Origin of the sequence: Microvirga sp. RSM25 (assembly GCF_044784385.1) — a bacterium.
GTDB lineage: Bacteria > Pseudomonadota > Alphaproteobacteria > Rhizobiales > Beijerinckiaceae > Microvirga > Microvirga tunisiensis.
Map to the genome: position 1 here is coordinate 627198 of NZ_CP173040.1, position 57671 is coordinate 684868.

The 57671-nt window shown below is 62.2% G+C and carries 51 protein-coding genes, 6 pseudogenes and 1 riboswitch (2 of these 58 cut by a window edge); of the genes and pseudogenes, 21 read left to right on the forward strand and 36 right to left on the reverse strand.

Features of this window, described 5'->3' with window-relative positions:
- The 8 genes from ACD578_RS29040 to ACD578_RS29075 all read right to left on the reverse strand — a co-directional run.
- On the reverse strand, window positions 1-40 hold the 5' portion of the coding sequence (locus tag ACD578_RS29040; protein ID WP_404294366.1) for an ABC transporter permease. 821 nt of this gene lie to the left of the window's left edge; the window shows 40 of its 861 coding nt (coding positions 1-40); it begins with the start codon at window positions 38-40; its stop codon lies beyond the left edge, outside the window.
- 20 nt (window positions 41-60) lie between these two features.
- Window positions 61-897, reverse strand: a complete 837-nt coding sequence (locus ACD578_RS29045) for an ABC transporter ATP-binding protein (RefSeq protein ID WP_404294369.1) — start codon at window positions 895-897, stop codon at window positions 61-63.
- A 32-nt stretch (window positions 898-929) separates the two neighbouring features.
- Window positions 930-1256, reverse strand: a complete 327-nt coding sequence (locus ACD578_RS29050; RefSeq protein WP_404294372.1) for a 4Fe-4S binding protein — start codon at window positions 1254-1256, stop codon at window positions 930-932.
- Window positions 1253-2875 (reverse strand): FAD-dependent oxidoreductase, encoded by a 1623-nt coding sequence (locus ACD578_RS29055; RefSeq protein ID WP_404294374.1) that lies wholly within the window; start codon window positions 2873-2875, stop codon window positions 1253-1255. The genes ACD578_RS29050 and ACD578_RS29055 overlap by 4 nt, the downstream gene beginning before the upstream one ends.
- 76 nt (window positions 2876-2951) lie before the next feature.
- Complete coding sequence (locus ACD578_RS29060; protein ID WP_404294377.1) at window positions 2952-3539, reverse strand: thioredoxin family protein; 588 nt, start codon at window positions 3537-3539, stop codon at window positions 2952-2954.
- Window positions 3540-3925: 386 nt separating this feature from the next.
- Window positions 3926-4007, reverse strand: a riboswitch (ZMP/ZTP riboswitch).
- A 324-nt stretch (window positions 4008-4331) separates the two neighbouring features.
- On the reverse strand, window positions 4332-5198 hold the full coding sequence (locus ACD578_RS29065) for an NAD(P)-dependent oxidoreductase (RefSeq protein WP_404294379.1): 867 nt from the start codon (window positions 5196-5198) through the stop codon (window positions 4332-4334).
- Window positions 5199-5265: 67 nt separating this feature from the next.
- Complete coding sequence (locus ACD578_RS29070) at window positions 5266-5850, reverse strand: TetR/AcrR family transcriptional regulator (RefSeq protein ID WP_404294382.1); 585 nt, start codon at window positions 5848-5850, stop codon at window positions 5266-5268.
- Window positions 5851-5983: 133 nt separating this feature from the next.
- Window positions 5984-6937, reverse strand: coding sequence for a 2-hydroxyacid dehydrogenase (locus ACD578_RS29075; RefSeq protein ID WP_404294384.1), 954 nt, complete (start codon window positions 6935-6937; stop codon window positions 5984-5986).
- 821 nt (window positions 6938-7758) lie between these two features.
- Here ACD578_RS29075 and ACD578_RS29080 point away from each other — a divergent pair.
- Together ACD578_RS29080 and ACD578_RS29085 are read left to right on the forward strand one after the other, a co-directional pair.
- Entirely contained in the window at window positions 7759-9033 is a 1275-nt protein-coding gene (locus tag ACD578_RS29080; protein WP_404294387.1) for an IS701 family transposase, read from the forward strand.
- 540 nt (window positions 9034-9573) lie between these two features.
- A complete protein-coding gene (locus tag ACD578_RS29085) occupies window positions 9574-11292 on the forward strand; it encodes a recombinase family protein (RefSeq protein WP_404294389.1) in 1719 nt (572 codons plus the stop codon).
- Here ACD578_RS29085 and ACD578_RS29090 read toward each other — a convergent pair.
- Window positions 11218-11877, reverse strand: a pseudogene (locus ACD578_RS29090) (IS5 family transposase); the annotation flags it as partial. The gene ACD578_RS29085 and the pseudogene ACD578_RS29090 sit on opposite strands and share 75 nt — an antisense overlap.
- A 501-nt stretch (window positions 11878-12378) precedes the next feature.
- Between ACD578_RS29090 and istA the strand changes: the two are divergent.
- From istA to ACD578_RS29105, 3 genes and pseudogenes are all read left to right on the forward strand, one after another.
- Window positions 12379-13876: pseudogene (gene istA, locus ACD578_RS29095) on the forward strand (IS21 family transposase).
- Entirely contained in the window at window positions 13857-14663 is an 807-nt protein-coding gene (gene istB, locus ACD578_RS29100; RefSeq protein WP_404294392.1) for an IS21-like element helper ATPase IstB, read from the forward strand. The pseudogene istA and the gene istB overlap by 20 nt, the downstream one beginning before the upstream one ends.
- The gene (locus tag ACD578_RS29105; protein WP_404294393.1) at window positions 14664-15038 is read left to right on the forward strand and encodes a hypothetical protein; all 375 of its coding nucleotides are present in this window, start codon (window positions 14664-14666) and stop codon (window positions 15036-15038) included.
- A gap of 45 nt (window positions 15039-15083) precedes the next feature.
- On the opposite strand, the pseudogene ACD578_RS29110 reads toward ACD578_RS29105, so the two are convergent.
- The 3 genes and pseudogenes from ACD578_RS29110 to ltrA (ACD578_RS29120) all read right to left on the reverse strand — a co-directional run.
- Window positions 15084-15374: pseudogene (locus ACD578_RS29110) on the reverse strand (IS110 family transposase); the annotation flags it as partial.
- Between the two features lie 343 nt (window positions 15375-15717).
- Window positions 15718-17196 carry a group II intron reverse transcriptase/maturase gene (gene ltrA, locus ACD578_RS29115; RefSeq protein ID WP_404294394.1) on the reverse strand — a complete coding sequence of 493 codons (1479 nt, stop codon included), beginning with the start codon at window positions 17194-17196 and terminating at the stop codon, window positions 15718-15720.
- Between the two features lie 433 nt (window positions 17197-17629).
- Window positions 17630-19108: a group II intron reverse transcriptase/maturase gene (gene ltrA, locus ACD578_RS29120; protein WP_404294394.1), complete on the reverse strand. Its 1479-nt coding sequence runs from the start codon at window positions 19106-19108 to the stop codon at window positions 17630-17632.
- A 372-nt stretch (window positions 19109-19480) separates the two neighbouring features.
- Here ltrA (ACD578_RS29120) and ACD578_RS29125 point away from each other — a divergent pair.
- A pseudogene (locus ACD578_RS29125) lies at window positions 19481-20197 on the forward strand (IS701 family transposase); the annotation flags it as partial.
- A 223-nt stretch (window positions 20198-20420) separates the two neighbouring features.
- Here ACD578_RS29125 and ACD578_RS29130 read toward each other — a convergent pair.
- The 13 genes from ACD578_RS29130 to ACD578_RS29190 all read right to left on the reverse strand — a co-directional run bounded on the left by ACD578_RS29130 (window position 20421) and on the right by ACD578_RS29190 (window position 32432).
- Complete coding sequence (locus ACD578_RS29130; RefSeq protein WP_404295523.1) at window positions 20421-20996, reverse strand: IS630 family transposase; 576 nt, start codon at window positions 20994-20996, stop codon at window positions 20421-20423.
- A complete protein-coding gene (locus tag ACD578_RS29135; protein ID WP_404294396.1) occupies window positions 20923-21381 on the reverse strand; it encodes a transposase in 459 nt (152 codons plus the stop codon). The genes ACD578_RS29130 and ACD578_RS29135 overlap by 74 nt, the downstream gene beginning before the upstream one ends.
- Before the next feature lie 507 nt (window positions 21382-21888).
- Window positions 21889-22800 (reverse strand): dihydrodipicolinate synthase family protein, encoded by a 912-nt coding sequence (locus ACD578_RS29140; protein ID WP_404294398.1) that lies wholly within the window; start codon window positions 22798-22800, stop codon window positions 21889-21891.
- On the reverse strand, window positions 22797-23429 hold the full coding sequence (locus tag ACD578_RS29145) for a LysE family translocator (RefSeq protein WP_404295526.1): 633 nt from the start codon (window positions 23427-23429) through the stop codon (window positions 22797-22799). The genes ACD578_RS29140 and ACD578_RS29145 overlap by 4 nt, the downstream gene beginning before the upstream one ends.
- A gap of 37 nt (window positions 23430-23466) precedes the next feature.
- Entirely contained in the window at window positions 23467-24117 is a 651-nt protein-coding gene (locus tag ACD578_RS29150) for a LysE family translocator (RefSeq protein ID WP_404294399.1), read from the reverse strand.
- Between the two features lie 333 nt (window positions 24118-24450).
- A complete protein-coding gene (locus tag ACD578_RS29155; protein WP_404294400.1) occupies window positions 24451-25650 on the reverse strand; it encodes an alpha-hydroxy acid oxidase in 1200 nt (399 codons plus the stop codon).
- A gap of 8 nt (window positions 25651-25658) precedes the next feature.
- On the reverse strand, window positions 25659-26327 hold the full coding sequence (gene larB, locus ACD578_RS29160; protein WP_404294403.1) for a nickel pincer cofactor biosynthesis protein LarB: 669 nt from the start codon (window positions 26325-26327) through the stop codon (window positions 25659-25661).
- A gap of 4 nt (window positions 26328-26331) precedes the next feature.
- On the reverse strand, window positions 26332-27114 hold the full coding sequence (locus tag ACD578_RS29165; RefSeq protein WP_404294406.1) for an adenine nucleotide alpha hydrolase: 783 nt from the start codon (window positions 27112-27114) through the stop codon (window positions 26332-26334).
- On the reverse strand, window positions 27107-28384 hold the full coding sequence (locus ACD578_RS29170) for a LarC family nickel insertion protein (RefSeq protein WP_404294409.1): 1278 nt from the start codon (window positions 28382-28384) through the stop codon (window positions 27107-27109). The genes ACD578_RS29165 and ACD578_RS29170 overlap by 8 nt, the downstream gene beginning before the upstream one ends.
- Window positions 28381-29682 (reverse strand): nickel-dependent lactate racemase, encoded by a 1302-nt coding sequence (gene larA / locus ACD578_RS29175; protein WP_404294411.1) that lies wholly within the window; start codon window positions 29680-29682, stop codon window positions 28381-28383. Before larA ends, ACD578_RS29170 begins: the two co-directional genes overlap by 4 nt.
- Window positions 29683-29695: 13 nt before the next feature.
- Window positions 29696-30538, reverse strand: a complete 843-nt coding sequence (locus ACD578_RS29180; protein WP_404294413.1) for a fumarylacetoacetate hydrolase family protein — start codon at window positions 30536-30538, stop codon at window positions 29696-29698.
- Between the two features lie 27 nt (window positions 30539-30565).
- Complete coding sequence (locus ACD578_RS29185) at window positions 30566-31288, reverse strand: SDR family oxidoreductase (RefSeq protein WP_404295529.1); 723 nt, start codon at window positions 31286-31288, stop codon at window positions 30566-30568.
- A 13-nt stretch (window positions 31289-31301) separates the two neighbouring features.
- Entirely contained in the window at window positions 31302-32432 is a 1131-nt protein-coding gene (locus ACD578_RS29190; protein ID WP_404294415.1) for a mandelate racemase/muconate lactonizing enzyme family protein, read from the reverse strand.
- A 69-nt stretch (window positions 32433-32501) separates the two neighbouring features.
- Here ACD578_RS29190 and ACD578_RS29195 point away from each other — a divergent pair, with 69 nt between their 5' ends.
- Window positions 32502-33470 carry a 2-hydroxyacid dehydrogenase gene (locus tag ACD578_RS29195; protein WP_404294417.1) on the forward strand — a complete coding sequence of 323 codons (969 nt, stop codon included), beginning with the start codon at window positions 32502-32504 and terminating at the stop codon, window positions 33468-33470.
- A gap of 23 nt (window positions 33471-33493) precedes the next feature.
- Window positions 33494-34693 (forward strand): mandelate racemase/muconate lactonizing enzyme family protein, encoded by a 1200-nt coding sequence (locus ACD578_RS29200; protein ID WP_404294419.1) that lies wholly within the window; start codon window positions 33494-33496, stop codon window positions 34691-34693.
- Between the two features lie 625 nt (window positions 34694-35318).
- Here the strand turns inward: ACD578_RS29200 and ACD578_RS29205 are convergent.
- The 5 genes from ACD578_RS29205 to ACD578_RS29225 form a co-directional block, all read right to left on the reverse strand.
- On the reverse strand, window positions 35319-36104 hold the full coding sequence (locus ACD578_RS29205) for a 2-keto-4-pentenoate hydratase (protein WP_404294421.1): 786 nt from the start codon (window positions 36102-36104) through the stop codon (window positions 35319-35321).
- Between the two features lie 9 nt (window positions 36105-36113).
- Window positions 36114-36881: a FadR/GntR family transcriptional regulator gene (locus ACD578_RS29210; protein ID WP_404294422.1), complete on the reverse strand. Its 768-nt coding sequence runs from the start codon at window positions 36879-36881 to the stop codon at window positions 36114-36116.
- 98 nt (window positions 36882-36979) lie between these two features.
- Window positions 36980-37990, reverse strand: coding sequence for a DctP family TRAP transporter solute-binding subunit (locus ACD578_RS29215; protein WP_404294424.1), 1011 nt, complete (start codon window positions 37988-37990; stop codon window positions 36980-36982).
- 30 nt (window positions 37991-38020) lie between these two features.
- A complete protein-coding gene (locus ACD578_RS29220; RefSeq protein ID WP_404294425.1) occupies window positions 38021-39301 on the reverse strand; it encodes a TRAP transporter large permease subunit in 1281 nt (426 codons plus the stop codon).
- On the reverse strand, window positions 39298-39840 hold the full coding sequence (locus ACD578_RS29225) for a TRAP transporter small permease (protein WP_404294428.1): 543 nt from the start codon (window positions 39838-39840) through the stop codon (window positions 39298-39300). The genes ACD578_RS29220 and ACD578_RS29225 overlap by 4 nt, the downstream gene beginning before the upstream one ends.
- Before the next feature lie 115 nt (window positions 39841-39955).
- Between ACD578_RS29225 and ACD578_RS29230 the strand changes: the two genes are divergently transcribed.
- The 7 genes and pseudogenes from ACD578_RS29230 to ACD578_RS29260 all read left to right on the forward strand — a co-directional run bounded on the left by ACD578_RS29230 (window position 39956) and on the right by ACD578_RS29260 (window position 44617).
- Window positions 39956-41260 (forward strand): glycerate kinase, encoded by a 1305-nt coding sequence (locus tag ACD578_RS29230; RefSeq protein ID WP_404294430.1) that lies wholly within the window; start codon window positions 39956-39958, stop codon window positions 41258-41260.
- Between the two features lie 72 nt (window positions 41261-41332).
- Window positions 41333-41914, forward strand: coding sequence for a winged helix-turn-helix domain-containing protein (locus ACD578_RS29235; RefSeq protein ID WP_404294432.1), 582 nt, complete (start codon window positions 41333-41335; stop codon window positions 41912-41914).
- Entirely contained in the window at window positions 41800-42366 is a 567-nt protein-coding gene (locus tag ACD578_RS29240; RefSeq protein WP_404294435.1) for a transposase, read from the forward strand. Before ACD578_RS29235 ends, ACD578_RS29240 begins: the two co-directional genes overlap by 115 nt.
- 137 nt (window positions 42367-42503) lie before the next feature.
- Window positions 42504-42818 carry a hypothetical protein gene (locus tag ACD578_RS29245; RefSeq protein WP_404294438.1) on the forward strand — a complete coding sequence of 105 codons (315 nt, stop codon included), beginning with the start codon at window positions 42504-42506 and terminating at the stop codon, window positions 42816-42818.
- A gap of 85 nt (window positions 42819-42903) precedes the next feature.
- On the forward strand, window positions 42904-43131 hold the full coding sequence (locus ACD578_RS29250; RefSeq protein ID WP_404295531.1) for a hypothetical protein: 228 nt from the start codon (window positions 42904-42906) through the stop codon (window positions 43129-43131).
- Window positions 43061-43519, forward strand: a pseudogene (locus tag ACD578_RS29255) (helix-turn-helix domain-containing protein); the annotation flags it as partial. The gene ACD578_RS29250 and the pseudogene ACD578_RS29255, both read left to right, overlap by 71 nt.
- A gap of 837 nt (window positions 43520-44356) precedes the next feature.
- The gene (locus ACD578_RS29260; RefSeq protein WP_404294440.1) at window positions 44357-44617 is read left to right on the forward strand and encodes a DNA -binding domain-containing protein; all 261 of its coding nucleotides are present in this window, start codon (window positions 44357-44359) and stop codon (window positions 44615-44617) included.
- A gap of 115 nt (window positions 44618-44732) precedes the next feature.
- On the opposite strand, the gene ACD578_RS29265 is transcribed toward ACD578_RS29260, so the two are convergent.
- The gene (locus ACD578_RS29265) at window positions 44733-44933 is read right to left on the reverse strand and encodes a hypothetical protein (protein ID WP_404294442.1); all 201 of its coding nucleotides are present in this window, start codon (window positions 44931-44933) and stop codon (window positions 44733-44735) included.
- A gap of 406 nt (window positions 44934-45339) precedes the next feature.
- Between ACD578_RS29265 and ACD578_RS29270 the strand changes: the two are divergent.
- Window positions 45340-46532, forward strand: a pseudogene (locus ACD578_RS29270) (IS3 family transposase).
- Between the two features lie 609 nt (window positions 46533-47141).
- Here ACD578_RS29270 and ACD578_RS29275 read toward each other — a convergent pair.
- The 4 genes from ACD578_RS29275 to ACD578_RS29290 all read right to left on the reverse strand — a co-directional run bounded on the left by ACD578_RS29275 (window position 47142) and on the right by ACD578_RS29290 (window position 52327).
- Window positions 47142-47276 carry a hypothetical protein gene (locus ACD578_RS29275; RefSeq protein ID WP_404294444.1) on the reverse strand — a complete coding sequence of 45 codons (135 nt, stop codon included), beginning with the start codon at window positions 47274-47276 and terminating at the stop codon, window positions 47142-47144.
- A 399-nt stretch (window positions 47277-47675) separates the two neighbouring features.
- The gene (locus ACD578_RS29280) at window positions 47676-48764 is read right to left on the reverse strand and encodes an SWIM zinc finger family protein (protein ID WP_404294445.1); all 1089 of its coding nucleotides are present in this window, start codon (window positions 48762-48764) and stop codon (window positions 47676-47678) included.
- A 5-nt stretch (window positions 48765-48769) separates the two neighbouring features.
- Window positions 48770-51475, reverse strand: coding sequence for a DEAD/DEAH box helicase (locus tag ACD578_RS29285; protein ID WP_404294448.1), 2706 nt, complete (start codon window positions 51473-51475; stop codon window positions 48770-48772).
- 240 nt (window positions 51476-51715) lie between these two features.
- Complete coding sequence (locus ACD578_RS29290) at window positions 51716-52327, reverse strand: hypothetical protein (protein WP_404294450.1); 612 nt, start codon at window positions 52325-52327, stop codon at window positions 51716-51718.
- 218 nt (window positions 52328-52545) lie between these two features.
- On the opposite strand from ACD578_RS29290, the gene ACD578_RS29295 reads away from it, so the two are divergent.
- The 5 genes from ACD578_RS29295 to ACD578_RS29315 all read left to right on the forward strand — a co-directional run bounded on the left by ACD578_RS29295 (window position 52546) and on the right by ACD578_RS29315 (window position 56622).
- Entirely contained in the window at window positions 52546-53406 is an 861-nt protein-coding gene (locus ACD578_RS29295) for a tyrosine-type recombinase/integrase (protein WP_404294452.1), read from the forward strand.
- 12 nt (window positions 53407-53418) lie between these two features.
- Window positions 53419-54618, forward strand: coding sequence for an IS91 family transposase (locus tag ACD578_RS29300; protein WP_404294455.1), 1200 nt, complete (start codon window positions 53419-53421; stop codon window positions 54616-54618).
- A 26-nt stretch (window positions 54619-54644) separates the two neighbouring features.
- A complete protein-coding gene (locus ACD578_RS29305; RefSeq protein ID WP_404294457.1) occupies window positions 54645-54872 on the forward strand; it encodes a hypothetical protein in 228 nt (75 codons plus the stop codon).
- Between the two features lie 141 nt (window positions 54873-55013).
- Entirely contained in the window at window positions 55014-56348 is a 1335-nt protein-coding gene (locus ACD578_RS29310; RefSeq protein WP_404294460.1) for a cell division protein ZapB, read from the forward strand.
- Window positions 56293-56622, forward strand: a complete 330-nt coding sequence (locus ACD578_RS29315; RefSeq protein WP_404295532.1) for a transposase — start codon at window positions 56293-56295, stop codon at window positions 56620-56622. The genes ACD578_RS29310 and ACD578_RS29315 overlap by 56 nt, the downstream gene beginning before the upstream one ends.
- 632 nt (window positions 56623-57254) lie before the next feature.
- Here the strand turns inward: ACD578_RS29315 and repC are convergent.
- Window positions 57255-57671: the 3' portion of a plasmid replication protein RepC gene (repC, locus tag ACD578_RS29320; protein ID WP_404294462.1), read on the reverse strand. 801 nt of this gene lie beyond the right edge of the window; only the last 417 of its 1218 coding nucleotides appear in the window; its start codon lies off the right edge, out of view — the gene reads right to left on this strand; its stop codon occupies window positions 57255-57257.

Genomic DNA, 57671 nt, shown 5'->3' on the forward strand with positions numbered 1-57671 from the left:
AGCTGCTTAGAGCGCTCGGTTTGTCGATGAGGTAGGCCATGAAGCAAGCACCCCGTTCCATCAGTTGTTGAAGTCGGGAGAAAGAGCCCAATCCTTTTGGGCCCGGTTAACCTCATCGCGCAGCGCCTCCCACACCCGCGCCCGATGTTCGTTGAAAGCGAGGCTGGAGCGGATATCGCCGTCTCGCGGCCGCGGCAGGTCGATGTCGATGATTTCCTTGACCCTCGCCGGACGAGCGGTCATGACGGCCACCCGGTCTGCCAGGAAGATCGCCTCGTCGATGGAATGCGTGACGAAGATCACGGTGGTCTTGATCTTGGCCCAAATCCGCAAGAGCTCAACTTGGAGGATCTCCCGCGTCTGGGCGTCCAGCGCGGCAAACGGCTCATCCATCAAAAGAACTTCCGGCTCGCTCGCGAGGGCGCGGGCGATCGCGACCCGTTGCTGCATCCCGCCCGACAACTGGCTGGGAAAGCGGTCGCCAAAGCTGGCAAGACCAAATAGCGAGAGCAGGTGCTTGGCTGTCGCCGTTCGTTCGGCCTTTTGGACGCCGCGCACTTCCAGCGGATACTCGACGTTCGACAGAGCGGTCCGCCAAGGAAGCAGCGCATATTGCTGGAACACATAGGCGGTCTTTGGATCCGGCCGTGTGATCGGCTCTCCATCCAAGTGGACAGCGCCGCCGGTGGCTTGGGTCAATCCGCCGATGATATCGAGCAGGACGGATTTGCCGCTGCCGCTCGGGCCGACGAGCGTCATGAACTCGCCCGCCCGGACTGTAAGGTCGAGGCCGTCGATCACCGTGATGCGATCAGTTTCTTTACCGTCGACGGAGACGAACTGCCCCGGCTTGAGCTGAAAGGTCTTTCTAATGTTGCTGACGGCAATGCGGTTCATGCGGTTCTCCGTCCAAGCCATGATGCTGCGGCTTATTGGGCGACACGAATTCGGTGCGTCGGGTCGAATTCCGAGCCGCCGGGCCGACCTCGATCCCAGCCGAGGGCGCGGGCATAGCTGCCGAACAGGCCTTTCGCCTCGACTTCGCTTTCAGTGATGCCAGTGGGCTCTTCCGCTATCTGAGCGACGTAAAGCGCATCGGTCGGGCAATAGATCTCGCACAGGAAGCAGGTCTGGCAGTCGCTCTGGTGCGCGATCACGGGGATCCCATCCTTGACGGCATCGAACACATTGGCAGGACATGCCTTCACGCAAAGATTGCAGGCGATGCACCGGCTTTCCGAGACGACTTCGATCATGATGCGAGCCCCACGTGGTTTTCCTGAGCGCTGATGCGGACATCGTCGGCTCCGGTGAGCAAAAGGCGATGGCGCAGGGTGTCTTGACGCTCCGGATAGTCGAGGCGGCGGTGCATGCCGCGGCTCTCGGTCCGGACAAGAGCGGCGGAAATCGACCAACGCGCTGCGGCGGATATCGCAGCGGCCTCGCGGGTGCGAAGCCTGTCATGACCCTTGACGTGGAGATGATCACGCACGTCGTTCCAGATCGCCTGCATCCGATCGCGGCTTCCCTTCAGGACATCGCCCTGGCGAAAGAAGTTCTTTTCCAAGGGTATGACCTCCCTCCGTACAGCCTCAATGACATCCCTTGGCGTAAGGTCGGCGCGCGATGTCGCAGCGGGGCGAAGGCCGGCCTGCCCGAGAGGTGCCGCATGACGGCGAAAAGATGCCTCACCTTGTCGCTTGGCGTGGCGGGCTGCCCCTTGGCCGGCCCACCATCCGCTCGCCAAGGCCCAGGAGGAATTGACCGCGCCGCCCCCAGATACTGCGCCTGTCATGTTCTCGCGGCTGGCGGCATCCCCTGCCGTGTAAAGTCCTGGAACGCCCGTCGCACAATCGTCTGATACAAGGTTGATGCCGCCTGTTCCGCGCACGGTGCCCTCCGCGCGGAGCGTGACGCGAAACAGCTGAGTGAAAGGATCGATGCCGGCCCGATCATAGGGCAGGAAGCAGTTGGGTTGGCCGCGCCGGAGCCAGTCCTGCAAGGCAGGTTCGGCTTGGTCGAGCCGGGCATAAACCGGGCCTTCGATCAGAGCGCGGGCAATCTCCTCCTCGCGATCACCGATGCCATTGCGCAAAGGTTCGCCCGAAGGTCCGAGGATCGGCGAGCCGTCCTCGCGATAGAACGAGGCCCAGCGATATGGCAGGCCCTTGTTGAGCGATGTGCCATATGGCGCGAGCGTATACTTCCCAGTGAATTCCATTCCGGAGAGGCGCGCGCCGGCTTCGGCCGCCATCAAATACCCGTCGCCTGTCAGGCCTGTCGCGCCGAGAATCCGTTCGTGAAAGGCGCAGCCCCCGGTCGCCAGCACGATGGCCTTCGCGCGGACTGTCCAGTCGCTATAGCGCTGGCGATCGACTCCCGAAGCGCCCACCACCGCTTCGCCATTCGACAGGAGTTCGAGTGCTGCATGGTGGTCCAGGACCGTGATGCCGCTCATGACCACGCGGCGGCGCATGAAGCGCATGTAGTCGGGCCCACGGAGATTGGCGATGTAGAGACGGCCGTCGTCATCGCTTGGAAAGGGATAGCCCCATTCCGCGAGCTTGAGCAGGTTCTGATAGGCCGTGTCCACACAGCGCAGCATCCAGCGTTGGTCGCCGAGTTCCCCGGTTCGCTGCCAGCGCCGTTCGACGACGCCCGCACGGTTGTCGCCGGGTGGAACGCACCAGGTCCCGGTGTTGGACGGGGCTGTCGCCCCGCTTGTCCCGAGATAGCCCTTGTCTGCCAGAACGACTTTTGCGCCAGCCTCTGCAGCCGACAGAGCTGCCCAAGCACCCGAAGGTCCGCCGCCAAGCACAAGGACATCGGCCTGAAGTTCAACGGAACTGGACGGAGCGTCTGTTGAGGTTGGCATGTGGGCACTCGGCATGGGCGTGGAGTTTCGGTGTCGGAACAGGCGGCCTAAGCTCGGCCGCCCGCATTGGGTCTGATCACGCGGCGTGGGAGAACCACTCGGGTTCGTTGCCAGTCGTCCACTTGATGTTGCACCCGATAGACGGATTCTGAGGCGTGGCCGGCTTCTTGCCGTTCAGTGCTGCATCAGCTGCTGCACGAAGATCCGCGCCTGTGACCGGCTTGCCGTTGCCCGGGCGGGCGTCATCGAACTGGCCGTGATAGACGAGCCGTCGGTCTCCATCGAAGAGGAAGAATTCCGGCGTACACGCAGCTCCATAAGCCTTTGCGGTCTCTTGCGAGGCATCCTTGAGGTAAGGAAACACGTAGCCGTGCGCCTCCACCTCTTCGCCGATCCGGGCCAAGGTCTCTTCGGGTTGAGCCTCATGATCATTCGCGTTTACTGCTACGACCTGCAAGCCCTTGTCGGCATACTCGCGTGCGAAAGCGGCGAGTTGCTCGCGGATTAGCAGCACGAAGGGGCAGCGGTTCGAAAGGAAGGTGACGAGGAGCGCCGGCCTCGTATCGAAATCTGTTAGGCGGTGAAGCGCACCGTGAGCATCCGGCAGCAGAAAGTCCGCCGCTTGTGTCCCGAGTTCGATGGGATTGGCTTCCGTCTTTGGCATCGCTGATGTCCTCTCTTCTCTTGCTGTTGGGCTTTTAGGCCGTCGCGTTCGATCCGAGCCATCCCACCCAAAGCATCATTCTATATGTCTATAGTTTAAGTAGATTAATGGCGGACATACGGATGGGTCAACATCGCTCGGGTAGAACATTCTCCCAAATTCAAGCACATCTGGAGGGGGCTCATTACGGCTGAGCCGACTTCACTCCTTGGTCATCAATGATAGCCGCCTCCAGCTATCCGCGAATCGAGGGCCGTTGACGTCCTCCTCGCGCTGAAGTGAGGGTTTTCCAAGTCCATCACGCCTTGGGACGTGCGGTTGACGCTGCATCGCCACTGCCCGGCGCGGCTAGGCCACTCCGGGTCTAACGTTGGCCCCATGTCGACGTCGCGTGCCAGGCGAGCAGCGTCTTGCGGTTCACGCTCCCCGGTGGTGATCCACCTTGCCTCGCCGGTCACGTGAACACACAAAGATGAGCTGATCCTATCGAAGAAAGCAACGGAGCATGGCTCTTGGTCTCTGCGGTGGCGAGATTTGCAGGAGGCGCAGTATGGAATAGAGTTCGGAGAGCCTACGCCGGCCTGGGAAGGTCCCAGATATGCGTCAGCAGCAGAACCAAAAGGCCAGCACACAGGAGCAGCACCAGGAGCAGGGCGATGCGGCTCAGCCTCTCATGGCGAGCCAGGTGGGCATAAGCGGCTTCGACCTTGCGGCGTTGCTCATCTTGTTCGGACGGAGCAGGCGACACAACTCGGTGACCTTTGTGTTCGGAGGTTGTCATCGGACAATTCATCAGGCGAGGAAGGAGGCGGCAATGTCCCGTTCGCCGTGGCCGGCGGCGGCTGCGCGCTGGAAGCGGGCAAGACCGGCTTCGGCCAGATCGGCGCGGACATCCGATCCCGCGAGGGCCTCGACGACGAGCCTGGCGTCCTTGACCCCGTTCTCGACCGAGAAGCTGGTGGCGTAGCCGCCCTTGAGCATCGCGGCGCCCTTGCCCTGAAAGTAGCCGCTGTCGAGCGGGCTGGCGGTCACGGCCTCGATCACCAGCGCCGGATCGACGCCAAGCGCCCTGGCGATCGCCAGCGACTCCGCCGTGCCATGGGTGAGCGCGAAGACGAATGCGTTGAGCGCGAGCTTGAGCCTGCTGCTGGCGCCAGGCGTGTCGGACACCCAGAGAGTGCGTTGCCCGATGGCGTCGAAGACCGATTGAGCGGCTTCGCGCCCGCTGTCCGGGCCGGAGGCGAGGATGACCAGCTTGCCTTGCTCGGCGGGCTGACGGGGGCCCTGCACCGGTGCGTCATAGAAGACGAGGCCGTTCTCGGCTGCCAAATCGGCCAGCGTGTCGATCGCCTCGGCGCCGACGGTGCTGAGCTGGAGCCAGATTGCGCCCTTGGCGAGGCCGGGCAGCGCTGCCGCAATCGCCTCGGTCACGGCGGGGCCGTCCTTCAGCACGGTCACCACGATCCCGGCGTCACGCACGGCGTCGGCGGCATGGTCGAACGGCGTGACGCCATCGACGGCAAGCGCCCGAGCCTTGTCCGCCGAGCGGTTCCAGGCGCGGACCGCGAAGCCCTTGCGCGCAAGATTGCGCGCGACGGCCGCGCCGATCAGGCCGGTGCCAAGAACGGCGACAGGGCGAGCGGGGTGATTGTCCGGCATGAATGACTCCTGATGAGATTGGACGTTATTTAACGATCATTCCATAATTGACCAAAAAAGGGACTGATCACGTCAGCGCGGCCAGTGTCTGATCGATAATGGCAGTGAGCTTTCCGCGGTCCTTTGGACGGGTCGTTTTGGCCAGCACGCGTAGGCCCTGGACCGCGTTGAGGATAAAGAGCGCCAGGACGGCGGCATCCGCATCGGGGCGGATTTCTCCGGTGGCCTGCCCGCGCCGGACCGTTTCCTCGATGCCGCGCGCCAGGATGGCGAAGTTCTGGCGCACGAGGTCAGCGACGCGCGGATCGCGCCCAGCCATCTCGATCGCGCTGTTGGTGGCGAGACAGCCGCGCTGTTCCGGTGCGTTCCGATCAGCCTTGACAACGTCCACCATTAGCTCGCGCAGCCGCTGCGTGGGCGAGCCCTCCCGCCGGAGGCGATCGGCATTGGCCCGGGAGCGCTTGCGGTAGCGAAGAAGCGCCTGCTCGAAGAGACCGTCCTTGTTGGCATAGGCCGCGTACAGACTGCCGCGGCCGAGACCCGTGGCGTCGACGAGATCCTGTGCGGAGGTGCCCTCGTAGCCGTTGCGCCAGAAGGTCTCCATCACCGCGTCTAAAACGCGCTCTTCGTCGAACTCTCGCGGGCGGGCCATAACGATCGCTGTTATTATTGAATGATGATACCATAACCCTGTCGACGGGCTTGTCAATGCTGCGCTTTGAACGGCGACCGCATCATGACGGTGCCAGTGACGGTTAGGGACGGACGACGTCGAATAGCGGTGGTTAGAACGGGTCGATCGGGTTCGGCACGGCACGGCTGTCGAAGAAAGCCTCCAGATTAGCGAGCACCATGTCTTCCTGGGCATTCCGGGCGCTAATGCTGGCGAAGGCGATATGCGGTGAGAGAATTAAGTTCGGCGCGCTGAGAAGTCGGTCCGGCACGGCAGGCTCATTCTCGAATACGTCGAGCGCCGCCCCGGCGATCGTCCCCTGCTCCAGCGCTTCGGCAAGCGCATCCGCGTCGATGAGTGAGCCTCGGGCCACGTTGACGACGTGCCCGTTCGGGCCGAGCGCGGCCAAGAGCGAACGGTCGACCATATGGTAGTTGGAAGGATCGGCGCGAACCGCCACGACGAGGATGTCCGCCCATTCGGCCAGTTCTCGGACGCTTGCTTTATAGGAACAGGAGGTGTCGGATTTGGGCGTTCGGCTGTGGTAGGCAATTTCCATCTCGAAGGCGGCGGCCCGTGATGCGAGCTTACGACCGACAGCGCCAAAGCCGTAGATGCCGAGCCGCGCGCCGGTCAAACCGGGAACGGCCGCCATGCTGACGAGACTATTCCCCGTCCAGCGCCCCTCTCGCACGAAGCGGTCGGCGGCGAGAATCTGACGCGTCGAGGCTAGGATCATCCCCATGGCGAAATCCGCCACGCTTGACGCATTGGCGCCTGGGCTGTGGGTCACGGTCAACCCGCGTTCCAATGCCGCCTCAAGATCAATGCCCTCGAAGCCGGTCCCGAAATAGGAGACGAGGCCGAGTTCGGGAAGCGCTTCGATCAAAGCGCGATCCGTGGGCAGCCCACCCTTTGTCACCAGTGCGCGTGCGGCTGAAGCGCCTTCTGTCAGAGCGTCGGGCCCCGACCGCGGCATGGGTCCGATCACCGTGTAGCGCTCCGCGAGCAGTTGCTTGAAGCGATCCGAGAAATCACAGGCGAGCAGGACGGTCGACTTGGACAAGGAGACAACTCTCAGGAGGAATGCGATGTCGAGCGGCGGCCGCTCACCTGACGCGCAAATTGTGGAACGTCCATACCATAACTAACCGGTGGAGCCTGTCAATCGGCCCACGGCCTTTCGGGCACTCCAGCCCCAGCGCCCGTTCCACTCCGTCCGGAAGGACGATGCCGAACTCGGCCGGCGAGCCACAGGGGCCCGCCCGCGTGCTCCTGGCGCAGCTCGACCGCAACCCACGCACCGTCGAAGAAACACTTGGAAGGCGCCCTCGCCGGGACTAATGGCCTAGACCAAATATGTCTCAGTCGTCGAGCTCGGTTGAGTGTCAGCTCACATCGCGAATGCGGAAACTTCAACATGGTCCGCCTCGTGCCATCTCCAGACCTTCGTCCTTGGTCGCTGTCCCGGCCCCACAAGCCCAGCCTTCCCGGCCGATTCGTGGCCGACGAGCTCGGCCAGCTCAGAGAGGTTCTCGCCCAAGGTCCCGCCGCGGAGGAGCGACAGCCAGCTCATGCCGGGCAGTACGGAAATACCTCAAGACTTGAAGAGCGTAGGTACGTGTCACGCGTCGGAGAGGTTGCGCCGTGATTTCGCAGTAAACGCCGGGCGTTGGCTGCGAAACCTAGACCGGCCTCCAGATAAATTTCGCGGCGTCGGTCACGGGTGCGTCGCCTAGTCCCTTCAGGTCTTTCATATAGGAATTGAAAGCCATCTTGCTGAAACTGAATACGTCGCGATAATTGTTGAAACGGAGCGGCTTAGCACTACAGTTGCACCTTCTGAAGATGGGCTCATAATCTGCTGATCTGACCCAGGAGGCTGCCATGACGGGTGTGCCCATCGAGCAGATGCTCGAGCTCTGGTGTGTGGAGTTGCGTCAGGTCAAAGCGGATCTCCAATCCTTGTTTGCTCATCCGAGTGTTGGCGCCTCAGCGGCTGCTTTCCTCGACGGATTGTTGGGGCCGGAGCGGCGCAAGACCGGCTGGATGCGGGCGGAAGCCGCAGGAGACTCGGGCCCCTGGCGTCAGCAGGCGGTGCTCGGGCGCAGCCACTGGGACGCGGATGCCCTGCGGGACATGGTGCGCGACTATGCTCTTGAGACGCTCGCCGCGCCCGGGGCCGTGCTGGTGATCGACGAGACCGGCTTTCTCAAGCAGGGTCAGCACTCGTGTGGCGTCGGTCGGCAGTACACCGGATCAGCGGGCAAGATCACCAGCTGCCAGATTGGCGTATTTGCCGCTTATGTCTCGGACAAGGGCTGCGCCTTCATCGACCGCCAGCTGTATCTGCCGCAGGACTGGACGAACAAGCCGGAGCGTCGGACCGCCGCTCATGTGCCCGACAACCTCCACTTCGTCACCAAGCCGCAGATCGCCACACAGATGATCGAGCGCGCGATTGCCGCCGGTGTGCCGTTCGACTGGGTGGCCACCGACACGGTCTATGGTGTCGGTAAAGTGGAGATGCAGCTGCGCCGGGCCGGCAAGGGCTATGTGCTGGGCGCGCATGCCACCGATCAGTTCTCGTCCTGGATCGACAAACCCGAAGTGGCCGGCACGGCCGAGAAGATTGCGCAGGCTCTTGCGCCCGAGGCTTGGACGCGCCTGTCGGCGGGCGACGGCACGAAGGGAGCACGCCTGTACGACTGGGCTTATCTCGAACTCGCTGATCTTGAGGCGGAGGAGTACAACGAGGATCTCACCGGCCTGTGGACCCGTGGCCTGCTGATCCGACGCAGCCTCAGTGATGAGGACCTGGCGTTCTTCTCGACCTGGTGTCCGGCCGGCACGCCGATCGAGATCCTGGTGCGGGTCGAGGGGCAGCGTTGGACGATTGAGGACGCGTTTGAGACCGCCAAGACGGAGTCGGGCCTGACGCATAACGAAACCCGCTCGTGGCAGGGCTGGCACCGGCATGTGTCCCTGGTGATGCTGGCGTTTGCCATGATGGCGGTGGTGCGCGAGCGCGCCAACACGCTCACGTCACCCCAAAAAAGAAACGACGAAGCCAAGCTGCAGCGCTGGTACGCTGGTCTGTCCAGGAAATCCGCCGCGTGGCCACACGCCTCCAGCAACACCAGATCGAGCCTGCCCTCGTGATCGCCTGGTCCGCGTGGCGCCGCGCGCATCAGGCGATGGCGCAGGCCTCTCATCGCAAACGAAAGGTGCAACTGTAGTGTTAGAGGCTGGTGAGCAATTATCTTTCCTTTCGGGTGAGGCGGCGCAGCAGAATGCGGCTCATGGCGAGGTAGAGCAGCATCTCGCCGGTCTCGAGCAGGCGCTCGTAGTCCTTGGCCAGCCGCCGGTTGGTGGTGAGCCAGGCGATCGTTCGCTCAATGGTCTAATCACAAATGACAAGCTCTGCCTGACGCGCACTGGGCGGCTTCAGCTCAGCTGGCCGCGGGCGCGCCATCGGCTCCGGAGGGCTGTGGTGCCCCAACTCCCTGATGAGGTCACTCACCAGGGAGGACAGCATGCGGGGTCAGCGGCGACGCGCCTGGCAGGTTCGGCGCACCAGCGTGCCGACGCCCACCGGCCAGCAGCGTTGGGACCGGGCGTATCAACTCCTTCTGCAGTGGGCGATGACCTCCCCGGAGCCGACGGAGGCACCGGGGTCCCCAATCCTGCCGGAGGTCTCCCATGCGAGTAGCGATTTACGGCCGCGTCTCGACCAGCCATCAGGTCGACCACCAGACCATTGAGCAGCAACTCGGACTGCTTTCCGCCCATGTCCACGCTCATGCCGCCGAGAGCTGGAGCCTCGACCCGGCCCACGTGTTCCGCGACGACGGCTACAGCGGTGCGACCCTCGTCCGCCCGGGGTTGGACCGCTTGCGCGATGCCGTGAAGGGCCGCGAGATCGACCGCGTGCTCGTCACCGCTCCCGACCGCCTCGCCCGCAACTATGTGCACCAGATGGTTCTGCTCGAGGAATGGGCGCAGGCCGGATGTGCCGCCGAGTTCCTGGACCGCCCCATGAGCGATGATCCGCATGATCAGCTGCTGCTGCAGATCCGGGGCGCTGTTGCCGAGTACGAGCGCACGCTGATTGCTGAACGCATGCGCCGCGGCCGGCTCGCCAAGCTGCGCGCCGGTCAGCTGTTGCCCTGGACCTATGCGCCCTATGGCTATCGCATGAGCCCCGACCGGCCGCGCGACCCACGCGGCGTCACCACCGATCCGGCGGAGGCGGCCGTCGTGGCCGAGTTGTTTGCCCTCTATCGCGAGCCGGGCATCTCCCTCATGCAGCTGGCCATGCATCTGGATGCCCACGGCGTACCCACCCGGTCGGGCACACCGCGCTGGGCATGCCCGACGATCCGCGGCATCCTGCGCAACACGACCTATACGGGGCTGGTCTATGCGCAACGCACGCGGTATCGCGCTGCCACCCACCGCCGCTCGGCCACCCACCCGATCGGCCGCACTCATGGCTCGGCCGTGCCGCAGCCGGCCGATACCTGGATCCTGGTCGGACAGGTGCCTGCCGTGGTGAGCCAGGCGCACTTCGACGAGGTGCAGGCCAAGCTGGCCACCAACCGCTCCTTCGCGCGGCGCAACAACACCGCTCACCAGTATCTCTTGCGCGCGCTGGTGAGCTGCGGATGCTGCGGCCTCGCCTGCACGGCACGGGCCACCAATGGGCGGAACTTCTACTATCTGTGCAGCGGCAAGGCACATAGCACCGGCTCGCATCGCGCCACGGGCTGCCCAGCGCGCTGCACCCCTGCCGACCAGCTCGACGCCTTGGTCTGGGATGATCTGTGCCGCCTGCTGAGTTCCCCCGAGCCACTGGCTGAAGCCGTGGCGCGGGCGCATGGCGGAGCTTGGCTGCCGCAGGAATTGCTCGCCCGTCGCGAGACGCTGCGCCGGGCCCAGGCGCATCTGTCTCAGCAGATCGAGCGGCTGACCGATGCTTATCTGCGGGCAGTCCTCCCGCTTGATGAGTATGAGCGGCGCCGCCGCGATCTGGAGCAACGGATGCAGGCGCTGGCCGGCCAAGAGGAACTCCTGCGCCACGATGCGCAGCGCCAGCAGCAGCTGGCTGGTATCGCAGCTTCCCTGGAGGCCTTTCGCGAGCGGGTGCAGCACGGGCTAGTGAATGCCACCTTCGAGCAGCGTCGGCAGCTCATCCTGTTGCTGGTTGACCGTGTCGTCGTCACGAACGACGAGGTCGAAATCCGGTACGTGCTTCCCACCCGCCGCGAGAGTGAGCATGTCCGATTTTGTCATTTGCGTAAAGACTACTTCCACCACCCACCTTCGCGCGAGCACTTGAAAGCCGCTCGGGCGCGTCGGCGGCTCTGCGTCAGCCCGCATCCAGGTGCCGCCGCTCCACCAGTGTCGCGGGATGGATAATCTCCAGCTCAGGGCCTTCTGGAGCCAGTCTTTCAGCCCACGATAAGCGGTGTCGGCCCACATCAGCTCGATCGCTGGAAAGAGATGCTGCAGACCCTCCAACAGGAGTTCGGCCCCGGCACGATCATGGATGTCGGCTGGATGCACGCTGTTCTTCAGCAGATTGCCTTGCGTATCAACGAGAAGATGGCGCTTGCGGCCCTTGATCTTCTTGCCACCGTCGTATCCACGCGGTCCGCCCATCTCAGTAGTCTTGACCGATTGACTGTCGATGATCGCCGCACTCGGTTGAGGAGACCGACCGATTGCACGGCGGTAGCTCTCCCGCAGAGCCTGATTCACGTGCTCCCAGGTGCCGTCCTCGCGCCACTGGGCGTAGTGGTAGAAGACGGTGCACCGCGGAGGATACTCGTGCGGCAGCAGCCGCCATTGGACTCCAGTGCGCAGCAGATAGAAGATCGCATCGACGATGCGTCGGAGCGGATAGGTCTGCCGCCGTCCGGCCGGATGGCTGCGAGGAACAAGCGGCGCGAGCAGCGCCCATTCGGCATCGTTGAGATCACTGGCGTAGGAACAGACATCCATGGCGGGGCTCCCGGGTCGTCAAACAGCCCACATCCGCAGCAGTGGCCAGCACCAAACCTATGGTGAATCAAACACTTGCATCGAGCAATAAAATTGCTCACCAGCCTCTTAGAGCTTTAGTGGCTGAGACCATCATAGATTGTGCATTGCGGCCGGAATGGCGTTGGTGCTCGGGGGACTGGGCCGGATGGGACTTTGAACACGCGGATGGAACCCGCCTAGAAGTCAAACAATCAGCGGCCAAACAATCGTGGTCGGCTAAACCGAAGAAGCCTCCCTCCCCATCCTTCGATATCAAGGCCCGCACTGGCCATTGGATTGACGGAGCTTAAGGCGCGGCGATCAGGGTGGAAGTTGAGCGGCGATCAGGATCAGAGGTGACGGTGCGATCCTCAGGACCGCACCGTCTGGCCGTCGCGGCCGACCGGATAAGGATGGGAGTTCTTCACGACCAAATGAGGAACCCAGCCTTTGCCCGGCCGCCACATCACCGACTGCCAAATGAGACTGTACATGACGCTCCGTCACACCAACACCATCCCGATCGCCGCTGCCAAAGCCGGCTTCAGCCCCTCTACCGGCTACCGCCTCGCCAAAGACCCGCGTCTGCCCTCCCAGAAGAAAGCCCCGCGCGGGCGCCGGCGTCCCGACCCGCTCGCGAGCGTCTGGGACAGCGAGATCGTTCCTCTGCTCCAAGCCGCCCCGAGCCTGCGCCCTGTTGCTCTCTTCGAGGAGATCATCCGCCGCCATCCCGAGCTCGGCCCCGGCATCCGCCGCACCCTCGAGCGTCGCGTCCGTGCCTGGCGCGCCCTGCACGGCCCCGAGCAGGAGGTCATCTTCCGCCAGGTGCATGAGCCCGGACGCATGGGCCTGTCCGATTTCACCGACATGGCCGATCTTTCCGTCACCATCGCCGGCCAGCCGCTCGATCACCGGCTCTATCACTTCCGGCTCGCCTATTCCGGCTTCGAGCATGCCCACGTGGTGCTCGGCGGCGAGAGCTATGTCGCGCTGGCCGAGGGGCTGCAGAACGCCCTCTGGGCCCTGGGTGGTGCTCCCCGCGAGCACCGCAGCGACAGCCTCTCGGCTGCCTTCCGCAACCTGGATCGCGACGCCCGTGAGGACCTGACCCGGCGCTACGATGCCCTGTGCGCCCATTACGGCATGGAGCCGAGCCGCAACAACACGGGCATCGCCCACGAGAACGGGTCCATCGAGAGCGTGCACGGCCACCTCAAGAAGGGAATCGAAGACGCTCTGCTGCTGCGCGGCGCACGCGACTTCACCGATCTTTGTGCCTACCGCCGCTTCATCGACGAGGTGATCGGACGCCGCAATGCCCGGCTGATCCCGCGCATTGAGGTCGAGCGCGCCGTCCTCCAGGAACTGCCGGACCGGCGCACCGCCGATTACGAGGATGCCATCGTCACCGTGACCTCCACCAGCGGCTTTGTCCTGCGCAAGGTGTTCTACAGCGTGCCCTCGCGCCTGATCGGCCACCGGCTGCGCGTGAGGCTGTTTGACGATCGCCTCGAGGTCTATCTCGGCGGCACGCACCAGTTCACGCTGCCGCGCGGGCGGGCTCATCCCAATGGCCGGCACGGGCATGTGGTCGATTACCGGCATGTGATCCACTCGCTCAGACGCAAGCCCATGGCCCTGATGGGGCTGGTCTACCGCGATCAGCTCTTTCCCCGCCAAGCCTACGCCCGTGCCTTCGAGGCGATGTGCGCCAAACTGCCGGCCCGGGTTGCCTGCCGCACCATGGTGGATCTGCTCGCCCTGGCGCATGAGCGCGCCTGCGAAGCCGAACTTGCCGAGCGCCTCGACGAGGATCTGAAGGCCGGCCGGCTGCCGGATCTCAAGAGCTTGCGCGCCCGCTTCAGTCCGGATGCGGATGCCGTGCCCGCCATCACGGTCTCCTATGCGCCGCTCAGCGCCTACGAGGAACTCACCCGCGGCCATCAGGGAGAGGTCGCATGACGAGCCCCGATATTGATGCCGGTCGCCTGACCCTGGCGCTCAACGACCTGCGGCTGCCGGCGATCAAGACGATCTGGCCGGACTTCGCCGCCCGCGCCGACAAGGAGGGCTGGCCGGCGGCCCGCTTCCTGGCGGCTCTGGCCGAATACGAGATGGCCGAGCGCGCCAGCCGGCGCATCCAGCGCCATCTCGACGAGGCGCGCCTGCCGCCCGGCAAGACCCTCGACAGCTTCGACTTCTCCGCGGTGCCGATGATCAGCAAGGCCCAGGTGGTGGCGCTGGCAGCCGGCGACAGCTGGCTGGAGAAGGGCGCCAATCTGTTGATGTTCGGCCCGCCGGGCGGGGGCAAATCGCACCTGGCGGCCGCGCTGGGCCTGGCCCTGGTCGAGAACGGCTGGCGGGTGCTGTTCACCCGCACCACCGATCTGGTGCAGAAGCTGCAGAGCGCGCGGCGGGATCTACAGCTCGAGGCGGCGATTGCCAAACTCGACAAGTACCATCTGCTGATCCTGGATGACCTCGCCTATGTCAGCAAAGATCAGGCGGAAACCAGCGTGATCTTTGAACTCATCGGCGCCCGCTACGAGCGTCGCTCGCTGCTGATTACGGCCAATCAGCCCTTTGGAGCCTGGAACTCGGTCTTTCCGGATCAGGCGATGACGCTCGCCGCGGTGGATCGCTTGGTGCACCACGCGACGATCTTCGAGATGAATGTGGAGAGCTACCGCCGCAGAGAAGCCCTTGAGCGTAAGCGCGGACCGGGGCGTCCGCCGACGCGCGCAACAATCAGGACCTCATCCTGATTGTCGCTCGCAGCGACAATCAACAAAGCGCTTGCATCTGTGTCGTGGCGCGACAATCATCGTCCGGCCGCGACAGCAAATTACAAGCCTGATCGCCGCGCTCCTCCATTCCAGATCGTCGCGCAATACGGAGCTAAATGGCAGCAAAGTGAGGCTTCCAGCCGTCTTGCTCATATCTATGTTTTTGCCTTCCATCCTGTGCGGGACGACACCGCAGATCACCGCGACCCATCGCAATGGACCTTCTATGTGGTTCGGTTTGATCTGTTACCACCCAGCAAATCCATAGCTCTCTCGCGATTGCGAACCCTTACTGAACCGCTTGGATATGGTGATTTGCTCGCGACTGTGGAGAGCATACGTAAAACAAGGTAAACCTCTACACGAGTCTTATACGCTCGTAGAACGAGATCAGCACCTAACGGTCATCAGCCGCTTGACCGCAGGGTCGCCGAGTGCGTCCTGAGCAATCTCGCGATCAAGCAGTTCCAGATCCTCGCCGAGCCGGTCGAGTTCGCGCACGTGCCGCTCGATCGCCAGAATCTCGTCGGATGGGAGGGACTGGCGCTGGAGCCACTGCCGTCCAACCCGGCTGAACAGATCGGCATGGGGGCAGCGCGGGATCAAATGGGCATGCAGGATCGAGTGGACCTCGTTCTTGATCCGGGTGCGATGGCGGACCACTTGGTTGCGCCGGGCCACCGATCGCCGGTGTCAGGTTTAAGGACGGCACCGAGATCATTCCGATGCCGACAAACAGCGCCGCCTGACCGGCCCCATCACCTAAATTCCGTCATAGCTGGCCGCTCTCTCACGGACGATACTTTGGAGAGCAGTCCCCTTCGCTATCAGGTCTTCTGCCCTGGATAATGGCTCAGATCCCTCGATCCGAGCTGTATTCAGCCATCGAGGAGGCCTCTCGGTCGACTGAGGAGTTCATGTTCTTGCTACGTACTACGTTACCGTGTCATTGGGAACTCTATCGCGGTAGGGATGCCCATTGCTGAGCACCCCCCGCACAGATCCGGACGAGCGGAATTCCCGCATCCGGCTCCTACCTTGGGTGTTTGACGGCAAAGCGGATGCGCGGCCGGGGATGAAGGATGCGCGGTCGCGGGAGCCAGTCATTGGCCAGCCGGATCATTCGCTCCCAGATCAGGCGATGTCTCTGGCTCCGCCGCCGAAGCGTCTGGGCCCAGAGCCGGATGATGCGGTCACGAAAGGCGCCGAGCGATCGATAGTTGGTCGGCACGGCGTGATAGGCATAGTAGCCCATGAGCACCTGCTTCAGCCATCGTCCCTGCTCGGGGATGGGCCGATGCATGCGCCGTCGCAACTCGTTCTTGATCTCCTTCAGCTTCGCTACCCTGCGGTCCCTCCGGCTCTTCCGGAGGATTTGGAACCGGCCTTGCCGGGTCTTTCCGCAGATGTGAGTGAAGCCAAGGAAGTTGAACGTCTCCGGTTTGCCAAGCCCCTTCCTCTGTCGCGTCTGAACCGCATAGCGGCCAAACTCGATCAGTCGGGTCTTGTCCGGGTGGAGCTGCAACGCAAACTCCTGCAGCCTGTCTCGCATCATGCTCAGGAAGCGCTGGCCGTCAGCCTCATGTTGAAAGCCCACCACAATATCATCAGCATAGCGGATGATGATCATGTCGCCAGTGGCCTCACGCCGTCGCCAGCGTTCGGCCCAGAGATCGAACACATAGTGCAGGTAGATGTTGGCCAGGAGCGGTGAGATCACCGACCCCTGACCTGTGCCCCTGTCACTGACCTGAACGATTCCGTCCTCCAGAACACCCGCCGTGAGCCATTTGCGGATCAGGCGGATGATGCGCGGATCGCCGATGCGGTGCTCCACGAACCGGAGGAGCCATGTCTGGTCCACCGTGTCGAAAAATCCCGCGATGTCGGCGTCCAAGATGAAGCTCACTTTCCGCTGCTCGATCCCGACATGGAGCGCGTCCAGCGCATCGTGCTGGCCGCGTCCCGGCCGGAAGCCGTAGCTGAAGCCGAGGAAGTCTTCCTCATAGATCTGATTCAGCACCGCCGCGGTCGCCCTCTGGACCAGTTTGTCTTCGAGGGCCGCAACGGCCAGCGGGCGCTGCCGCCCGTCCGGCTTCGGAATATACCGTCGCCGGGAGGGCAGCGGGCGATATGCCCCTCGTTGAACCTGGTCGTGCAGATCCGCAATCTTGCGATCAAGGTCTGTCTCGTAGGTTCGCCAAGTCATCCCATCCACCCCGGGAGCGGCCTCGCGCTTGAGGGCGTAGAACGCCCTCCTGAGGGCTTCCGGGGAGATGTGATGGAAGAGCGCCGTGAACTTCTCCTTCGTCCTGTGCCTTGCGGCTTGCCGTATGCGGTCCAGCACCTGGGACACACTTTCCCGGTCCTGCGCCCGGCATGTGCTGTGCTGATCCGCCTTCCCCTTGGTTCCTGCCCTTGGCTCCCCTTGCTCCGCCGCTGGTGACCCAGCTTTGTTCACAAGGTTCATAGCTACTATGACAGGATCTGACTCCTCGGGATCGTTCATCATCGGCTTCGGCTCCTCGCCTTCCCGATGCGGACCAGCCGTGGCACGCCACTCTGGCCAATCCCGAGGCCTCCCGGTTCCCGCACAAGGAGCGTCCGTGCATGCCAGGGTCTCAGACCACGTCGGGTCGAGCCGGCCCTCGCGCTATCGCGCCGGCTCATGTTGCCTTCCGCACACAAGAAAAACGTCGGCACCCGAGAAGCGTCATTTTCGCGGTTCAATGGCTGGCCTACACGCTCCCCTGTCAACGCTTCACGAACGGCCTCGCGGCCGTCCGCGCATGACTCGGGGCCAATGTGGATCGCTACTCCTTCATTGCGATGGACTTGCACCATCTACTCCTTGCCGGTCTCCCGGCGCACTATCGCGGTAGGGATGCCCATTGCTGAGCACCCCCCGCACAGATCCGGACGAGCGGAATTCCCGCATCCGGCTCCTACCTTGGGTGTTTGACGGCAAAGCGGATGCGCGGCCGGGGATGAAGGATGCGCGGTCGCGGGAGCCAGTCATTGGCCAGCCGGATCATTCGCTCCCAGATCAGGCGATGTCTCTGGCTCCGCCGCCGAAGCGTCTGGGCCCAGAGCCGGATGATGCGGTCACGAAAGGCGCCGAGCGATCGATAGTTGGTCGGCACGGCGTGATAGGCATAGTAGCCCATGAGCACCTGCTTCAGCCATCGTCCCTGCTCGGGGATGGGCCGATGCATGCGCCGTCGCAACTCGTTCTTGATCTCCTTCAGCTTCGCTACCCTGCGGTCCCTCCGGCTCTTCCGGAGGATTTGGAACCGGCCTTGCCGGGTCTTTCCGCAGATGTGAGTGAAGCCAAGGAAGTTGAACGTCTCCGGTTTGCCAAGCCCCTTCCTCTGTCGCGTCTGAACCGCATAGCGGCCAAACTCGATCAGTCGGGTCTTGTCCGGGTGGAGCTGCAACGCAAACTCCTGCAGCCTGTCTCGCATCATGCTCAGGAAGCGCTGGCCGTCAGCCTCATGTTGAAAGCCCACCACAATATCATCAGCATAGCGGATGATGATCATGTCGCCAGTGGCCTCACGCCGTCGCCAGCGTTCGGCCCAGAGATCGAACACATAGTGCAGGTAGATGTTGGCCAGGAGCGGTGAGATCACCGACCCCTGACCTGTGCCCCTGTCACTGACCTGAACGATTCCGTCCTCCAGAACACCCGCCGTGAGCCATTTGCGGATCAGGCGGATGATGCGCGGATCGCCGATGCGGTGCTCCACGAACCGGAGGAGCCATGTCTGGTCCACCGTGTCGAAAAATCCCGCGATGTCGGCGTCCAAGATGAAGCTCACTTTCCGCTGCTCGATCCCGACATGGAGCGCGTCCAGCGCATCGTGCTGGCCGCGTCCCGGCCGGAAGCCGTAGCTGAAGCCGAGGAAGTCTTCCTCATAGATCTGATTCAGCACCGCCGCGGTCGCCCTCTGGACCAGTTTGTCTTCGAGGGCCGCAACGGCCAGCGGGCGCTGCCGCCCGTCCGGCTTCGGAATATACCGTCGCCGGGAGGGCAGCGGGCGATATGCCCCTCGTTGAACCTGGTCGTGCAGATCCGCAATCTTGCGATCAAGGTCTGTCTCGTAGGTTCGCCAAGTCATCCCATCCACCCCGGGAGCGGCCTCGCGCTTGAGGGCGTAGAACGCCCTCCTGAGGGCTTCCGGGGAGATGTGATGGAAGAGCGCCGTGAACTTCTCCTTCGTCCTGTGCCTTGCGGCTTGCCGTATGCGGTCCAGCACCTGGGACACACTTTCCCGGTCCTGCGCCCGGCATGTGCTGTGCTGATCCGCCTTCCCCTTGGTTCCTGCCCTTGGCTCCCCTTGCTCCGCCGCTGGTGACCCAGCTTTGTTCACAAGGTTCATAGCTACTATGACAGGATCTGACTCCTCGGGATCGTTCATCATCGGCTTCGGCTCCTCGCCTTCCCGATGCGGACCAGCCGTGGCACGCCACTCTGGCCAATCCCGAGGCCTCCCGGTTCCCGCACAAGGAGCGTCCGTGCATGCCAGGGTCTCAGACCACGTCGGGTCGAGCCGGCCCTCGCGCTATCGCGCCGGCTCATGTTGCCTTCCGCACACAAGAAAAACGTCGGCACCCGAGAAGCGTCATTTTCGCGGTTCAATGGCTGGCCTACACGCTCCCCTGTCAACGCTTCACGAACGGCCTCGCGGCCGTCCGCGCATGACTCGGGGCCAATGTGGATCGCTACTCCTTCATTGCGATGGACTTGCACCATCTACTCCTTGCCGGTCTCCCGGCGCACCTTGCACTGACCCCAGATCGGGGTGTTTCTCGCTTATGCCAGCCGGCACGGGCATGCGCTGATCGACCGGGCGCTGTACCTGCCCGAGACCTGGGCCTTCGATGCGGCCCGCCGCGCGGAAGCGGGCGTGCCGGAGGAGGTCGGCTTCACCACCAAACCGAAGCTCGGGCAGGCCATGTTGAAGCGCGCCTTTGCCGCCGGGGTACCGTGCACGTGGGTGGTGGGCGACTGCGTGTATGGCGCCGACCATCAGACCCGGCGCCTGATCGAAGCACACGGGCGTGGCTATGTGCTGGCGGTGACCTCGGCCCAGCGGCTTGGGTTCAAGCATGTGGAGGACTGGCTGGAGGATGTGCCGGCCCGGGGCTGGAAACGGCTGAGTGCCGGCGATGGGGCCAAGGGCCCACGGCTGTATGACTGGGCCTATCTGCCGTACCGCACGCCGCCGGTGCCGGGCTGGAAAACCGGGCTGCTGATCCGGCGCCAGAAGGGCCGCCCGCATCAGTTCACGTTCTATCTCACCCGTTCACCGGAGGAGACCTCGCTGGCCGAGCTGGTGCGGATTGCCGGGATGCGCTGGCGGATCGAGAGCTGCTTTGAGGAGGCCAAGGGCGAGACCGGGTTGGACGAGTACGAGGTGCGCGCGTGGACGGGCTGGCACCGGCACATCACCCTATCCATGCTGGCGCATGCGTATCTCACCGTCGTGCGCCGGCACGCCATCGGGGGAGAGGCCCCCGTCCGGCAGGCCGCGGGACTGCTGCCGTTCACGGTGCCGGAAGTGCGCCGCTTGCTCTGGCATCTGGTGTGGGAACGGCCGCCTTCGGTTGAGGCCGTCGAGCATTGGTCCGTGTGGCGTCGGCGTCATCAGCAACGGGCTCGTGAATGTCACTGGCGCAAACGCACCCGACACCGACGCAAGGCCCGGCTGTAGTACTAAAGCGCTTTTGGTTTCAATGTAGGGCATAGCCGGCATGCCTGATCCAGCCTTTGGCATCTTTTGCGGTGATGGTGTCGAGGGCGGGTTTGAGTTCCGCTTCCAAGGCTTCGAGAGTGCGAGGCGCTTTTGCCTTAAGCCGCTCCTTCACCTTGGCCCAGGCGGGCTCGATCGGGTTGAACTCGGGTGAGTAGCGGGGCAGGTACAGCAGTCCCATCCCAGCCCGATCGAGCAGGTCTCGCACTTCCGTCGCGCGATGTGGGCGCAGGTTGTCCATCACCAGGATGGCATCCGGCTTCACCTGCTGGAGCTTGGGCACCAGCACCTGTTCGAGATAGGCCAGCAGCACCGGCGTGGAGGTGGACGCCTCGATGCTCATCGTAGCCACCAAGCCATCGCACGCGAGTGCGCCCAAAACCGTCAGCCGCTGCCACGAGCCGAGCGGGATCGACCCGTACGCCCGCTGCCCGCGCGGGGCTCGCGCATGGGTACGGGCCATCTTGGTGGTGACGCCGCTCTCATCCAGGAACACCAGGCGTTCCGCGGGCATGTCGCTCATCTGCTGGCGATAAGCCTCGCGCTCGGCGGCAATCTCGGGCCGCTCCCGCTCGGCCGCCCGAAGGGTCTTTTTTCGGACGCAGCTTGAGGCGCTTGAGCGCCTCGCAAATCACCGCCAGACAGACCGTCACGCCAGTGCGTGCAGCCAGGCGCTCGCGGTACTCGCGCAGTGGCGCGTCATTGTCCTCGATCACGAGCTGACGCAGCACCTCCAGAGCCGCTGCATCCAGGCGCGAGGGCACGCCGCCGCTGTGCAGCTTCGGAGCACGTCGGCCGTCCTCGCGCTCCTGGCGGCGCCAGTTCGACACGGTGGCAGGACAGACCTGAAACCGATAGGCAATCTCAACCTGAGGAAGGTCGCCACGCTCGCAGGCGACCACAACACGCTCACGCAGATCAGCGGAATAAGGCTGGGGCATGGCTCGCCTCCCGGGCCATATCCCAGTCAACGCGCAGCCCACCCGAATGGGTTCAAGCCCAGATCAAAAGCGCTTTAGTGTTGACACTCAGTTCATGTCTAGAGCGCATCCTCGGCCGACCGGAAGGTTGCAAGAACACACGAACTGTTGAGAGGGGAGCGACATGAGACTTTGTTGCCGTCCTCGTCCAACTCGATGAGCGCCTCGGCCCGAAGCCGACGTCCGCTCTCCCCTTCAAAACGCTCGATCATACCCGCCAGCCGTTAAAACCGGCGGGATCATTGCGATCCCGGGTCGGCCTGCAACGGGATGCGGCGAGTTCAGGACTTCAAGCTCGGCTGATCGTGAATGTGTGCGCAGGCCACCGGTCGCCAGCAAGTCACTGAGATGAATGTCCGCTCGCGCCGCCAACTCGGAAGTACGGCTAAGGTCAGCTCCGTGCTGGAAGGCGACATCTGGCCTCACACCCGGAACCTCGTAGAATTCCTTTGAGGGGATGAAGCGATCTCAACTCTTCAAGCTCTGCAAAGCCGCTTCCACCCGACCGTATGTCTCCCGTGGCAATGCCAGAATCGGACGCGGCGGCTCAATCCTGGCGAGGCCGAGAACATCGACCATCACATACATCACCCGAAAGCTGCCGAACGCCCTGAACAGATCCCAAAGCGGTTGGAAGGCTTCGTTGATGCGTAGCACCTCTGGACGGTTGCCAGCTTGCGCGGCTCGGGTGAGAGCCAAAGCCGGAGCGGGCAGCAGGCCCGCAACCACGCTGTACCAAGCGTCACAGCCAGCCAGGAGGGCGTCGGCTGCACCCCAATCCCCGCTGTAGCCGATGGCGAGCCCGTCTGGGGTCATCGCCCGCAGCCGCTCCATCTCGCCCGCGAAATTGCCATTCGCAGGCAGCGGCATTTTCACCGCCGCTACGTTCGGGAGCCTTGCCAAGCGGGCGATCAGGTCATCGCTGAAGGTGAATTTCGTGGTGCTCGGGTTGTTGTAGATGCATAGGGGCAGTTCGCCCGCCGTGGCCACAGCCGCGAAGTGCTGGAAGACCTCCTCGTCGGTCAGGGGCGCATAGGACATCGGAGCCAGCAGCAAGCCATCAGCCCTTGCCGCTTTAGCGTCCCGAGCGAGCATCTCGGCCTCGTCGGTCCGGAGCGCACCCACGCCGACGATGATCGGAATCTTGGCACCCACGCACTCCACCGCCACCCGGACCGCACGCTGGCGTGTCTCCCGTGTCAGGTAGGCATAGCCGCCGGTGCTGCCGAGCAGGCCAATGGAGTTTGCGCCTGCCGCCTGGATGTTCTCCAGGAAACGGCAGAGCACATCGGCTTGCAGATGCCCTGCGGCATCGGTCGGCGTCAGGGGAAAGGCCGAAAGGCCGCTGAACAGCTTTGATGGTGTTTGTGTGGTCATCATGTGCGAGCCAGAAGCAGGCGCAGTCCTGCAAAACCGAAGGCAATGGAGAGGGTACCCTCGATCCAGCGGCGGACAAGGCGGTACAGGCGCACCATCGGCGCGGTCGAGAACAGGACGGCATAGCCGCAGAAGATCGTCACGCTCAGCACAGCACATCCGCTAAGGATCACGGCAACGCGCTGCCAGGATGCGTCGGTACCGAGGCCAAGCGTTACCAGGGCAATCCATGCGAGCACGGACTTCGGGTTGCCGAGGTGCATCAGCAGCCCCTGCCTGTACAGCGCCGTTCTCGATGAAGGGGGCGTAGGTGCTCGTGCCATAGCTCGCTCGTCCGAGATCACGGCGGCCCGTCCGGCTTTGAAGGCAAGAAACAACAGATAGAGGCCGCCGAAGATCTTGAGGGCCGTCAGGACCTCAGCATAGCGGGTGAGGAGGACGGAAATCCCCGTTGCCGCCATCATGCCCCAGAAGACGGAACCGGTAACAACCCCTGCGGCCAGCGCGAGTGCCGCCTGGCGGCCTTGCTGCATCGCCACGCCCATGATGCGCATGTTGCTGGGGCCAGGGCTACCCGCCGCGATGACATATGTTCCGTAGACAAGCAGGAGGTGTTGAAGTTCGGCACTCACTGTTTCCATGCCTCCGGGTCCGGCACGATCCTGGTTATCAGGTCGACGGGCGCCCGGCCAGGGCAAGGCCGATGCCGAGTGCAACCATGGCGGCTCCTGATCCCTCCCGCAGGCGGCGGATCAGATTGGGACGGGCTGTGGCCCCTGCCCGGATGCCACTTGCCGCGAAGGCCACCACGACATCAGCGAGGGTGTTGAGGGCGACGGAGACGAAGCCGAGGACAGCAAATTGTAGAGCCACGTTGCCGGCAGTCGGGTCGACGAACTGCGGCACGAAGGCCAGGAAGAAAGCTGCTGTCTTGGGGTTCATGGCCTCTACCAGCACCCCTTCTCGGAAAGCCCGGCGTGCGCCGACAGGTGGGGCCGCCGTTCCGCCTGCCAAGGCTGCCAATGCATCCTGGCGTGCGGCCCAGAAGGTCCGCCAGCCTATCCAGACCAGATAGGCCGCGCCTAGCAGCTTCAGGACCGTGAACAGCTCAGCGCTCGCCAGCACGATGGCAGAGACACCCAGGCTGCCGGCCAGGACGTGAACCATGCCGCCCAATCCGGTGCCGAAGCTGGAGGCGATCCCCTCAGCGCGTCCGCCCGCGAGGGTGCGGGCAGCAACGTAGAAGATGCCGGGCCCAGGCGTGATGGCAAGGACGAACGCTGCGGCGAAGAACAGGGCGAGTTGAGTGATGTCGAGCATAGGCACTTCTCAGCGTGTCAGTGGCTCAGCCTGTGGCATGAAGCCCAGGAGAGAAACAGTCCTGTCGAACTCGACTGGGAGCGGATCTGAGCTAGACCAAACCTGAGGATTAGGAAAGTGAAACTCTATTATCCTGCATTAGCATCTCTAATCCATGCACTAGTGACAGTGATACGTCTTCTCACCTGAATGGCGGTGACACTCCTTCTTGCTCATTGCGTCACCGTGGGCCAATGCTGACATGGGCGCCAGCAAGAAGCTGAGAGTGATGATACTAATGAATACACGCATGCTGGTCTCCAGGTGTTTCGCCAAACCGATTGGCTGCTCATTCTAGGCTACGTTGGTCACATATGGCCCGGCCTCGCCTATACCCCAGCGCGAGGTGCGGCCAGCTACAAGGTAGCGAGACGAGAGTTCGTTCACACATGCGCAGCCTATCTGCCCAAGCACCAAGTCAAGCTCCTCACTCAGCAGGTTAATAACGCGGCGCGCACCGGCTTCACCCGCCGCAGCTACGCCAAACAGCGTAGCGCGTCCAACGAATGCAAAATCGGCGCCCAGACACCGCGCAATCGCGATATCAGCGCCCCGTCGAATGCCGCTATCGATAACCAGAATGGGCTTGGAGCCGACTGCGGCCCGAATCGAGGGCAAAGCATCAATACTTGGCATCACACGATCGATCTGCCGCCCGCCGTGATTCGAAACCCAGATGCCGTCCGCTCCTCGCTTTAAAGCATCCGACGCATCATCGGGATGCAGAATGCCCTTGACCAAAAGCTTGCCTTTCCAGAGCGAGCGAACCGTCTCAAGATCGCGCATTGTTTGCGTGGCATCGGGCGTCTCCTTTGCGAAAACCCGCGCAACCTCCATCGCAGATGCCGACGGCGGTGCGTAAGGTTCCCAGTTGCCAAGCTTGGGAAGCCCGCCTGAGGCGAGATAGCGAATGGTCCAGCCGGGATGGAGCGCTGCATCGATAACGGAGGCGACGGTCACGCGAGGCGGCAGTCCGAAGCCGTTGCGAATATTACGTGTACGCTTTGGCGTCACTGGCACGTCAACCGTTAGCACCAAAGTTTCAACACCAGAGCCAGCCGCGCGCTGGAGGAGATCCTTCGTGATAGCTCTATTACGCGCACCATAAACCTGAAACCAGACATTGCCTGGGGCCTCAGCGGCAACCTGCTCAATTGGTGCATTGCTGGCACCCGATAGTACAAAGGGGATACCGGCATCACGCGCCGCGCGGGCGAGCATGAGATCCGCGCCAGAACGGAAGATGGATGCAAAACCGGTCGGTGAAATCCCGAAGCAGCGGTCGTATTGTCGATCAAACAACGTTACGCTATGCTGGCGACACTCCACATCCCTGAAATAACGTGGGACGAAGGCATGACGCTGGAAAGCGCTGATATTTCCAGCAAGTGCCAACTCGTCCTCCACCCCTCCATCGATATAGTCAAAGACAACGCGCGGCATCTTCGCCTTGGAAATCAGGCGGAAGTCATCAATCGTGAGAGCATCACGCACTCGCACGTCTAAACCTCCGACGATTGTTGGCCGACACCGAGAATTTTCATTGCAGCAGTGGCGGCACCGAAGCCATTGTCAATATTGACGACGACTACTCCTGGCGCGCAACTCGCGAGAGCAGCCTTCAACGCAACCCGTCCTTCAGCCGCGACTCCGTAGCCAACCGATGTCGGAACTGCAATCACGGGCGCAGAGATCAACCCAGCTAAGACGCTAAACAGCGCTCCTTCCATGCCAGCGAATGCGATAACCACCCGACAGCGTCGAATGTCATCGATACGCTCCATCAGACGCCATAGGCCCGTGACACCCACATCGGCAATGCAGATTGCATCATGCCCCTGGAAGCCAAGTGTACGGCACGCTTCGACAACGATCGGGATATCCGACGTGCCAGCGCAAACAAGCCCGATACCAGATGGCTTCAGCGCAATTGGCCCACCCTGGACGGCTGTCTGGGACTCACAATCGTAGTCAAGCCCCGTGCGTACGTCAGACGGCAACGCTCCAAAAGAGCGCTCTTCAAGCCGGGTAAGGAAGATCCTGCGATCAAATTCGCGTGCCGCCCGTAAGATCGCTTCGATTTGCTTTGGCGATTTGTGCGCACAATAGACCGCTTCCGGAACGCCGGTACGTCGCTCGCGGTCCCAGTCAATCTGAAAGTCCGTTGCCATAATGTTAGCTCCGAATAAACATCGCGCCGCGACTATAGGCGCGGGTTCCGGCAAATGGGCGCCCCGCTTCGAGGCAGAGAGACAGGAGAGAGGCTTCCAGCTCCGCGGCTACGGATTCGGCCTCCGGCCCAAACTCTAGAATGACCCCGGCCCTAGCGACGCGGCAACGCACGGTTGAACCTGCCGGTGCGATCGCTGTAAGCCGTGCCTCGGCGCGCTCGACGAAGGCAAGATCCTCTGCGTCGATCGAAATGCCGGTTTCAACCCGGCTTGCGAGACACGGTTGCGCTGGCAGCTCCGCGAGGACCCCAAGACCGAGCGTACGGGCCATGGCGCGCACGTCGGCCTTGGCCATTTCCGCTTCGATGAAGGGATGCACCACCTGGCGCTCAGCGGCTGCCAGAAGACCTGGACGATAATCGCCGAGGTCATCTAGATTTGCACCTGATGCAATGCTGCCCGCTGTCAGATCACGGATCCGGTTATAAAGATTGGTCTTGCAGAAGTAACACCGGTTCTGGGGATTATCGCGATAACGGGGGTCGTCAAATTCTCCGGTATCCGTGATCGTCAACGGCCAACCTTCAACTCGTGCGAGCATCTCGATGCGCGCGGTCGCAGAGGCTGGAACCGCAGGCGACACCGCATGAATGGCACTCATCCGACCTGGCAGATGGCGGTGAGCAAAAGTCGCGAGTGTGAGGGAGTCGACGCCGCCACTCACGGCAACGGCTACATGTTCATGCTGAGCGAGAACCGTGATGAGCCTTTGTGCAGTTTCAATCACGACCACCTCGTTCCGCATACCGCTTTGCCTGTCTCCGCTCCTCGAGACTGTCGCCGGTTAGATGATCATTCTCAGCCTTTCGGCTCTCGCCAGCGGGCCGCCGGACCGTCTTCACACCTATGCTATCGAAACTCGATAGCTTGCGCTGGAGCACGCGGCGGCTCTCCATGCGGGATCGGAGGCCGATGGTGGAAGTCTCAGTGAAACAGCAGGCGATGACGCCTTCAGCCCGGTCAGGTCTGACCAGCAAAGAGAAGCTCTGCATCGGACGGTTCTTTTTCCCCCAGCGCTGTCCGATGGAAAGGTCGAGAACACCCTCCAAGGCGCGCAAGCGGTCTGCCGCCGTTCCGATCTCCTCACCAGTCATGTCGTCGATCTCAAACTTGAGAACGGTGACTTGGTCTTGCACTAGGTCCGGTGCTTCCTCAAACACGAGTGCGCGCAGGATATTGGGTATTCCCGGCAGCACTCGCGTGCCAGCTCCAGTCCCAGACGTGATTGATCGTCCCTCGACCTTGATGGCAGGCGGCCGGACAAGATGTTTCAAGATGGCCGCACCCGTGGGCGTGACGCGCTCACCAGCGATGCCATCGTCCCGCCATTCGAAACCTTCCAGAATTCGGGCCGTCGCTGGTGCGGGCACGGGCAGCAGGCCATGCTGCGTCCTGACAAGACCGCCGCCACGTGGCAGAGCCGATACGCTCCAGGTGAATTCTTCGAGTGCCGCCGCAAGACTGCCAGCAGCGACAACATCCAGGAGAGAGTCCCAATCGGCAATCTCGTGGAAATGCACCTGCTCAATCGGCACGCAGTGGATAAAAGCCTCCGCCTCGGCCAGGATCGTCAGGATCGAGATCGCGTGATCTGCTGTGCCGGGAGCCAGATGTGCCGCGCGAATACGCGCAACTATATTGCGAAAAGTGCCGTCATTTGAGGTGTGGTGAGTATGCTCGCTGTGTTCGTGGCGGTGCGTCGCAACCACTTCGGGCCCGTTATGGGCGTGACTGCCATGCCTGTGGGCGCCAGCAGGAGCATCGCTATTATCATGATGTGACGGGTGAGCATGCCCACCACCGCTGAGCCCGAACGACAAGGCACGAACGGCGCCACTCTGACGTTCTGCCAGTTCAGCAACTCCTGCCTGTGGCGGCAGGACGCTGGCAGCGTCTGCCATGACGCGCGGGCGCAGGTCAGGAAAGGCGTCGAGCAGCGCCCCCACGAACATGTCGCCGGCGATTCCACCAACCGCATCGAGATGGATGATGTTCATGTTGTCACCGGGCGGTACGCAGGCACCACGTAGGGGCCTTCCGGGATAAAGGCGACGGCACCGTCGCCATGGCGCGCGACGCTTTCTGCAATCGCATCGACCACTGAGCCAATTGTCTCAACGCCGGTGATCCGTCGCTCCGTAGCGTCGAGACCTGTGGTAAAGAGCTGGATCGTACCCGCACGCATTGGCTTCAGTTGCATTTCGGTCTGCCATTCATCGACCTCGGCGAGCGTCTTTGCCGTCAGTGTCGCGAGAAACCGATCCGGGCCGAGGTCAACCAACCTCTCCTGAGCAGCACGAAATTCGTCACTGCCGAACCCTTCAGAACATTCTGACGCTACAATCAATGTGCCGCCTGGTTCAAGGATGTCCAGCGGCGTTACCATGCTCTTGACCGTCTGGTAGTAGGTCTTGTCGAGCGGATATCCGGCGGCCGATGTTACAACCGTCTTGAACTTGCGCTCGACTGGAATCAGCGTCGCTACGGCGATGAATTCAACAGCCCTCAGGTGGCTCTCGATGATTTCGCCGAAGGTGACATAGGCTAGGCGGCGCTCCTCATCGAGCACCGTATTTAGGGCGTAAACCTCACCGATCTTTCGCACAATCTGCAGTTGCTCTTCATGCAGAGGATTGCCAACAAGGTTGCATTGAATCGCGAGGGGATCTTCCATGAAACGCGCAGAATGGAAGGTCCGGATCGTCTCGTGGCCAGCGACGCCCGGTGCTACAACTTTGCGTCCGCCAGACCAGCCAGCCATAAAGTGTGGTTCCACCAGACCAGTCGCGATACGAAGATCAGCATCGACAAACAGGCGGTTGATATGCACCGGCGTTCTGCGGGTTTCGGTCACGCCGAGATCAACATGATCGGCGCTGTTACGGGCATAGTGGTTCTCAACTCTCACATTCTCGAGAACCCAAGGATCGCCGATCAGCTCACTGAGCTCTTCACCGAGATTGGGACGATGCAGGCCAGTCGCGACCAGAACAGTGATGGCCGCCAGGGGAATACCACCCGCCACCAACGCCTCGATCATAGGTCTCAGGAAAAGTCCGTTCGGGACCGGGCGTGTGATATCGCATACAAGAATGCAAGCGCTCCTGCGGCTCTTCGCGAGCTCGGCAAGCGGCAGAGAGTTAATCGGGTTGGCGAAGGCATCGCGAACAGCGCCCAGGGGGTCGGGAAGCGGCGCAAGCACCTTTTTGCGCACAATGGTTGCCTGCACCTTCGCCGGAAGGGTGAGCGGCAATGTCCCGCGCCCAAAAGCAAGTTCGATGACATCGCCGCTCATGTTCAACCTCTCCTTAACCTTGGACAACATTCTGGCGCTGTTCGCCCAAGCCCTCGATCCCCAGGGTGACAACATCGCCGGGCTTCAGATAAATATTCGGTGTTTGACCCAGTCCCACGCCGGGCGGCGTGCCGGTAGAGATGACGTCGCCCGGCTGCAAGCTCATGAATTGTGAGAGATAGGACACCAGGTAGCGGACGCCGTAGACCATGGTCGCGGTTGAGCCATTCTGGAACTGACGGCCGTTGACATCGAGATGCATGGCAAGCTTCTGCGGGTCGGGGACCTCATCGGGAGTGACCAGCCAGGGTCCAATGGGACCGAACGTATCGGCCGACTTGCCCTTGGTCCACTGCCCCTGCCGCTCGGCTTGGAAGGCGCGCTCGGAAACGTCATTGATGAGACAATACCCGGCGATGTGGTCCATCGCGTCCGCTTCGGAGACATACTTCGCCTTTTTGCCGATAACGACGCCGAGTTCCACCTCCCAATCGGTCTTTTCCGAGCCGCGTGGGATCTCAATCGTATCGTTCGGTCCAACGATCGATGAGGTCGCCTTCATGAAGATGATCGGTTCCGGTGGCACCGTAGCACCAGTCTCAGCCGCATGATCTGAGTAGTTCAAGCCGATGCAGATAAATTTGCCGGTGCCCGCAACACAGGGGCCAAGTCTCGGATTACCCTCCACAATCGGCAACGTAGCGCGATCGATCGCTTTCAGCCGTTCAAGGCCCTCGGGCAGGAGAATTGCTCCTGCAATATCGGCGACAACGCCCGACAGGTCTCGGATCCGACCGTCGTTGTCGAGCAGTCCAGGCTTTTCTTGACCTGGGGAACCATAGCGCAACAGTTTCAACTGACTCTCCTCTCTTGTGATGCGTGACTAGTTGGACCAGCCGCCGTCGATGATGTGCGCTTGCCCGGTCGTGTAGCTGGCGGTGCCGAGATACAGTGCGAGGGCAGCGATTTCTTCTGGAGTGCCGATGCGCCCGATAGGCTGGCGCGCCACGAAGGCCTTTCGCGCCTGCTCATAGTCGCCCGTTGCACCCAATCGTTGCTCAAGTGAGGGACTCTCAACAGTACCGGGGCAAATTGCGTTGCATCGAATGCCGTGACTGACGTAGTCGGCGGCCACCGATTTCGTCAGCCCAATGACGGCGCCCTTTGTCGTCCCATAGACGAACCGATTTTGGACACCCTTAATCGAGCCCGCGACCGAGGCAATGTTAATGATGGAGCCATCGCGTTGCGCCAGCATGCCGGGGAGCACTGCCTTGATCGCGCGCATCATTGATTTCACATTGAGATCGAACGCGAAATCGAGGTCGCCTCGGGCGGCCTCGAGAATCGTACCCGCGTGCACGAAGCCGGCGCAGTTGCAGAGAATATCAACGGCTCCGATCTCCCCCACAAGGACGCTCACCGCATCATCGCTCAACACGTCCAACTTGCGGGGGATGATCCTGTCGCCTGTGGGCAGAGCAGACTCGTTGATATCGGTAGCCCAGACGTTCGCCCCGGCACCGGCATAGGCGAGTGCGATGGCGCGGCCGATGCCTTGTGCAGCGGCCGTCACGAGGACGGTCTTTCCGGAAACTGAAGTCATAAACTGAACTCCTTTAGGCGACAGTGAAACGCTCGATGGCATCACGGTCGACTTCAATGCCGAGGCCAGGTCCGGTTGGAATATCGACCCAGCCACCGTTGTGCTCAATCGGCTGTGAGAGAACCGCTTGTCGGAACGGGTGTTCAGAGCGGTCAAACTCTAACAGCGGCTCGCGTGGGGTGTGGCGCAGCGCCGTGGTCGGCAAGACGGCTAAAAGCTGCAGAGCGGCTGATAAGCCGATGCCAGTGCCCCAGACGTGTGGAACGTACCGGACCCCGAATGCGGCCGCCATATCGGCAATCTTCTTGCACTCGGAGAGGCCGCCAGCCGCGCACGTGTCCGGCTGCAGGATGTCGATCGAACGGGTGGTCAGGACGTTGAGGAAGCCCCAGCGCGTGAACTCGCACTCACCACCCGCGACAGGAATCGGCTGCCCTTGCCTTACCTCGCGGTAGCTGCCGAGATCTTCGGGCACGACCGGCTCCTCGAACCAGCCGATATTCTGATCGGCCACAAGCCGGCCAAGTTCGATGGCCTCCAGGGCGTCATAGCCGTGATTGGCGTCAAGCATCAGAGCCCTTTTGGGCCCGATGGCAGAGCGGACGGCACGGATCAGCGCTGCATCGGCCTCGACGTCAAAGCCGATCTTCAGCTTCACTGCGTTAAAGCCGTCTTCGGTGTAGCCACGCACTTCCTCAACGACGTAATCCATCGGATCGCCCGAGCCGCGTCGGTAAGTCCCGGTGGCATAGGCTTGCACTTTGGTGCGGAGTGGACCGCCCATAAGCTGATGGACTGGTCGGCCAAGCAGTTTGCCTTTGATATCCCAAAGCGCGATGTCGACGCCGCTGATCGCAGTGACGACCAGGCCCTTCTGCCCTTGATCGCGGAAGCGACTGTAGAGTGTTTGCCAGATCTGGTCGGTTGCCATCGCGTCGGCGCCGATCAAGTGCTTCCTGAAAGCAGCCACAACCGCTGCATTGAGGCGTGACGGTCCGAAGCATTCACCCCAGCCGATGGTGCCATCCTCAACCTCGATCTCAACGAGGCAGGACCCGCGCTTGTTTGTGCTGTCGAAAGACCAGGCGAAGGGCTCGGAAAGCTCTGCCTCCAGGACGTGGGTCCGTACGTCTACAATTCGCACCGTGGCTTCTCCTTAGCAGCACATCTTGACACCCCCTATATCAGCATCTAGCATCTAGCTGCAAGTTAAATGTGGGAGGACGGGAAGTTGATTAGACGTATCCTTGTTACAAGCCGACTGCCTGATGATTGCCGCAGCTTTGTTCCGGCTGGAGTCGAGTTGATCGAGGGTAACGATCTCTCCGTCCCGATGACGCGAGCCGAGGTGCTGTCGCGCCTTGCGGATGTCGACGCGCTGATCAACCAGAACGAACTCACCATCGATGAGGAGCTTCTTGGCGCTGCACCGAGGCTCAAGATCGTCGCCAATGCGACAGCCGGGTTCAACAACATGGATGTGCGGGCTATGGAAAGGCGCAGCGTTTGGGGCACCAACTGCCCGAACAGCTTCGCCTCGGCGACCGCTGACCATACGCTATGCCTGCTGCTTGCGGTATCACGCAGGCTGATCGAGGCTGATCGCTATGTCCGGTCAGGCAAGTGGGAATCCGATGGCTGGACGCCCGGTCGCTGGGACGGTATTTCGCTTGAGGGGCGCACGCTTGGCATCGTGGGCTATGGTCGTATTGGCCGGCAGGTGGCGCAACGCGCTGCTGCCTTTCAGATGACGATCCGGCACTGCGACGAGTATGCTCGGGACGAGAACTTCGTTCCCTTCGAAGAACTGCTCGCAATTGCTGACGTGCTGACACTCCATTGCCCCCTCACCGATGAAACGCACCACCTCCTCAACAGTCGGACATTGAAGCTGATGAAGCGTGGTGCGATCCTGCTCAACGTCTCGCGTGGGCCGGTCATCGAAAACCAGGCTCTGGTCGAAGCGCTCCGTTCAGGACATCTTGGTGGTGCAGGTCTCGATGTGTTCGAGTTCGAGCCTGCAGTGCCCGAGGCACTGCTTACAATGCAAAACGTTGTGCTCTCCCCGCATATCGGAGGCGGCACGGTGGAGAGTAAGCGCTCGGCATGGGCACAATGCTTTTCCAACATCGGCCAACTCATGTCGGGAGAAAAGCCAGCCACTCCCGTTACTTCCATTTAAAAAGTTAAGTAAGGGCCGTTCACGTGCGCATTACAGACATTGAAACAATTCGCGTTGCGGAGTTCCCGAATCTTGTTTGGGTCCGGCTGCAAACCGACGAGGGACTGACTGGTATCGGCGAAACTTACTTCGGCCCCGACGCCACTGAGGCGCACATCCACGCTGTTGTCGCGCCCTATTTGCTTGGTAAGGACCCCCGGCACATCAACCTGCACGGCGACTACATGCTCGGCTACCTGGGGCGCAGCGGATCCAGCGCCGAGCAACGCGGTCGTTCGGCAACCGACATCGCGCTATGGGACGTGTTCGCCAAGTCGCTCGGCGTGCCTCTCTATCACGTCCTGGGCGGGAAGGTCCGCGATACCCTCCCCGTCTACAACACTTGTGCGAACACGAACTACAACACGAAGCCGGCGGCAAGCCACAGCACCTTCGACTATGGCGTGGGACAGGGCCCGGCGCAGTTCGATGACACAGACGCATTCCTGAACCGTCCGACGGAGCTAGCCAGTAGTTTGCTGGAGATGGGGATCAAGGGCATGAAGATTTGGCCCTTCGACTTCCTCGGCGGGGACGTCGTTGATGGCAACATCTCCACCGAAGGTCTAAGGAAGGGCCTGCAGCCATTTCTCGATATCCGAAAGGCCTATGGCGACAGGATCGACCTGATGGTTGAGTTGCATGCGTTCTGGAACCTGCCAAGTGCGCGGCGCATCATCGAAGCGTTGCGTGAGGTCGAGCCCTCCTGGGTCGAGGACCCGGTGCCGCTCGACCAGATGGCGAGCCTCAGCCTGCTTCAGGCTGGCACCCCGCTGCGGATTGGCACCGGTGAAACCCTCGGTGGACTTGGCGCCTATAAGGCACTGATCGACTCGAACGGCTGTGGACTGGTGATCTACGATGTCTCCTGGAGCGGCGGCATCACGAATGCGCGTAAGGTAGCAGCCATGTCGGAGGCCGCCCATCTCTCTGTTGCCTTTCACGATTGCACGGGACCCGTCGTTCTGGCGGCAAGCACTCATCTCGCGCTTGCAACGCGCAACTGCTTCACTCAGGAAATCGCCCGCGGCTATTACTATACATGGTACAAAGATCTGGTGACTGAACTACCACCCGTAGTGGATGGCGCGATCACGGTACGCGAAGCACCGGGGCTTGGACTGGACTTACTTCCGGACCGACTCAGACGCGACGATGTGGCTATCCGCTGTTCTTCGCTGTAAGCGTGAGCCTTTTAGCCTTGTGCCTTGCTCTACCGCCTGGGTTAACGGCTTTGCAGTGGCAGGGTCGTTAGCTCAGAGATGGAGCCGCCGCTGAGAGACCCACCGGTATCGATAAAGGCTCTTCCCGGCCGATTGGCGAGCCCGATCCAGACTGGATCAGGACTCGCCACTCATGCGACCACGGGGTGTATCACAGTCGGGAAAGGCCGCACTCCGGATGTTCGCCGCGACACCAGCCACCTGAGTGATCAGGGATAGGTTCGGCGGCCACCAGGTCAGCCTTGTATTCGCCCACTGGTGGCTGATCAAAGAAGAGCTTCCTTGCCAATACCATCTTCGACCTCCGTCACACTGGTGCCGGGGGCGGACGCTGCCGTGCGATCACCGGCCGGGGCGTGTACATTCCTATTCAGTGACGTTGGGCGGCATTGTCAGTTGAAATGGGACATGCAGCCTCTCTGGTTGAGAAACACTGCAGCATGAGCAGCGCAGGCGCCGCGCCGTTGCCCTGAGCTGGGCAGATCGCCTCGGCGGCCTATACCGCTGCAGTGTGCCAATCGGTCCAAGGCTTGTTCATTCGCGGATACGACCGCAGGAGCGCAGCGCTTCGGAGCGTCGAGAGAATCTAGGTCAGCGAGCCAAGAGCTTCGATTCTGATCTCGACGGAGTGAGGAGCTTCGTCCAGCCAATAGGGCGTTGTCGCCGATCCCGAGAATATGATATCGCCGGCGTGCAAACGCATGCCGCGGCTTGCCTGGTCGGCAACCAGCCAACGCAGTGCATGAAGCGGGTTGCCCATGACGGTGCTGGTGACACCGGTTTCGACGACCCGCCCGTCGACCCGCACGTCAGCGGCAAGCTTTGATAGGTCGAGGTTGCGCCAATGATCGTTGGGCGGACCGACAACGAATGCAGCCTGGAAGAAGTCATCGGCGATCAAGGTCGGGAGGCCGCGGGCAAGCGGATCACCGTAGCGGTTAACAACAAGCTCGCAGCCGACAGCGCAACTTTGAATGGCATCCGTGAGCCGTTCGTCAGACAGGGCAGCTGGGTCGTCTATGTCTTTTCCAAGCAGCATAACGATCTCGCATTCGATCGCGAAGGGACGTGCAATGTTCCTGATTGCGCCGCCGATCGTTCTGTAACGGTCGGCCTCAAAGAGCCCGGCCCAGGTCGGATGATCGGTTCGTTGTGCGGCCTGTGTCTTTGATGTCGTGCAACCGATCTTATAGCCAACGCGGCGGTGACCCGTTGCAGCGAGCCCAGCGTGCACCCCGGCGAGCACGGCGTAGGCGGAGTCCGCGTCAGCGGGTTTGAGGGCTGCTGGAACCTCAGCCAAGCGAGAGGGACTAAGGCGTTGGTTGAGGAAAAACTCCACCTGACGGTCGAGCAACGTCGCTTGTTCTGCCATGTCCAAAGTTTACTTCTTAGAGGTGCCCGGACTCGCCATCATGTCGGTCCGAAATTCCATGGCGTTCTGGAAATGCGTGCGCACGGCTTCCTTCGTTGCTTCGACATCGCGCGATTTGATCGCCGCCACGATGGCGTCGTGCTCAGCCATAGAACGGCGCCAGCGCTCGCGCACGCGGGTGGTCCTCTGCCCCTTCTCAAAGCGGCGAAAAACCTGAACCATGGGCAAAGTGATAAAGAGCAGCAACGCCTTGAAGAACGGCCGACCGCTTAGCTCGGCGAGCTCCAGATGGAACAGAAGGTCGTCTTCGATTGTGCCCTTGCCGTCAAGGATGCGGTGCTTGACCTCGGCCGCCTTGGCCTCAAGGCGTTGGATCGCCGCATCATCCGCAGTCTCAGCGACGGTGGCGGCGAGCATCTCTTCGACAAAAGCACGGAATTGATAAACACTGTTGATGTCTTCTGTATCGATCGCAATGAAATCCGTGTCCATGACATTGGACAGGAGCGCGGTCAGTGCATCGCCACCGATGCCGGCAAGAAAGGTGCCGCTTTGCGGTACTGTGCGGATTAACCCAAAGGCCTCAAGCTTGGCGTAAGCCTTGGTGACAGCGGAACGGGAAACACCGAGTTGCTCGGCAAAACGGATCTCAGATGGCAGACGATCACCCGGCGAGAGGGCCCCGCTCCGGATCATCGCGTTGATGCGGTCGACAACGTCAGCGGAGGCATCAGGCTTTTCGCTCTTCTGTCGCCTCCCTCCGCTGACCTCGCTCAAGGCGAGACCCTTCGTGTCCATAGCTTTTCCTGAGGATGCCATTACCCGTCCTTAAACCAGGGCAGGCATAATCGCCTGCCCTGGCCTGTATAGTGCCTCTATTTCGCAGCACTCAGCGCCGCGATCTCTTTGTTTACAAGTACCATGAAGCCTTCGCCGAAGGAAGATCCCACCTCATCATAGACTGTCTTTGACTTTTCTTTGAAGCGCGCAACTTCCGTGGGCGAAACATCATTGACCTGCATGCCGTGCGCCTTAACATTCTCTACTGCTTTGCGTGCCATCTGCTGTGACACGCGACGCTCTTCATCACGGCCTTGGGCACCGCACTCCCGCAGCGCCTGCTGTTCTTCCGGAGCTAGCTGGTCGAACAGCTTCTTGGAGTAGAGTAGCGGAAGCGGGTTATACATATGGCCGGTCAAGGACAGGTACTTTTGGACTTCATAGATCTTGAGCGTATCGATATTAACGAGGGTATTATCCTGACCGTCGATCGCACCCGTCTCGAGGGCAGCAATGACTTCACCGAACGACATCGGCACTGCGGTGGCGCCGAAGGCCTTGAAGATCGCAATATGGATCGGGCTCGGCAGCACCCTCAACTTGCGGCCGGAGAGATTTTCCCATTTGGTAATGGGCAGCTTTGACATGGTCACATGCCGGAATCCATTCTCCCAATAGCCAAGGTTGATCAGACCTGCGGCTTCCAATTCCTTATTGATCTCGTTGCCGATCTTGCCGTCAAGCAGCTTATAGGCCTGCTCCTCGTTCTCAACGAGATAAGGCAAGTCGAATACGCCAGCCTTCGGCGCGATGCCGACGAGTGAAGAGGTGGCGGTAGTGACCATCTCGAGTGTACCGGCACGCAGAGCTTGCGTAGCCTGACCGTCGCTGCCGAGCGCGCCACCCCAGAACGGCTGCAGCTTCATCTTGCCGCCTGATTTTTCCGACAGGCACTGCGACATCTTCTTGAGGCCGGCTCCTACAGGGTGGATTTCCGTCACGGTGTTGGAGGCACGCAGTGTCCGGTTCTGAAACTCGGCATACGCCGAGCTTGTGACTGGCAGAGTGGCGATAAGAGCGACGGTTAACTTGGTGAACACTTTCATGGTCTTTCCTCCTTAAGTTATAGTTGCAAGTTAGTTGCGCAGCCAGCTTAATGGCTGCATGACAAGGTCCGGGAATAGTATCAGCATGATCAGCAGCAACGTTTGCGCTGTAACGAACGGTGTCACACCTCTGATCACTTTTCCCATCGGCACATGCGCGACACCGCACACGACATTCAGGACGATGCCAACGGGCGGCGTAATCAGACCGATTGCATTGTTCATGATGAACAGAACGCCGAAGTAGACTGGATTGATGCCCGCCTCGCGGACGATCGGCATCAGGATCGGCGTTAGGATCAGCACGGTGGGAGTGAAGTCCAATGCGGTCCCGATCACCCAGACGATAGCCATCATGACAACCATCAGAAGCAGGGGGCTTCCCATCAGCGGGCGGAGCAGGTCGGCGATCTCGCCCGGGATGTTGGCCTGAGTGATCAGCCATGCCGAGACAAGTGAGGCCGCGACCAGAAACATAACAGCTGCAGTCGTCTTGGCCGCCATGAGGCAGACACCAAAGAGCATTGAGAATTTGAGCTCTTTGTAGACGAAAAGGCCGAACACGAGCGCATAGGCGACAGCGATCACAGCGGCCTCAGTCGGTGTCGCGACGCCGGCTCGGATTGATCCGATCACAATGAGCGGCATCAACAGTGCGAAGAAGCCGTCGCGCAACGCAGCGAGGCGGCCGCGCATATCAATGCGCCCGGTGACAGCCATGGTCTCTTTGCGCGATACGATCGCCCAGGCAACGCCAATGGATAAGCCCATCAGGATACCCGGTGCGACTCCAGCCAGCATCAACTGGGGAATGGAAACGCCGGCCGCTACACCGAAAACGATGAATCCGATGGAAGGCGGTATGACAGGCGCAATGACGCCGCCGGCAGCAATCAGGCCGGTCGCGCGCGGCATATTGTAGCCCGCGTGGCGCATCATTGGAACGAGGATCGAAGCCAGCGCTGCGGTGTCTGCGGCAGCCGAACCCGACATCGCTGCCATAAGGACGGCCGCGATCACCGCGACGTACCCTAAACCTCCGCGGAAATGGCCAACGCACGCGACAGCAAACTGAATGATGCGGCGTGACAGGCCGCCGGCGTTCATCAACTCGCCAGCGAGAATGAAGAAGGGCACGGCGAGCAATTGGAAGTTGTCTGAGCCATCAATCATGTTCTGCGCGATGATCTGGGTGTCGAAAATACCCAGCCAGACCATCAGAACGATGCCACAGAACATCAGCGCGAATGCGATCGGTACGCCGATGGCCATTGAGCCAATCAGGGACGTGAGGAAGATCAGGATCGTCATTCCGTGTGACTCCGTATCGCGCCAACTTCGTCGTCGGTGAAGACGCCGGCGAAGCGGTCCAATTCCTCTTTGTGCAAGCGGCCCGTCAACGCGCGGATGAGACGCATCATCGTGATCAGGGCGATGGCGCCGCCACTAAACAGACCGATGCCATAGATCCAGGCGTAGGAGATGCCGGTGATCGGGGCGTAGTTGGTGGCGTTGATACCAAGGGATTTCCAGGTTCCTGAGAGGAAGAGCACGCTGCAGAGCAGGACAACCGCGTCGCTCAGGATGAGGAGAAGCAGGCGGCTTTTGGACGATACGGACGCCACGAAGATCTCGACGTTGAGGTGGGCGCCGTCGTGAGCCACGGCCGCCGCTCCGATGAAAGTCAGCCATACAAAAGCGAAGCGCGACAGTTCCTCAGAAAATTCAATACCGGAACTGAATGCGTAGCGCAGGATGACGTTGCCGAACACCATCAGGAACATCACCGCGATCAGTGCGACCAGCACAACCTCGATGCTTCGCCACAATAAACGGTTTAGTTGTAGCATGATTTCACTCCCTCATTAGACACTAGATGCTAGATACTAGACTGTCAATGTGCATGGTGTAAAAGGAGGTGATGCACTTTCCGGTCACTGCTGGAGACCAGACGGAGGACGAGCTATGGCAGCCTTTGACGTGAATACTGGGGTCACCTTTGATCCGAAACGTTTTCTCGTTTCATTATTCCAAGCCGCCGTTGCGGCGGCCGACCCGGATCGGATTATTGCGACGCACCTGCCGCCAAAGCCCCGCGGGCGCACGATCGTCATCGGAGCCGGTAAGGGGGCGGCGCAAATGGCCGCTGCGCTGGAACAGGCTTGGCCGGGCCCACTCGAAGGAAGTGTTGTAACGCGCTACGGCTTTTCCGCGCCGACACAGAATATTGAGGTCCTGGAAGCTGCGCATCCAGTGCCGGACGAAGCGGGGTTGCGGGCATCGCAGCGCCTGCTCCAGCGCGTCAGCGGGCTAACCAGGGACGATCTCGTGATCGCCCTGATCTGCGGCGGTGGCTCGGCATTGCTACCGGCGCCGGCGACCGGGTTGACGCTTGCGGACGAGATCGCAGTCAACGAGGCTCTGCTTGCATCGGGCGCGCCGATCTCGGCGATGAACACGATCCGCAAGCATATCTCGGCAATCAAGGGCGGGCGGCTAGCAGCGGCGGCGTATCCGGCCAAGGTGGTGTCGCTGATCGTATCGGACATCCCGGGTGACAATCCAGCGTTGGTCGCATCCGGCCCGACCATACCGGACGGGTCTGATCGCAATGATGCATTGGCTTTGATCGGGGCTTACGGAATAAGGCTGCCCAGTGTCGTCATGACGCATTTGAAGTCGCCCGAGGCCAACGCGCCGCGGCCGGACGACCCATGTTTCGCGGACAATGAGGTGCATATCATCGCCTCCGCTGGGGTATCGCTTGAAGCGGCAGCGGCTGCATCACGTCGGCAGGGAATCGAAGCGGTGATCCTTTCAGATGCGATCGAAGGTGAAGCGCGCGACGTTGGTTCAGTCCATGCCGCAATCGCTCGTGAGGTTGCAACGAAGCAGCGCCCGTTCCGGAAGCCCGTGGTGATCTTGTCCGGCGGGGAAACGACCGTCACCCTAAAGGCTAAGGGTAAAGGAGGCCGCAACAGCGAATTCCTGCAATCCTTCGCGCTCGGTATTGCAGGCGTGCAAGGCATTGATGCCCTGGCGGCTGATACCGACGGAATCGATGGTTCGGAGAATAATGCCGGGGCTTTCTGCAATGGCTCAACAGTAGCTCGCATGCGCTCAGCTGGTATTGACGCGAAGGTAGCGCTGGCCGACAACAATACTTGGACGGCATTTCAGGCTATTGATGACCTGTTCGTGCCAGGCCCAACCGGGACCAATGTAAATGATTTGCGGGCGATCCTGGTTCGAGAGGCCGATATGTGTTGATCGAATGATCTAATGATCTTCACGAAGGTGGTGTAACATAGGGCGGTGTCGATCCTCGTGAGGAGGTGTGCGATGGAGGACATCGTTTGGCGTCCGGCGCATCTGACACCGGAGCAGATGGAGGAGCGCCGTCTGGCGGCCGCGAGACTGTTGGGGCAGGGCCGGTTCTCCCAGGCCGAGATTGCCCGGCAGCTGGGTGTCAGTCGCGCCAGTGTCTCCCGTTGGGCCGCCACCCTGGCTCAGCAGGGCCGGCGCGGATTGGTCACCCGCGTCCGAACAGGACGAGAGCCCCGGCTCGATGAGGCGGCCTGGGCCCATCTGGGACGGCTTCTGGATCGGGGCGCCATGGCGGCGGGCTTTGCCACCGAGCGCTGGACCCTCCAGCGCATCGCAGCGCTGGTCGAGCGCGAGTTTGGCGTTCACTACCATCCGCGCTATCTGGAGCGGCCGCTGAAGGCTCATGGCTTCAGCGTGCAGCGTCCCGCCACCCGGGCTAAGGAGCGCGACGAGCTCGTGATCGCGGTCTGGCCCAAGCGCGAGTGGGTTGTTTTAAAAAGAAGGCCCAGCGGGAAGGCCGCACGCTCCTTCTTTGGGACGAGACGGGTCACAGCTTCCGGGCCCGACCGGGCACCACCTGGGCGCGGCGTGGGATGACCCCGGTGCTGCGGCGCCTGAGCAAGCGGCGGGAGGTGTCGAGCATCGTGGCGATCACCCCAAACGGGCGGCTGTATGCCCGCCACTTCCGCACCAGCGTCACGAGCCCGACCGTGATCTCGGCCTTGCGGTATTTTCGGCGCAGAATCGGCACGCCGCTGCTGGTGGTCTGGGATCGGCTCAACGCCCATCGATCACAGGTCACCACTGCCTTCATCGCGGCTCATGCGCAGGACTTCGCAATCGCCTACCTGCCGGCCTATGCACCCGAACTCAATCCGGAGGAGCAGTGCAATGCGTTCGTCAAGCGAGCTATGGAGAATGCATTACCCGGATCCGTCGACGACCTGCACCGTCTGGTGCGTCTTGAGTTCGTCCGCCTGCAGCGACGACCCAAGATGATCGTCAGCTTCTTTCGACACGCAGGCCTCTCCGTCACAGGACATTCGTGAAGATCATTAATGCATCGTCTTGTTGGACTTCCTTCGAAAAATGGAGAGCCTCTCACGAAGCAAGAGGATCGCAATGCCTCACACGCTGGCACCGGCAGATTAACCGGAGGGTGACCGGGTTGAGGCATACGTAAGAGATGGAATTGATCCGTCTTCCTCGTTGCCCTCGCCTCCGCTTCCCGGCTGAAGTGATCAGCTATACCATCTGGTTGTACTTCCGTTTTCCCTTGGGCCTGCGCATGGTCGAGGAGATGCTCGCCGCCCAAGGCATCTTGGTTAGCTATAAGACCGTCCGGCACTGGGCGCTGAAGTTTGGCCAGAACTTTGCCAAGCAGATCCGCCGTCAACTTCTAGCTGCCCGCGACACATGGGACTTGGACGAGCCTGCCATCAGCGTGCAGGCCGGAAGCAGTGACTCTGGAGAGCCGCGGATCAACATGGGGTCGCGCTAGACATCTTGGTCCAGAGTGGCCGTAATGCTAAGCGGCCAAACGCCTACTACGGAAGTTGCTCAAGAAAAAGGGCATTGCTCCGCGCGTGATTATCACAGCTAAACTTGCCAGTTATCCCGTCGCGAAGAGGGCAGTGATAGAGGGCTTGGAGCACCGGCAGCATCGCGGCTTGAACAATCGCGCAGAGAACAGTCATCAACCGACCGACGACGGGAGCGCATCATGGAGTGCTTCAAGTCCGCCGCGAAGACCTTTATTACCGGCTGAATGTCGTGACCCTTTCGATCCCTCCCTTGCGCGAACGGCGCGATGACATCGCTCTTCTCTTCGCGCATTTCCTCTCCCGTGCTGCCAGACGCTTCAGTCGCGACATCCCGGCCATTGACGGCGCAACGCACCGTTACTTGATGAACCATCACTGGCCCGGCAATGCGCGCGAACTGGCCCATTTCGCTGACCGGGTCGCGCTGGGCGTCGCCGCTCCGGCGGCCTCTGTCTGCCAAATCGACCTGCAGGAACCCCTACCCAAGCGACTGGAGCGCTATGAGGCAACACTAATCCGAGAAACGCTTGCGGCCCATAATGGCAATGAGCAGGAAACGATCAAAGCTCTCGGCATTCCGCGCAAGACCTTCTACGACAAAATGCAACGTCATGGAATTAATCGCGCTGACTACCGCTTCAGCTGCGATGAGGATTGAAACCGTGGCGCTCGGGTGGGGAGCAAAGGCGTGTAGCGGTTTTGACGCGGAGAGATTTCAGGCGAGCACATGATCATGTGCTGCTGCGGGCGTCGCGAATACTGCAATGTGTCACGCGGCCTTCAGGGCGGTCGATGCAAACTCCTGCGCCTGCGCTTATTTCTTCCCTCGATCCAACAGCTTTTGGGGAGTAATCGGAATATGCTTGGCTCCTGCTGACATTTTACCGAATTCCTTTGCCGTGCCAAGCGCCGCCACATTCCCGCGCAAGGCGCTCTGAGTGTTGAGGTCATCGCCTATGGAGTCAAACCAGCGGAAGGTCCTGCCGGAGAATTCTGCGAGCGGCGAGTACGATGGTTCCGGCACAAATCCGGGAGAGGGATGAGAAAGTCGAAAGATCTGATGTAGACGTCGCCCAACGGGCTTTGGCGCAGTGGAGGTGTTGAGCACCCCTTAGAGGTGTCTATGATCACGCGCGAGAACGGGTCGTTTGCCGGCTCCGACGGCAGCGGCAGATGGGCTGCGATCGCCAGCCTTTTGACAACGGACAAATTGAACAATGGCGATGCCACGCCTGGCTCACACAGACCCTTGAGCACACCGCGCCTCCTTGGAGCGAGCCCGAGCGCGAAGCTCGAGGACTGATGCCTGTTCCACGGCGGATGAGACCCTGCAGTCTCGACGGGTCCGAACAGCCGACGCGATGGGCCACTTCTTCAAACGGGAGCGTCGTGGTGTCGATTAGCTCGATGCGCAAGCAGCGGCAGGGTTGTGGCGGAAAGGCTTCTGTAGAAGTATGCGGCGACATCTCGATTTGGCGGAGACGAAGGACACGCGATGATCTTACCGTTTGAGGATACGGCTCCGTCCGGCGCCGAGCTAACACCGTATGACGGCGCACATATGAAACTCTACATGCGCCTTCTCGATGCGGAGGCAGATGGAGCGGACTGGCGCGAGGCTGTGCTCATCCTCTTCGGCATCGATCCTGTGCGGGAGCCTGACCGCGCCAAACGTGTTCATGACAGCCATCTCGCGCGTGCTCGATGGATGATGCACACCGGCTATCGCCACCTCTTGCGCCGATCCGCAAACTAGATTCTGCTTCCTCGTGATGCCGCTGGTGCATCACGCGATGCATCGGCCGCGGCTTCCACTCCAGATTGCGAATCGGAATTGTTGTTCGCTCTCCATTCGTCTTGTCGGCGAGGAGCTAATGAATGAGGCCGGATGCATCCCAATGGCGTGTCGTCCGTCTCTGGACGATCGCGCCCTCATAGCGCCGGATGGCCTGAGGGTCGGTGCCTTCGCCGTTCATGAAGTGCGGGTCTTGTCCGAACAGCTCGTTCATGCTGTAGCCGGACAGGTCGACGAGCGCCTGGTGGCAAAATAAATCCTGCGGGGCGGCCTCCATTGCGCTCCCTGAGGTCATTCACGAAGGTGCGGAACTCGCCTGCGCGGGATGCAACGTACCACTCGGAACATGGAGCCGCTTCAAGGAGCGTATCCGTCAAGTGGTTCTCAGCAAGGTCGAGAGTAGTCGGGCCTCTCCGGAGAGAGCCAGCAGCGACATTCCGATTGATAGGCTAAATCCGCCCATTCGCTGACTTAGGCTTGAAAAAGCCGCCTCGGCGGGCGGCGTTGACGATCAGTGGGATGGGTCTAGGATCGGGGCGTGATGTTTTCCGTAAGGGCATCGCAGGTGCCCTGGCGGCGGTTTGGAAGAGGCCTCGGCTGAGGCGCTTTCGTTATGCCATGTCCTCTGCCCTACAGTTTTCTGAGACACCCTGTAAGCGGACGGGATCCGCAGAAGGGTGACGATGATGACAGAGATGATGAAGGAAGCGGCGGGTCCGGGCCGCGGTGGACGCATGTCGCGCCAGCGCAAGCGCGAGGCCGTTCTGCGGCTGCTGCGCGGCGAGGATCTGGACACGGTCTCGCGCTCCCTGGGCGTGACGGCCGCCACCCTCAGCGACTGGCGCGTGGCCTTCCTGGCGGCCGGCGAGGCGCTGGAGACCGAGCGGCTCAAGGCCCGGCTCGGCGAGGTGCTGCTGGAGCGTGAACTGCTGGAGGCCAAGATCGCCGGGCTGGAGAGCGGCCGCCCTTTAGCCCAGAGGAGGTCGAGGCGATGAGCCGGACGATCTCACCGAGCAGCGGCCAGCCTTATGGCCTGGCCCGGGTCTGCCGGATCTGGCGGGTGGCCCGGGCAAGCGTCTACCGCCATGGCAAACCGCAGCCGGACCGGCAGCGCCGTGGCCCGGTCGGACAGCTGTCCGATCTGGAACTCACCGCTCAGATCCGCTCCGTCCTGGCGGCGAGCCCGTTCCATGGTGAAGGCCATCGGAAGGTCTGGGCCCGTCTGCGCCTGAAGGGCATCCGCACCTCGCTGCGGCGGGTGTTGCGGCTGATGCGCGAGCATGACCTGCTGGCGCCGTCCCGGACAGGCCCGCCACGCGGTCCACGCAACCACGATGGCACGATCATTCCGGAGACCATCGACACCCTGTGGGGCACCGACATGACCACCGCCTGGACCAGCGAAGGACCCGCCGCCGTGTTCGTGGCGGTGGATCAGTACAGTGCTGAGTGCGTCGGCATTCACGCCAGTCGCCAGGGCACGCGCTTCGAGGCTCTCGAGCCGCTGCGCCAGGGTGTGCGTGAGCACTTTGGCGGCTTTGCTGAAGAGATTGCTTCAGGTCTGTCGGTCCGGCACGACCATGGCAGCCAGTACATGTCGCGGGCGTTCCAGGATGAGCTGCGCTTTCTCGGGATCGCGAGCTCGCCCGCTTTCGTGCGGGCGCCGGAAGGGAATGGCTGTGCGGAGCGGTTCATCCGCACGCTCAAGGAGAACCTGCTGTGGGTGCGCTGCTTCGAGACCATCGAGGAGATGCGCCAGGCGCTGTTGGCCTTCCGGGAGAGCTACAACTCCACTTGGCTGATGGCCCGGCACGGCTTCCAGGCCCCAGCCGCCATTCGGCATAAGCAGCTTCCAATCGCGGCACTCGCCGCGTAGGCTTCAACCCGGTGTCTCAAAAATACGGGCGGTACACATGCGATCTGGGATCAGGCAGACCGCGAGATGATTGCGCCGACGCGCCGTGCCCTATTTGTGCCATTTGTCTCTTTCAGCAAATCAGCCAAGTCTCGATCTGGGTGTCTTGCATCCATAGCTGTCGGCGGGCCCAGGACGGGCACGGATGAACTGCCCTCCTGGTCTTGCTTCTGCCGTTGGATGACGTCAGAGCGCTGCTCGAGCCAGTCGTCTCCAGCACCTTGAGCATCTCGGCGGGAACAGGGAGGAGCAGGTCCCCGCGATAACGATTTCGCAGTACCTGTCCAATGTGCTCAATGATGTATCTTGGAAGGTATGGCGCGCTTTGATCATCCGCGCGGCTATGCCTTCGGCCTTCATCCGCCCCCATATGCCCATCTCCGTCACCGTTCATCGGCGGCTTTGTCAGTTCTCGCGGACTGAACTCGTGACGGAGGAACGTGGTTTCACCGGAACCGTGCGGCAAAAAACTGCGCTCAGAGGAGCTCACTTTCGCGCCTGCAGGAAGAGAGCCTGCCGACTCCTACTCTGTTGCTTGTCAGTGCTGCTGTGCCCTCGCCGTCAGGCATCCTACCCGGTCTCGTCGAGCACCTTGCGGACGGCTGCGAGTGACAGGCCAAAGTGCTTGGCGACCTGACCCGGAGCGACCCCAGCCCCAAGAGCGGCCCGCACAGCCTTGCGTTGCCCCTCCTGCAGAGGCGGCAAGGACTTGCTGGATCCACGACGCCTGTCTGGCTTGGCAGGTTGAGGAGCAAGCCGATCGAGCGATAAGCGGGCTTGGCGTACCGCCGCGGTCAGTTCCGGCCGCTGTCTCTTCCCCGCTTCAAGACGGCCTCGCACCTCCTCCACAAGATGCTCGAGGCGCGCTGCCAATTGAGCGTCAGACAAGCTGGCAAGCCCCGACGATTGGGCAAAGGCTGACCCCGCCTCTGACGGTGTCGGGACGGTGAGTGTGACCTCGAACAAGTCGAGGGTTCTGGGGGAAGATTCCTTGTGCGGCATAGGCTGTATATGGGCATTCGGCCGCCCTGATCCAAGCTTGGCGGGTGTTCGTCACACGGTGGTCAGAGGCATCCGAGCGCTGCTGGCTGCGGTGGTTCGGGCTCATTTCCACCACTTCACGAACCCGTCCGGGGTCAGCTCGATCTCAGGCTTCGGCATTGTCCGCTGACCCTTGCGTTCCACGGCCTTGGAATCTCGGATTCTCCTGGACGCCTTTGGGATCGTGGGATCATCCAGGGGCTGAGTTTGGGCGATCGGCTCCGCGGAGCCGGGCGTCTTACTGGCCGTTTTACGGATCTTCCGCGCCGGCGGTGCGCCGTGCGTGTTGGCTGTTGGAGCAGCGGGTGCCGGACGGGACGGAACGACTGTCTTGCGTCCCGCCACCTTTGTGCTGGTTCGCTTTTGTCCAGCGCGGGCCACTGGCTCGGGGACAGCAGGCGTAGCGCCATGGCCAGGGATCGCGTCTCCGGGTTCCGCCATGTCCAAGCCAAACAAAGCCGAGATGTCGGCCGTCTCCAGGACCTTTCCGGCGTCGGCCGGCCGACTTGCGATTGGCAGCGCCGTGTCAAGGTCGGCCACCAGATCCTTCTCGTCCACCGCACGCAGCCGGAACAGAAGCTCGGGCGCCTCGTCGAGCCGGGCGCCAACGCCATACAGCACCGCGGCAACGTGCTTGCACATCGAGGCTCCATCCGGGCAGGTGCAGGAGAACCGGATATCCGACGGCTTGGGGAACAGACCTCTGTCCTGGCGACAGATCCGCTCCATCACCCCCTTGGAGAACCGGCCTTGCAGCAGTTCGACCAGGGAGTCGATGCCCCCCGCGCAATCCGCGCAGATCGACCGCCACAGTGTCGGCGCCAACGCCGTGATGCTGACGCTGACCTTGTAGATTGACGATCCACTGACCCTCGCCTTGATCTCCAGTGGTGAGATCTGAAGGTCGATCACCGCACCATTACGAACATAGGTCCGGCCGCGCGGCAGGCGGTTGTCGAAATCGCGATAGCTCTCCAGGTTGTCGCACCACGCCTGGCCCCAGAAGGTCCGGGCAATGGTGCGCCCCGCCAGGAGAATGGGGGCGACCGGGTGCCCTTTCTTGCGCAGCTTCTCGATCTCGCGCGCGGCTTGCTTCCGGCGCTCCGCCACCGGAACGTAGCGGGGCCATCCGTCCTCAAACTCTGGAGCCATCCACCTTACTCCGCCACGACCGATTTCAGATCGAGAGCCACCATGCGCAGCAGATCCTCGTCCTTCATCTCGGTCAGATTGATCTCGTCTCCACCAGCGAGCAGGTCATCCGATAGGCCCCTCTTCGCCTCGATCAGTGCGTCGATCTTCTCCTCCACTGTACCCTGACAGACGAATTTGTGGACCAGCACGTTGTTCTTCTGGCCGATCCGGAAAGCCCGGTCGGTGGCCTGGTTCTCGACCGCCGGGTTCCACCAGCGGTCGAAGTGGACGACGTGAGACGCCGCGGTCAGTGTCAGCCCCGAGCCGCCCGCCTTCAGGGACAGGACGAAGAACGGCACGGTCTCGTCCTCCTGGAAGGTTCGGACCAGCGCCCGGCGGTTCTTGACCGCGGTGTCGCCGTGCAGAACCAGCCCGCTCCGGCCGAAGATCCCGCCCAGATGTGCCGCCAGGGGCACCGTCATTTCGCGGAACTGGGTGAAGACCAGCATCTTCTCCTGGCGGGTAGCGACCACCTCGGCGATTGCGCGCAGGCGAGCCCACTTGCCGCTGTCCGCCTCGGCCCACTGGCCATCGTTGAGCCACTGCGAGGGATGATTGCAGATCTGCTTCAACCGCATCAGCGTCGCCAGCACGAGGCCTTTGCGCCGGATCCCGTCGGCATCCTGCAAGGCTGCGACCAGGCCCGTCACCGTCTCGGCATAGAGGGCAGCCTGCTTGCGGCTTAATGGGCACAGCGCCTTGACCTCCGTCTTGTCCGGCAGGTCGGTGATAACAGTCTTGTCGGTCTTCATCCGGCGCAGGATGTAGGGCCGGACCAGATCACGCAGCGGGCCATAGGGGTTGTGCGGTCGCTCCGCCAGGGCCTTGGTGGTGCGGCCGAACTCCTTGGCGCTGCCAAGCAGGCCGGGGTTGATAAAGTCGAAGATCGACCACAGGTCGCCGAGATGGTTTTCCACCGGCGTTCCGGTCAGGGCGATCCGGGCTTCAGCCTGCAGGGCCTTGGCGGCGCGCGTCTGCTTGGCGTTAGGGTTCTTGATCGCCTGCGCCTCGTCGAGCACCACGAAGCGCCAGGACGCTGTACCCAGCAGCGGCAGACGCAGCAGCGAGCCATAGCTTGTGATCACCAGATCCAAGGCGGACAATCCCTCCCCCGTCATCTGATTGAGGTCTTCGGCCGACGTCGCCGAGGGATGGACGATCTTTGCGTTCAGCCCGGGGGCGAAGCGCTCGATCTCCGCCGCCCAGTTGGCCAGCAGCGATGCCGGAGCCACCAGCAGGCTCGGCGTGCGTTCAGTGCTCTTCCGTTTCTGGATCAGCAGCAGTGACAGGACCTGGATCGTCTTGCCCAGCCCCATGTCGTCGGCCAGGCAGGCGCCAAGGCCAAGCCCGCTCAGGAGGTGGAGCCATTCGACACCCGCCTTCTGGTACGGCCGCAAGCGTCCCTTCAGGGCGGGGCCCGGATCAACACCGGCACCGTCGGGGTTGCGCAGCGCCCTCAGCGTCTCAGTCAGCCACGCTCCGGCCGTGATGTGCGACCAGTCGGCACCTGCGGCGGGCTCGTCGTCCCCGGTGGCCTCAGTGCCGGCCAACAGGCGCATGGCCTCGGCAAAGGTGAGCCCCTCCTGTTCGGCGAGCTCCTGCACCTCCTGGAAGCGGCGCATCGCACGGTCCAGACGCGGACGGTCGATCTCCACCCATTGGCCACGCAGCAGCACCAGCGTCTCGGTCCCGGCAAGCAAGGTGGCCATCTCCGCGGCGGTGAGCGGCTCACCCTCCAGGGTCACGTCCATATGGAAGTCGAGCAGAGCCTCGAGGCCGGTCCCAGACGGCGGCCGGGCGCCAATCGTGGCGGTGACCTGCGGGCGTGACGGGCGGCCCGCGCGCCAGTGCGCGGGCAGGCGTACGACCACGCCGGCGCTTTCCAGGTCGGGCACGCTGGTCAGAAGCCGTGTGGCCTCGGCCGGGCTCCAGCGGAGCGGATGAAAGATCTCCCCGGTCTCGACCATGGCCTTGAGCCAACTGACGCGCTCCGCTGCCCGCTGCACCGGCACCAAGAGCGACAGCAGCTTGTCTCGATCGGCCGCGCCGGCGTATTCGCGCAGGGCCTGGCTGAGCGGCACATGCTGGGCCTTGGCCTGGGCCGACAGGCGCGTGGTGTAGGTGGCCAGGAAGGCAAAGGGCCGTTCTGGGTCGCGGCGGTTCTCGGCCAGATTGAAGTGAACGCGGCCGATCAGGTTCCAGGCCGGGTTCAGTGTTTTGAGGAACGCTTGCAGGTCAGTGCCGGCTGCTGTGAACGACGCGGCAAACGCGGTGCCAAGGTCGACCCACAGCCCACGCAGGATATCGGAGGTCAAGTATTCCGCCCCTGGCATCATCGGGGCCGTCAGAACGAGCGTTGCGAGTTCGGCCTCGGGCGGCGGGGCAACGGTGGGCAAGATCGCGGTGGATAGCCCCTCTCCTGCTCCGCCCGACCCATGAAGACAGACCGCCTCCACATAGCGGACAGCGAAATCGCGCCACCAGTTGAGGGCGGGGGGCAAGGATCGGCCGATCTCGCCCGCTCCGAGTTGTAACAGCCCGTACCCGGTGCCACGGGCAAAGGCCCTGGCCAGCCGTGCCGCCACGGTGTCATCCAGGGTGGGCGCGTCGTTCGCCTCCTCCAGCAGGAGGTGCCCACGCGGTGTGAGACGCAACTGGATCCGGGGCATGATGGCTGAACGAGCTCCGAAGTGTTTCAATCCGCACTGCCCGTTTAACAGGAGCCGCAAGACCCACTGAACACGGCTGAGGGCCCTTCACAAGTAGCACGAGAATTCGCCGGGCCGCCGGTGCCGATCTGGTCCGGACCGCTGCCATTCCGCCTGATCGGGCACCACTGAAAGGAGCATGGCACCATGGCTCACGGGGATACCATAGATCCCCATGCTCCCCTTCTCGTCCCATCGGCATCACCCTGTCGCGACATGATCGTCCTGTCCCTCGGCCGGTGTCTCGGAGGCACGTCGCAGGATCCCGCGCCGCCGATCATACAGGGGCATGATTCTATCTGGTGCCACTGCGTCCGGCCAGAAGGTAAAGCCAGCGTGCTGCTGCAGGAACGGATCCCGTCCGCAACCCGGGACCAGGCATTCCCGCCTGCCCTTCGGGCACTGCGAGAAGGAGCAGAGCCGGCCGCGATAGGCGTTCACCTCTCCTTGCAGGATGAAGATCTCGACCTGATGGTGAGCAATCCCGATCTGCTTTTCCTTGAACAGTTGGTGGAGGGCCAGGCTGCGGGCCCGATTGAGGGTCGGGAGCGGGTCCAGGCGATCGAGCCACACCGCCAGATCGATATCCTTGCATTCGTGCCAGACCGGAACGTCCCAGTATCGGAAGGGCTGAAAGCGCGGCACCTCTCGCCACAACGGCCGGGCAACCGAGCCGATCAACGCCACCGCCTCGACCTCGGCCACCCCGGCGAGCGCGGCCGTCACGGCATCAGCCGCCAGGCGAAACTGCGCCTGCCGGTCCAGCATCTGGCGGTCCTGTGCGGCAATCTCCCGGCGTGTGGGTCGTCTCATGGTCAAAGCCGTTTCAATCGAGCGTCGAAACGGAGAATGGGGATCGGAATCGACTCCAGCCGGGTCGAGATCGAGCCCTCTGCCGTAACTGGGGCATTTTCGGGGGCAGGGATTGAACGAAGCCGCTGACGCGGCATTTGGTGCCCGGGGATGCGGATGATGCTTCTGTTTTGAAGGGTTGCGGCTGGTGAAGCGCAATCCCGGAACAGGAGATCAAGATGGTCGAGATGAGCCCTCTGCGCCGTCGCATGATCGAGGACATGACGGTCCGCAATCTGTCGCCCGCCACGCAACGATCCTACATCCACGCGGTAGCGAAGTTTTCGCGCTATTTCGGCCGGTCCCCGGCTCGGCTTGGCCTGGAAGATGTCCGCGCCTTCCAGGTGCATCTGGTGGCGAAGGGGATCTCATGGTCGGCGCTGAACCAGACGGTCTGCGCGCTGCGGTTCTTTTACGGCGTGACACTGGGCCATGCCGAGATTCCGGAACGGATTGCCTATGCGCGCTTGCCCCGCAAGCTGCCCGTGGTGCTGAGCGCGGATGAGGTTGTCCGGTTCCTGGAGGCGGTGCCCAGCCTGAAGACGCGCACCGCGCTGACCACGGCCTATGCGGCGGGCCTCCGTGCCTCCGAGACCGTCGGCCTGAAGGTCGGCGACATCGACAGCGAACGCGGTGTCATCCTGATCGCGCACGGCAAGGGCGGCAAGGACCGATACGTCATGCTGTCGGCGCAGCTTCTGCGCATCCTCCGGGTCTATTGGCGGCTGGCAAAGCCCAACGACTGGCTGTTTCCCGGTCGTGACGCAACCGCGCCAATCGATGTGCAGGTTCTCTATGCGGCATGCCGCTCGGCCTGTATCGCCGCCGGCATCGACAAACGCGTGACGGTCCACACGCTGCGGCACAGCTTCGCCACACATTTGCTCGAGAACGGAACCGACATTCGCATCATCCAGGTTTTGCTCGGTCACAACAATCTGTCGAGCACGGCACGCTACACGAAGGTCTCGAACGGCCTTATTCGCCGCACGCAGAGCCCGCTCGACCGTCTGAGGCTGGAGGTTGTTCCCCCAAACTGAGCCGGCGTCGTCATGTCGGCAAGACTGGAGGTGGCGGACATCATGCGTCGCCACGGCGAGGCCTATCGGCAGGCCCAGGAGGGGCATCTCGGGCGGGTCGAGCGCCGCACGATGAGCGCGATCGAGCTGTGCCGGACAGCCGCTCTCGGGGGCCATCTGGAGGGATGCCCATCATGCAGGACAATCCGCGTCTCCTACAATTCCTGCCGCAACCGGCATTGCCCGAAGTGCCAAGGACAGGCCTGTCGGGATTGGCTCGCGGCGCGGCAGGGTGACCTCCTGCCGGTTCCCTATTTCCACGTGGTCTTCACGCTGCCGGCGCCGATGGCCGGCATCGCGTTTCAGAACAAGGCCGCCGTCTATTCCATCCTGTTCAAGGCCGCGGCTGAGACGTTGCTCACCATCGCCGCTGACCCCAAACATCTGGGGGCGGAGATTGGACTCGTCGCGGTCCTGCACAGTTGGGGCCAGAACCTGCATTATCATCCGCATGTCCATTGCATCGTGCCGGGCGGCGGCCTGCCGCCTACCGGCTTCGGGCGTCGATCCGGGGCCGCGCAGTGGATTGCGTGCCGGCCCGGCTTCTTCCTGCCCGTGCGGGTCCTATCGCGTCTGTTTCGTCGGCTGTTTCTACAGGACCTGCAAGCCGCCTATGACGCGGGCAATCTGAGCTTCTTTGGCGACCTCGCCGGACTGATGGCGCCCGCCGCGTTCCGCCGCCGGCTGGCAGAGGTCTGTCATGTCGAATGGATCGTCTACGCCAAACCGCCCTTCGGTGGCCCCGGGCAGATGCTGACCTATCTCGGCCGCTACACCCATCGCGTCGCCATCGCCAATTCTCGGCTTGTCCGTATGGCCGACGGCAGGGTCTCGTTCCGCTGGAAGGACTATCGTCATCGCGGCAAGGTCAAGGTCATGACGCTCGATGCCCACGAGTTCATCCGGCGCTTCCTGCTGCACACCCTGCCGGACGGCTTCCACCGCATCCGACATTACGGCTTTCTCGCGAATGGCCATCGCGCCCAAAAGCTGGAACTGTGTCGCAGACTGCTGACCATCACGGCGCAAGAGAGCGCCGCCGACACCACGCATGATCGGCCCGCCGCAACTCCGGCCAGCCGGTGCTCCTGGTGCGGCCGACAGATGGTCACGTTCGGCATCTGGCGATGTGGGGAGGTGCCTCGCCGTCCCGTCTGGAGCGACAGTTCATGAGAGGATCAACCGCTTGCAGCATGGCAATGACCGAGCCGACTGCCATGTGCGCCGGCCTGCATCTGTTTGCACCCCGTCCCGGAGCGGGAAAGATCCGGGTGCTCTCCGGTGACCGGGCCGGCCGTATTCAACGCGATCATCGGCACCGGGCCGTCGCCGTCGGCACCATCGGGCACACGGATCGCGTTCCACATGCGGTCCGTCCGGCCCTCGTCGAGCACCTCACCTCACCAACCAGCCTACAATCCCCATAGCGCCATCCCCGTCTCGCGGCTTCGCTCAATCCGGCTTCAATGAGGTCCTTCCGGATGAGGGCCTTCACACGTTCCGTCGCGACCGGACCTCACAGAACCCTCCAGATTCCGCCAAACGGGCATTCGTGATTCAATCCAGGCATGAGCGCGCCCAGTGGTTCCGCCCAGCCCCTGTCCCAGAAGGCCCTGCGCCAGCTGGTCTCCGATCTGGCCGGCAAGATCGATCGACTGGAGCAAGAGGTCGAGCAACTGCGCCTCGACAACAGCAACCTGCGCCTTGAGAACCAAGCCTTGAGGGACGAGATCGCCCGGCTCAAGCACCTGCCACCGCGCCCGCCGTTCAAGCCCTCCGGCATGGACAAAGCCACCCAGGCGCGCCCAGCTGGTTCAGGCTGGCGTCCCGGGCGCGGCGCCAAACGGGATCGGGTCACCCGCGAGGTGACGATCTCAGTCGAGGTTCCACCCGGCTCGCGCTTCAAAGGCTACAAGTCGGTGGTGCGCCGGGACCTGGTGCTGGTCGCCGAGGTGGTGCGCTACAAGCGGGAACGCTGGCTCACGCCGGAGGGCCAGACCCTCATCGCGCCGCTGCCGGCGGGGATCACGGGCGGGTTCGGACCCGGCGTGCGGCGGTTCTGCCTCGCTCTGCACATGCAAGGCCAGGTGACCACCGAGCGCCTGACCGATCTGCTGAACGGCATTGGCCTGTCGATCTCGAAGCGGGAAGTCGTGCGCCTGCTCACCTCAGATCTGGAGCTGTTCGAACAGGAAGACCGCGCGATCCTGCAAGCAGGCCTGACCGCCTCGCCGTACCTCACCGTCGATGATACCGGTGCGCGCCATGCCCGCCGTCCTGCGGTGACCACGCAGATCGGCGGTGAACGCTTTTGCGTCTTCCGCACCAGCCGATCAAAATCGCGCCTGAACTTCCTGTCGCTGCTGCGGGGTGGGTGCGAGGACTACGTCGTCAACGAGGCCGCCCTGAACTATCTGCGCCGGCAGCCGGTCGAGGCCGCCGTGATCGCCCGATTGACGAAGCTCCAGGGCAGAGTGTTCAGCTCGCAGATGGAGTGGTGGCAGCATCTGTTGCAGTGCTCAATCAACATCTTCGACCGACCCCTGCTCCAGACGCTGGACGAAGCTGCCACCTGGGGTGCGCTCCGCCATCACGGGCTGATGGAAAACACGGTCGTGGTCTCTGACGATGCGGGGCAGTTCCGGGTTGCTACGCATGCGCTGTGCTGGGTTCACGCCGAGCGCCACCTGCAAAAGCTGATGCCGGCCTCGCCGAAGCAGGCCCAGGCGGTGGAGCTGGTCCGCGAGGCGATCTGGTGCTTTTACCGCGGCCTGAAGCTGTGGAAGCAAAGCCCCGCACCGGGGTGGGGAGAGGGCCTTCCGGCAGCAGTTCGACAAGATCTTTGGTCTGCGCACGGGCTACAAGGAGCTCGACGAGTTGCTGGCCCGCCTGGCGCGGCGTAAGGCCGAGCTGCTGCGGGTGCTCGAGCGGCCGGAGATCCCGCTGCACACCAATGCCTCCGAGAACGACCTGCGGGCCTGGGTCATCAAGCGCAAGATCTCCGGCGGCACGATAAGTGCGGATGGCCGGGTGGCCCGGGATGTGATGCTGGGGCTCTCGAAGACCTGCCGCAAACTCGGACTGTCGTTCTTCGCCTATCTTGGCGACCGGCTCGGCCTGAATGGGGATCAGCCGAGAATTCCGCCCCTTGCCGACCTCGTCGTCCGGTCAGCCTGAGGCCCCCGGCCCCCAAAACTGCCCCGATGACCTAGGAGCCATGATGCTGCCTCATAAGCTAAGCTATTGATGAACAACAGCATAGATGCAAGAACGGAAGCGAAGCAAGGCATCACTACGATGTGACGGATGAGTTCAAGCTGTCTCTCAAGGCTGCATCAGCACCGGGCTGAAATGGTCCCCTGCTCCACTTGGACCAACCGCGGACAGGATCCTCATTGAGCGGCAGTCGAGCCGCTAAACTCTTTGTTCTTAAGCCATTTTTGCCAGTTCTGGGCTGGCTTCTTAACAAAATGACCTGAGAAACAGGTTCCAGCGATCAGATTAAAGTGTTCCGATCAATGTACAAGGGGTCAAGGCAACTGCTTGGTCAGCAACGTACGTAGTAGGGCTCATGTTCCAACTCAAATAATGGCTCGTCAGGGTTGGGATAGCGAGCCAGTTCCAACCACTTGTGCCGGAGGTGTATGCTCTTGAGCGTATACCTCCGGCTCTGCCAGCTCATTATCCGTCTTTCGTTTGCCAGAACGCTGAGCATCTTTGCTATCGAAGGTCCAACTAAGTTTGATCTACAAGCTCCGCACTCGGTACGGTTGTCTCAGACGCACCCTCCCAAATCGCTGCATTTTGCGTCATGCTGATTTTCTCCCATCAGTGGCAGCTACGCGAAGAAGAGCCATGACCATGGGCCCAACCGAGAACTTACCCTCTCGCGCCCTTTCCGTGAGATTTCGCAAGTAACCTCCAGCGCTCACGATCATCTCAGATCGCTGAAGGATCGCGGCAATCACGATTGCGGCGTCTTCATCGCCCATGACAGCACAGGCGTCTTCCCAGGCTGACGGGCTGATCCCCAATGCACCCCTCACCACGCCTGCCGCAGTGATGAGTTCGCGCCAGGTGGAGATTCCCTGCCCTCCCTTGGTGTACATCGCGATGTCCGGACAGGCCTGCAGGACTAGGCCCAAGGAAAAGGCTCGGATGGGAGGCTTGTTGGCTTCAGGCTCTGGCGCCGGAGTTTCTTCCAGCTTCTTCCGGAAGCTTTGCTC

Excerpts from the sequence above, each read along its gene's own strand:
- ACD578_RS29295 (WP_404294452.1), top strand. The coding sequence starts at position 52,546 with ATGGTCGAGATGAGCCCTCTGCGCCGTCGCATGATCGAGGACATGACG.
- istB (WP_404294392.1), top strand. The coding sequence starts at position 13,857 with ATGACGAGCCCCGATATTGATGCCGGTCGCCTGACCCTGGCGCTCAAC.
- ACD578_RS29080 (WP_404294387.1), top strand. The coding sequence starts at position 7,759 with ATGACGGGTGTGCCCATCGAGCAGATGCTCGAGCTCTGGTGTGTGGAG.
- larB (WP_404294403.1), bottom strand. The coding sequence starts at position 26,327 with ATGGCAACGGACTTTCAGATTGACTGGGACCGCGAGCGACGTACCGGC.
- ltrA (WP_404294394.1), bottom strand. The coding sequence starts at position 19,108 with ATGATGAACGATCCCGAGGAGTCAGATCCTGTCATAGTAGCTATGAAC.
- ACD578_RS29070 (WP_404294382.1), bottom strand. The coding sequence starts at position 5,850 with ATGGCCCGCCCGCGAGAGTTCGACGAAGAGCGCGTTTTAGACGCGGTG.
- ACD578_RS29220 (WP_404294425.1), bottom strand. The coding sequence starts at position 39,301 with ATGACGATCCTGATCTTCCTCACGTCCCTGATTGGCTCAATGGCCATC.
- ACD578_RS29215 (WP_404294424.1), bottom strand. The coding sequence starts at position 37,990 with ATGAAAGTGTTCACCAAGTTAACCGTCGCTCTTATCGCCACTCTGCCA.
- larA (WP_404294411.1), bottom strand. The coding sequence starts at position 29,682 with ATGAGCGGCGATGTCATCGAACTTGCTTTTGGGCGCGGGACATTGCCG.
- ACD578_RS29260 (WP_404294440.1), top strand. The coding sequence starts at position 44,357 with ATGATCTTACCGTTTGAGGATACGGCTCCGTCCGGCGCCGAGCTAACA.
- ACD578_RS29135 (WP_404294396.1), bottom strand. The coding sequence starts at position 21,381 with ATGCCCCAGCCTTATTCCGCTGATCTGCGTGAGCGTGTTGTGGTCGCC.
- ACD578_RS29170 (WP_404294409.1), bottom strand. The coding sequence starts at position 28,384 with ATGAACATCATCCATCTCGATGCGGTTGGTGGAATCGCCGGCGACATG.
- ACD578_RS29065 (WP_404294379.1), bottom strand. The coding sequence starts at position 5,198 with ATGCCGGACAATCACCCCGCTCGCCCTGTCGCCGTTCTTGGCACCGGC.
- ACD578_RS29195 (WP_404294417.1), top strand. The coding sequence starts at position 32,502 with ATGTGGGAGGACGGGAAGTTGATTAGACGTATCCTTGTTACAAGCCGA.
- ACD578_RS29265 (WP_404294442.1), bottom strand. The coding sequence starts at position 44,933 with ATGGAGGCCGCCCCGCAGGATTTATTTTGCCACCAGGCGCTCGTCGAC.
- ACD578_RS29150 (WP_404294399.1), bottom strand. The coding sequence starts at position 24,117 with ATGCTCGACATCACTCAACTCGCCCTGTTCTTCGCCGCAGCGTTCGTC.
- ACD578_RS29060 (WP_404294377.1), bottom strand. The coding sequence starts at position 3,539 with ATGCCAAAGACGGAAGCCAATCCCATCGAACTCGGGACACAAGCGGCG.
- ACD578_RS29280 (WP_404294445.1), bottom strand. The coding sequence starts at position 48,764 with ATGGCTCCAGAGTTTGAGGACGGATGGCCCCGCTACGTTCCGGTGGCG.
- ACD578_RS29285 (WP_404294448.1), bottom strand. The coding sequence starts at position 51,475 with ATGCCCCGGATCCAGTTGCGTCTCACACCGCGTGGGCACCTCCTGCTG.
- ACD578_RS29310 (WP_404294460.1), top strand. The coding sequence starts at position 55,014 with ATGAGCGCGCCCAGTGGTTCCGCCCAGCCCCTGTCCCAGAAGGCCCTG.
- ACD578_RS29300 (WP_404294455.1), top strand. The coding sequence starts at position 53,419 with ATGTCGGCAAGACTGGAGGTGGCGGACATCATGCGTCGCCACGGCGAG.
- ACD578_RS29055 (WP_404294374.1), bottom strand. The coding sequence starts at position 2,875 with ATGCCAACCTCAACAGACGCTCCGTCCAGTTCCGTTGAACTTCAGGCC.
- ACD578_RS29245 (WP_404294438.1), top strand. The coding sequence starts at position 42,504 with ATGGAATTGATCCGTCTTCCTCGTTGCCCTCGCCTCCGCTTCCCGGCT.
- ACD578_RS29235 (WP_404294432.1), top strand. The coding sequence starts at position 41,333 with ATGGAGGACATCGTTTGGCGTCCGGCGCATCTGACACCGGAGCAGATG.
- ACD578_RS29230 (WP_404294430.1), top strand. The coding sequence starts at position 39,956 with ATGGCAGCCTTTGACGTGAATACTGGGGTCACCTTTGATCCGAAACGT.
- ACD578_RS29140 (WP_404294398.1), bottom strand. The coding sequence starts at position 22,800 with ATGATGACCACACAAACACCATCAAAGCTGTTCAGCGGCCTTTCGGCC.
- ACD578_RS29205 (WP_404294421.1), bottom strand. The coding sequence starts at position 36,104 with ATGGCAGAACAAGCGACGTTGCTCGACCGTCAGGTGGAGTTTTTCCTC.
- ACD578_RS29225 (WP_404294428.1), bottom strand. The coding sequence starts at position 39,840 with ATGCTACAACTAAACCGTTTATTGTGGCGAAGCATCGAGGTTGTGCTG.
- ACD578_RS29050 (WP_404294372.1), bottom strand. The coding sequence starts at position 1,256 with ATGATCGAAGTCGTCTCGGAAAGCCGGTGCATCGCCTGCAATCTTTGC.
- ACD578_RS29045 (WP_404294369.1), bottom strand. The coding sequence starts at position 897 with ATGAACCGCATTGCCGTCAGCAACATTAGAAAGACCTTTCAGCTCAAG.
- ACD578_RS29185 (WP_404295529.1), bottom strand. The coding sequence starts at position 31,288 with ATGACTTCAGTTTCCGGAAAGACCGTCCTCGTGACGGCCGCTGCACAA.
- ACD578_RS29290 (WP_404294450.1), bottom strand. The coding sequence starts at position 52,327 with ATGAGACGACCCACACGCCGGGAGATTGCCGCACAGGACCGCCAGATG.
- ACD578_RS29085 (WP_404294389.1), top strand. The coding sequence starts at position 9,574 with ATGCGAGTAGCGATTTACGGCCGCGTCTCGACCAGCCATCAGGTCGAC.
- ACD578_RS29305 (WP_404294457.1), top strand. The coding sequence starts at position 54,645 with ATGACCGAGCCGACTGCCATGTGCGCCGGCCTGCATCTGTTTGCACCC.
- ltrA (WP_404294394.1), bottom strand. The coding sequence starts at position 17,196 with ATGATGAACGATCCCGAGGAGTCAGATCCTGTCATAGTAGCTATGAAC.